A 55,615-nucleotide genomic window follows, 5' to 3' on the forward strand; every position below is an offset into this window, starting at 1 on the left:
TAAACCTTTCTCAATACGGCTTGCGCAGGCAGCACAGGACATCCCTGTAATGTGAAGCGTTGTCTGCTTGTCACCGTCGGTCGCACGGTTTTCCATGGCCATCCTCCTCCCATACCCCAGTGGGGTATATCGTATCCAAAAAGAAAAAGCTTCTAATATGGAAGCTTCCTCTTCGAAACAAGTTTTTTCACACATAAAGCTTCAGCTTAAACAACATCATAGCCTTGGTCTTCAATGGCTGTTTTCAGCGCTTCAACGTTCAGCTTGGACTCGTCATATTCTACATTCACTTGTTTCATTTCGAGGCTGACCTTGCCGGTAGCGCCAACTTTCTCCAAAGCTCCTTCTACTGCCTTCACGCAATGATTGCAGCTCATGCCTTCTACATTCAATGTAACTTGTGCCATTTTCTTTTCCTCCTCTGGGGTACTTCCGTACCCATAATGTGTATGAATACTACTCTTAACGGATTAGCTTCTTGACCGTAACCAGCAGCTCGTCAATCACTTCCTGCTCTCCTGCCTGCATGCGCTCAATGACACAGCTTTTCATATGCCCTTCCAGCAGCAGCTTACCGACACCATTCAGCGCGGACTGGACAGCCGCAATCTGGTTCAGTACATCGTCACAGTAGGTATCCTTCTCAATCAAGCCTTTAATTCCGCGAACCTGACCTTCAATACGGTTCAACCGGGATACGAGGCTGTTCTTGAACTCTGCCGAATGATGACTTTTTCTAACTGTCTTTTCCCCATCTGTTCCACAGTGATTCTCATGGACTTCAGTGTGGGAAACAGGTTGCTCCTCAGCCATACATCAGCCTCCTGTGTGGTGTATATATGCATTCATGCATTTATTATAGTTCCATCATAATATACCCCCATGGGGTATGTCAACCTTCCAGATAAATGTCACTTTTTCGCCCTATTTTATACTTTTGAGCGTGCTTCCTTAGCAAGTACGATAAAGCTTAATAGAGCACCAACCTCGGCTATAGCTATAACGACCGCCATGGGTACGGGGGTTGTTCCACTCCCCAAGCCTACTAGCGGTGAAGCGATGGAACCCAGCAATAGAGGCAGCAAACCAAGCATGGCGGACGCACTACCTGCGGAGCGCTGCTGACTCTGCATTGCCAATGAAGTCGTCGTTGTACTCACAATCCCTACGCAGGAAACGACAAAAAATAGCGGAACTAAAACAGCAAACAATTGGCCTCCAGTAAAGGCTACAGTAAGCAAGCTGATTCCGGCTACAGCCGCAATGACCAGACCCGACAAGAGTAACTGTCGTTCGCTGAAGCGACCCACAAGTCTACCCGTTAACTGGGAAAACAGTACAATCCCCAAACCATTCACTGCAAAAATGATGCTATACGTCTGAGGGGAAACCCCGAAAATATCCTGAAGCACGAATGGTGAGCCAGCAATATACGCGAACATCGCTCCCGTAATCAGCGCCTGTGAGAAGGCATAGCCCATAAAGCGTCGATCGGCAAACAAGTGACCGAGTGTCCCCAGCGTCTGCTTCAAACCACCGGATGAGCGGCGGTTCGTTGGCAACGTTTCTGGCAAACCCAATACGACGGCAATCAGCATAGCCACGCCGACCACACAAAGTACCATGAATACACCACGCCAGGAAACAAAGTTCAAAATGGCACCGCCCAGTACTGGTGCAGCAATGGGGGCCACGCCGTTCACCAGCATGAGTAGTGAGAAAAAGCGTGTCAATTCTTTGCCCGAGTATAGATCACGGGCTACAGCTCTGGAAATCACGATCCCTGCCGATCCTGTAAGCCCTTGAATAAAGCGAAGTGCAATGAGCATACCGATATTCGGCGCAAACACGCATAACAGCGAAGCAGCAGCGTACAGAATGAGCGAGATCACCAGCGGTCCTCTGCGCCCCCTTACATCGCTAAGCGGACCAGCAACGATCTGTCCAACGGCCAGGCCCAACAGACAGGCGGTCAAACTAAGCTGCGCCAACGAAGTAGTCGTATGCAAATTGTCGGCTAATGTAGGCAGCGACGGCAAATACATATCTATGGACAACGGCCCGAAAGCACTCAATGCACCCAGGACAAAGGCGATCCATAATATTCGCGATTTGGTCATATCTGCGGCAACCATAACAGTATTGGATAACCGGTTCATAATAATAATCATCCTTTTCACAAAAATATAAATAATTACTTCAATATATCATGATATCACTCATTTCGTCTGGCTTCGAATCATTACACGCTAATCCGCAATTTTTTTTCAAAACTGCTATATATCAGGCAGGAATTTACCAATTTCAGGTCGAATTATACGGTAACCAAAACAAAAAATTTGTGGAATCTGGAGAATGATAATGGTCTATGATGGAGTGCTACTGGGTCTCATTGTAGGTCTGTTCAGAGGAGGCTGGCGGCAAGGTCTGATCCGTTTCAGTCAAATTCGCCTTATAGCCGGCTGGATGTTCCCCGTGCTGCTACTGGTACAATTCATTATTTTTTATTTCCAAGAAAAATGGACTGGGCTGGCAGCCATTAACGGGTATCTATTTATGGGAGTCTACGTGGTTGGATTGATATTTCTCTGGTTGAACAGACATCATAAGGGATTCAAGCTTATTATCATCGGCGTATTGATGAATTTTATCGTTATGGCGGTGAATGGCGGCAGGATGCCAGTCTCGTTGAGCGCTTCGGAGGTGCTGGGTCCCTATTATACAGATATGCTTAAATCCGGAAGTGTCATCTCGAAACATTACATGATGGATGCGAGTACGCGTCTATCATTGCTTGGTGACATTATTCCTCTCTCCAAGCCCTATCCCCGCACGCAGGTAATTAGTATTGGAGATGTTGTCATGAACTTCGGGATGTTTCTGTTTATCCAAAGCATTATGGTCGTGAAAAGAACCAAGGATAAGCAGCAAGAAACCAATCCCCGTCACGCCTAGTGCGTACCTTATTCCAAGGAAGGGAGGGAACCCTATGAAAAACTTGAAATACTCCCGTGTGATTATCAATGCTATTATTGTAGCTTCTGTCATAATTGCTTTGACTTCCGGTTACAAAATCGGGGGCTAGTCACCGATAAGAAAAAAAGGAAGCACAGGCTCAACAAAACAGGCTGGATTCCGGCCTGTTTTTTCATGTGAAATTTTCGATTATAAAATTGTAAATTATCCCATTCACCCCTGGTAGCTTTGACATCAAGATACGACAAGGCAGGAGAAGAAATGATGAGTATAATAAAAAAGCTGCAAGAACGGGTTACCGCGACTGGAATATATGTGTTTTTCATATGTTTGGCAGGCTTGATCGTTCTCCTGTATACGAATCAGTGGTCCTTTTTGCACTATACGACAACAGAGTGGGTCACGATCTATTCCCTATTGGGAGCAGTTCTAATTCTGGAGCATTTTACATTCCAGCTACCACCGGCCAGTAACAAGCAGTCCATGGATTCCTCCGTGTATCTGGCTTGTATTTTTGTGCATGGCACCGAAATTGCTATTCTGATTTTGCTGTTAAATGTAATCATTGCTATGTTCCGGCACACAGAACTGTCCTGGTGGAAGCATACCGTCAATTTTTCTATTTACGCCCTTTCCATTTTCCTGTCTTCAACAGTATTTGAACTAAGCGGCGGAACGCAGGGAGCTTTAAACCAAGAGCATTTCGCTTCCTACCTGCTGGCGTTAATTTGCTACTTTGCGGTGAACACAATCACACTGGGCATCTACTTTTATATCGCATACAAAGGGTCCTTCAATGAGCTTAAACAGGCTTTTTTGGCTGAATCCCTGCTCGTATACTTATGTACACTCATTCTGTCTTTGGTATTGACTACACTGATTTATAACAATGGCATTCTAGGACTTTTGCTGTTCCTTGGGCTAAGCATGCTCCTATCTCACGCATTCAAGCAAATGTTCACGCTGTATCGGGAAATCGAAGAAAAAGCAAACATGGATCGCAGAACAGGGCTATACAATCACAGCTACTTTGAAAATACACTTGAAGCTGAATTAAATATATCGAGATCCGAGAATACTCCCCTCAGTCTGGCGCTGATTGATATTGATGATTTCAAAAAATACAATGATCATTTCGGTCATCTTAAAGGCGATCAGCTACTGGGATTTCTCGGTGAGTTTCTTAAGAAGGAAACCTCCGACACCCCCATCACCGTATCCCGCTACGGTGGAGAAGAATTCACCCTGCTTATGCCTGATCATACCGCTGAACAAGCTTATGAAATAGTCAATGCTATTCGAAAAAGATTAAATGATTCTCGTTATGAGGGTGTCGAAATTTTTCCACATGGCTGTCTGTCCTTCTCCGCAGGTATTGCCCAAAGCCGCATTGACATCTACGACAAATCACAGCTGGTCGATCTGGCGGATAAAGCCCTGTACTACGCCAAGAAACAGGGCAAAAACATCGTTCATACGCATGGAAGCTTAAATGAAGTGGAGCGTGAGGTCGATCTGGGGCAGGATATTCGTGATCTTGAGCAGCAGCTTAATTTGTTCTTATACAAGGATATTAATACCTTCAAGCATTCAAAACGGGTGTTCAGATATGCAGCAGACATGAGCGATGTGCTTCAACTCGGACCGGAGGATAAGCGGCGTTTCATACTAGGAGCTCTCATTCATGACATTGGTAAACTGGAGATTCCCTGGAATATCCTCAATAAAAAAGAGAAGCTGTCCGGTGAGGAATGGCAGATGGTGCAAGCGCATGTCATGTGGGGCAAGCGTATTGTAGAAGCCAACGAACGATTCGTAGATTTGATTCCTTTTGTGGAGCTGCATCATGAACGTTATGACGGAGGAGGCTATCCGTTTGGCTTTAAGGGCGAGCAAATTCCACTTTTATGTCGGATGCTGACGATCATCGACTCTTTTGATGCGATGACAACCGAGCGTCCCTATCAACCCACCAAAACGTTCGAGGAGGCCATTGAAGAATTACGTGCTTGCTCGGGTAGCCAATTCGATCCCAAACTAACGGCTATTTTTATCCATTATATTCAACACAAGCAACCTGCTTTCACGGATCTCATGGAAACAGGGCTCTAATTCCTTCATAGGCTCTTCCTCTTTCCCCTAGCATGGTTGAAATCGTCCTGAATTCAACCACACTAGGGGTTTTCATATGATTGGCATTTTGTATAATGCTTATTATTTCAAATTTCATATAAATGTCATAATTCGCTCCATCTATTCGCGCTATATGCACTATGATTAAGATAGGAATGGATTTGTACGTCAGGCAAAATCCTCCTGTATAAAATGTTATAAATGGGGATATCCTCGCTTCAAGTAATCGAGAGAAGGTGACTTCACAAGCATGTTGTATCTGTCCAGACCAGCCCGTGTGGCTTGTCTTTTATTGCTGTGTCTCCCCCTTCTGGTCCTGTTTCCTCACTCTTCGTGGGCTCATGCATTTGTCATTGAATCCAGTCCGACCGAAAATCAGGTTTTGGACAAGTCGCCTTCTCAGGTGACCATTACCTTCAATGAAGATTTGCAATCTGCCTTCATGTCGATCAAAGTGACCGACGAAACAGGCAAGCGGGTCGACACAGGAAAAGCACAGCTTGACCCGAATCACAAAGCCACCATGGAAATCCAATTGATCCCAGGGATGAAAAATGGAATTTACTCTGTTAGTTGGAGAGCTTTATCCGCAGACGGACATCCAGTTAATGGAGTTATTCCATTTCAAGTAGGCAGCGGTTCCAATGCGCCTACCCATCAAACTACCGCACCTGAAGGCTCAGGGACATCACGAATCGACTTAATCGCTGTCCGTTGGTTTCTTTACATAGGACTATCGCTGCTTTTTGGAGCGATTTGTTTCCGGCTGTTCATCTTACCGAGCATAAGCCAAGACAAGAATCAAAGTGAACAGCATAAGCAAAATCAGCGGCCCTTTGAAACATCGCCCCGCTGGAATAAACTGCTATGGAGCGGCTACGGCATAACGTCTGCCGCCATTCTGATCAGCCTGCCACTTCAGGCTTCATGGGATGCCGGGGTTTCCATCAGGGAGGGCTTCTCACTCCCGATTCTGGGAGAAGCTCTCCAGTTTACTGGAGCCGGACAAATTTGGTTTATCCAGATGATTCTCGTGCTACTCCTAAGCGTAACGCTGATTTACGCGCTGGATTACAGCATTTCGAGTCGCCAGCGCCGTCTTTGGGGCTACAGCTCGGCTCTCCTAACGCTATGCCTCATGCTGTCCAAGGCCTTTGTCGGTCACCCGGCAGCGGCTACCCATCCAGCTCCAGCCATTGCGGCGGACTTCGTCCATCTCGCGGCAGCAGCCTTTTGGATCGGCTCACTTGCCGTCATGGTCGTGTGCCTGCCGGTTGCCGGAGCAGAGTTGCCCGTATCCGAGCGGGCAACTCTACGACAAGCCGCCTTGCGCCGCTTCGCCGGCTGGGGCATTGCTATGGTGGCGGCGTTACTCGCCACCGGTATATATGGAGCCGTGCTGTACATTCCGGCTCCCTCCATGCTGCTGAACACGTCCTATGGACTCGTTCTGCTCGGCAAGGCAGCGCTGCTGCTAGTCATGCTGGCCTTCGCGGCCAGCCAGTTCCGCAGCGCACGGCAAGCGGCGCCCAGCAAGCAAGCCGCCCGGGGATTGCGTGCCGAGTTGTCCGTCGGCCTGCTCGTGATGCTGTTGACTGCGGTGCTCACTCACCTGTCACCCGGTCAGGCACCTGCTGTACCGTTTGAGGAGACTCGCACTACGGGTGGATATAACGTTACCCTGGCAGTCAGTCCCAATGCTGTAGGCAGCAATGAATTTAAGGTATCCGTTCAGGACAGCAAGGGTGCTGCCGTTTCAGGAATCCAGCAGGTTACATTAACGCTCACTCCAGCAGACCCTGACCAAGATCAACAGGAATTTGTTCTACCTGTGAAGCAGCAACAGCCATTCCGCAGTCAGGAATTGATGACCTCCGAAGGAACATGGGCGGTAAAGGTACATGCTCTGACGGCTTCACTCGATGCGGTTGATGCTGAATTCACCCTGCATGTAGGCGGTAAAAAATAATTATTTTATACTTCAGGATTTTGTGAAATCCTCACTTAAAAGGAGCGAATAATTGAATATGAATACAACAATTCAAACAGCAAAATCCAGATTTTCCAGGTTTGCGACCTCTGTGGGTCTAATCGCAGCGGGTGCCTTACTTTTTGCAGGTATGGCCAGTGCACATGTGACAGTCAAGCCTTCTGTTTCACAACCTAATGCGTGGGAAACGTACACATTGAAAGTACCCGTGGAAAAAAACATTCCAACCACCAAAGTCGCCTTGAAAATTCCGAAAGAGGTCGTTTTCAAACAATACGAGCCTGTACCGGATTGGAAGGTAGCCACCGAAAAAGACAGCTCTGGCAAAGTAATCACCGTGACCTGGACGACTGAAAAAGACGGCATTCAAGCAGGTCAATATCAGCGTTTCGGCTTTGTAGCGCAAAATGCAGACCAGAATACCGCAGCAGCCTGGGACGCCTTCCAGTATTACAGTGACGGAAGTATCGTGGAATGGACAGGCGACGAAGGAAGTAGCAATCCTCATTCCATTACCGAAATTACGACGGACGCCACGTCCGCAACCCCTGCACCTGCCGCAGACAGCGGACACGATTCGGCGGGTACGGCAGCAGGCCACGCCAGCACAGATACGGCTAATGATAGCAACCCCGCACCTGCTTCGAACAATGCTGTAGAAGCTGCACCTGCCGCTTCTGCTCCAGCCAGCTCTGCTGCACAAACGACAGCACTCGTTCTCTCGATCATTGCAGTCGTTCTTGGTGCCGCAGCTGTCGGCATTGCACTCAAGCGCCGCAAGTAATCTGGGTTACGGATAAAGGTAAAAATGTATTGTAAAATCACTAGCTACTAGTAATAAAAAACACAAAAATCCGCGCCGTTCAGGCCAGATTTTTGTGTTTTTTAGGTTATATCCCAACAACTTCATCTGGATTTATCTGTTTTTCATCTTGTAAAGAAGCGTTAGCGACACAATATAAGTTGTAAAAATGTCGTTTTTGCTGTATTAACTTATCAAATGCCCCCTGCTCCACAATTCGCCCATCACGCATCACAATTATTTCATCATAACGGCTCAATAGCTGTGGAATCAGTCTGTGTGTAACTACCACACAAGTCACATTCTCCAAATTCAAGATACTATCTTCCACTGCAACAGCAGTTTCATTATCAAGAGAAGAAGTCGCTTCATCAAGAACAAGCAACGGCATGCGTCGAATAACTGTACGTGCTAGTGCAATCCGTTGCCTTTCTCCACCAGATATTAGATTTCCATTCTCACCCACCAAACTATCCAAACCATACGGCAGCTTGTGTAATAATTCCTGTAATCCAGCAATCTTTATCGCCTCCGCAATCTCCTCATCCGTATATGGCTGAAACAAAGTAACATTATCTCTTACTGTACTATCAAATAAAAAAGGCTTTTGATGAAGAACAGACTGAAATTGATAAACATCTTCCGACGATATTTCTTTCAGATCGCATCCATCCACCTCAATTTTCCCAGTATAATTTTCATATTCCTTGCGCAAAAGTTTGAGAAAAGTTGATTTTCCCGAACCACTGACTCCTACAAAGGCATACTTTTTTGACTTTTCAATGACTAAGTTAATCTTTTCTAACGAAGGTGTCTTATCATCATAAGAAAAAGAAACATTCTCAAAACGAATAGAATGAAGAAACGATACCTCACTCAAAGCAGAATCGATCGGCTTAACTGGATTGACGGATGATACTATATTTGTAATCTTTTTAGAAATATCCTGCATAGATTTAATGCGTGTGATGTGCTGAATACTCATATATATAGGGTTCACAACACTATTAGTAAGCTGAATGCCGGCAATCATTGCACCAAGAGTAATCTCACCTTGCATAACCAAATATCCGCAAATTATAAAGATAGACATAAAAATAAAGCCGCCAAACACCTCACTTATGGCATCCACATAGCTGCTCCGAATGTTAAATCTATATTTTGTATTTTCCACATCTTCATTGACGGTTGCATGTTCATGTTCTATTTTTCTCTCAATACCAAAGCTCTTAACAACTTCAAAGCCAGAAAATATATCACTAACCTTAATTGTAAACTTTTCAAGAGTATCAGAACATTGCTTCTTTAAAGCGCTCAAAGTTTTGCCAAAACATCTCGGAATTAAAGCAGAAAGCAAAGCCATAACAATCAAATAAAGAACTAATTTATAGCTAATCGCAAACATACCAATTATAGCAAACACAAATGAAGAGACTGTCCCAAGCAATAAAAAAATATTTTTGAAATAGTCATCTTCTACCATCTTCAGATCATTTGTTAAAATAGATACATATTTAGCACTATTACTTGAAGCAAAGTGAGCTACATTTTTTCGGACTATATAATGAAATATTTCCTTTTTTACATGAATCATTGTGCTTTTCAAATATAGTGATTTCATATACTGCATCCACAATTTGATCAATGTACTGGCTACCATAAATAAAATTGAAAATATTGCAGTTGTATAGAAAACTTGCGCTGGTCTACTAATATTATCAACCAAATGTTTGAAAACAAAAGCCATATAAATGCTACACAAACTGCTTCCGATGACTCCAAAAACGACAAGCAGGAGCTTAACCTTGTACCTTAATACAAATTTCAACATACATGTTCACCCCGTTTTAATTATTGCAAATGCAAAGTACTATTATTCGCTAAAACGCTCCTTCCCCCAAATAAAAATCTATCGACTTCCTTCTGAATATTATTTAAGAAAACCCTCATATTCACTCTATTCTCAGAAAATAAAAAATTAGCGAACATCATTTTTGAATTAAATTTAGTAAATATATAATTTCTCAAAATACACTCTACTTTTATATCCTGTGTAGAAAATTGTATATCTTTATTAAGATGATTATGAATAATCCCAAAATGTAATTGTGAACTTGCACAGTATGCAAGAGCGCTTTTTAAAAATCGGGGATCTAGCTGCACGTGAAATTGATTAGGAACTCCCATTGCTTTAGAAGGTACATAAATTATTTTCTTCAAAGTAATAAAAATGGTCCTATCCTCATTAGCAATACTAAAAGGAATTAATGCAATTTTTTCATACTGCTCTCCAATGAAATACTTTTTTAAAAGGATTTCCAATGGCGGATTCATTTCAACAACTAAATCATAATTACTCATAAGTCAATTCCTCGTAATTTAAAGTCTTCTTTTAAATCTTTAATACGATTAATAAGAAGATTGTACTTGTTCTTATCTAAATAAATACCAAGCGCAGAATCCATATATTGCTCGTTAATTCGTTTTCTTTTAGCACAATAGTCAGGTGAACAAGGTGCTAACACATTGTTTTTTTCAAATATAGTTGCTATACAGCAATCACATAAACGTCTCTCCGGGCACTGTTTACATTTGGGTGAGTTCTGTTTGCTATTCTTAATCAGTACTTTTTGAACATTTTTAAAACTCTCATTGTATACTTCATCCTCCAAGATATTGCCCATTGAAAATCTATTATTATCAAGGCCGATAAATAGCTGACAAGGATATACCTCCCCTGTAGTATTTACAGTCAATTGCTGTATGCCGGCATTGCAGTGATATGATGAAGACGCAGATTCTACTTTATTATGCAGAGAAGTAATAAATCTCAAAACGCCCGTATGTTGAATTCCTTGTTCTAAAAATTCATTGAATTGTTCTGGGATACTGCTAACTCTTTTTTTCATTTGTGATTCATTAAGCAGTAATGTTTTTGAAGTTGCATTCTTCCCACTAACCTCAACCGGATTAATAACGACTGTTTTAACACCGAAGCCCTGATCAAAATATGTAAGCAATTCTTTGTTTGTATATTGATATTCTGCATGTAGAGAGGTATAAGTACATTCAATCATAGAAGGCTGGGGAGTAGACTGCCGTAGTCGATTTATATTGGATTCGATGCGTTGGAAACTTCCAAATCCCGCCTTATCAACGCGGAGCTCATCGTTTATTTCTTTTGGACCATCTAAACTTATTGTAGTATATATTTTGTATTCATTAATCAGCTTAATAATTCTGTCATTCATAATAGTACCGTTTGAAACTATTGAAAATCTGGGAAAGAAAGAGGTTAAGCCGTCCCTAAACTTCTCACTTAAATATTTACATACAAATTCTATTGTATCGACATTAAGGAGAGGCTCCCCTCCGAAAAAGCAAATTTCCTCAATTCCGTTGTATACACTTAATATTTTATCAATAATTATTTTTGCATCTTCTTTAGTCATGTATCTTTTCTCAGAGTGGTAAGTACCTTCATCCGCGTAACAGTATTTACACTTCAAATTGCATATATTTGTTACTACTAATCTAAGTATTTTCAGACTACTTTTTAATTCACTATCATCTTTATTTTGTAAGTGTTCTGGTGAATTGGGGATTTTGCTTTTAAAGCGTGCAAGAATTTGTTTAAATTGATCAGTACTAATATTGAATTTTGAGCAAACCAAATCGACATCCTTAACATTTTTAAAATATTCTAGTATTCCCCCTATATTATAGGGAATTCTAAATATGCCGAAACTAATCTTATCTAAAACAAGACATTGTAAGTTATTACTACTATTAAGATAGAAATGATACTGATCCATTAACTTCTTTTCCAACATATTATCACACCCTCCCAATGAATAGAGGTAGTAATGAATTTTCACTACTACCTCCTTTATTAAGTAAGCCGATTATTGAGTACCGCTACTTCCACCACATCCAATGCCACACGAAGCAAAGATAACTTCAGAAAATTGTTTTACTTCTTCGACTGATAATTCTTCCATTTCCCAATTTTCTAATTCAAATGTAGTAACTTCCTTCACCACAAACACCTCCCTCATTTTTTTCATTTTCTTTAAGGATATATAATATGTTGAATATAATCCCATTTCTATTTTATAGATTCCTAAAAACAAAGAAAGTGATTTTCATCTCACTAAACCAAATAAATCCACTTTTTTTCCAATAAATCGACGAGGTATCTTCATTTCACATTCACCTTTCTATCATTTTTTTGGTAAAATAGGTAGAACCCTCACGATTCTAACATGATAGCATTGCAATCTATTGAGCATAGGAGATCATAGGATGAAAATCGTAAATAAAGCTCTGTTATCTAGTGCTATTTTTCTGAGTACCACAGTGGGCATCTATAGCCCCTTGGCACAAGCTGAAGCCGGCAAGATCAGCATTATGCTGGACGGATATGCATTACCGTTCCCTGTACAACCTGCCATGATGAACGGCACGACCATGGTTCCCTTTCGTGCGATTTCTGAAGCTCTTGGCATTACAGTGAAATGGGACCAAGCCAGCCAAAGCATCACCGCTACCAAAGCGCAAGGTTCTGCTACCAAGCAGGTGATTCTAAAGATGGGTAGCCGCAATGCCACAGTGGACGGACAAGCGGTTCAACTAACAGCCGCTCCGCAAACCGTGCACGGCAGCACCATGATTCCGCTGGGCTTTTTCGGGCAGCAGTTTGGAGCCACGGTGAACTGGAACCAGGGAACACGGACGGTCTCCATTACATCGCCTCGTGAATCGATGTATACAGTAGGCTTCTATGCGCTGTCTTCCTTTGACCAAAAATCCAAAATACCGGATTTTAACGTCGTTGCCTTCGGCTGGAGTCGAATTGATACGAACGGACAATTTACCACAAACGGCAAAGAATACAAATGGCCTCAAGCCGCTGGAACTGTAACGCCAGAGTCCATTGTGCAGGAGGCAGACAGCCAGGGGACTTCCCCTTACCTGATGGTCTATTCCGGAGATGGCAATCACGAGCTGACCAAAGTTTTGGAAAATGCGCAGCTTCAAGAACAAACCATTTCCCAAATTGTCAGCACCGCCACCGACAAACAATTTAAAGGCATTACGCTAGACCTGGAAGGATTGGGCTGGAGCGGCGACAAAGCCAAAGCTCGTTCAGACTACAACACCTTTATTAAAAAGCTATCGACCAAAGCGCATCAGGCCGGGCTCAAGCTCACCGTCGTTCTGCATCCGCTGAACAGCTCTTACTCTGGCTATGACTACAAAACGCTGGGCAATCTGGCGGACGATCTGATCATCATGGCTTATGATTACGGACAAAAGGCTACACCTGAGCCTTTGGAAAAAGTGGATGAAGCCATCCAACTGGCCTTGAAGGAAACCTCGCGGGACAAGCTCATTTTGGGGATTTCGATGGGTAGCGAAAAAGACAGCACCGTTAACGCCAAGATCGGTTTAGCCAAACGTTATGACCTCAAAGGAATCGCTATCTGGCGCTTGGGCATCATTGGAGAAACGGCCTGGTCACAGATGAACGAAGCCATCGAGTTTAAATAAGTGTACATTTTATCCAAGTAAAACCGACCTTATTTCGCCCGCCAGATGATTTCTTATGAGTCTTCTATGAAATCATCTGGCGGGCTTTCTTCATTCCCTTTAACAAAAGTGCTTGCCTGATTTGGAAGTTGTCGTCACAGGCTCGCAACCCTGTTCTCCATAGAAGATCCCCCAGTCTCTCATAAAATCCAGCAATGGCCTTAACGTATCTCCTAACGGGGTAAGCGAGTATTCCACACGCGGTGGGTTCTCGTTATAAATTTCACGGTGCACAATGCCATCTCTCTCTAATTCACGCAACTGCAAGGTTAGCATCCGCTGTGTAATATTAGGCAAGGTCCGTCGAATTTCGTTATAGCGCCGCGGTCCTGTGGTCAAATGATACAAGATGACTCCCTTCCATTTGCCGCCTATAACCCCGACGGTTTTCGCTACCGGACATCCAAAATTAACGCTAACTGCATGTTCCATCTCCTGTGCCATGTATACCCTTCTTTCTGTAGAATGTGTAAACCAATAGCCTCAGACGTATGACAAGAAACAAATATGTGCGTACTTGTTCCCTGCAAAAACTTTCTATATGATAACTATATATTCGATATCAGCTCTCATTATAGTAGCAGAAAACCCATAGAGCACCAACTAAACCCATACCCAAAGGAGTACATTTTATGTCTAATACATCAGCTAAAAAACAGGAAATTCTGGACGCCTTTCTGTTCAGGCACGCCACGAAAGAATTTGATCCCAATCGCATCATACCGGAAGAGGATTTTCAGTTCATTCTCGAAACCGGGCGACTTTCTCCAAGCTCCGTCGGTTTTGAACCATGGCAGTTTGTAGTTGTACAAAATCAGGCATTAAGAGAGAAGCTGGCTGCGGTTTCCAGCGGTGGCCAAAAGCAGATTCCTGCGGCTAGCCACGTCATCCTGATTTTGGCGCGCAAGGATGTTCGTTATGATTCTCCTTACGTGGAGTATATGTATAAAGAGGTTAAAGGTATGTCTGAGGAGGAATTTGCCTCACTGCCAGGCCGCTATAAGATTTTCCAGGGTGAAAGTCAACACCTGCTGGAAAACGAACGTACGCTATTTGACTGGGCTTCCAAGCAAACCTATATTGCCTTAGGCAATATGATGACCGCGGCGGCTCAGATCGGTATTGACTCCTGTCCGATTGAGGGTTTTAACTACGATCAGGTGCATGCCATTTTGGAGGAAGAAGGACTGCTGGAGAACGGGCTGCTCGATATTTCAGTCATTGCTGCCTTCGGTTATCGCGCTCATGAACCCAAACGTGAAAAATCCAGACAACCCCTGGAAAAGGTCACACGCTGGATTCTGTAATCTAATATCCCGATTCTCTCCCAAACGATGAACATTGAAGCATCAAAAAAGCGGGCTTGCGGCACTTCATCTGAATGATGAACCTACCACAGCCCGTCTTTTTTAGGTCACTTCAATTTCTATTAAAATCCCCTTGGAAGCCAGGTTATCCAGGCACTCCTTCATATACTCATCGTCATGCTCCACATATGCACCCGCGCCTGCCAGTTCCTCACCCAGCTCTGCCTCCCAAGGCTCACACTGCTTACCGCGATACAAAGGCTGTTCCCATAGTGGGTCAACATTGTACCCTCTGCTTTTCATTTCGTCCATAATGAGCCTATGATAGCGCACCAGCAGCATGGGGTGATAATCGAACACATAATTCACCGTGGCGTGTGGCTTGCCCCACCCATTCCCGCGCAGGGCACAGCACTCACGATGTTGCCCCAGCAGTTGCGGACGGGGTAACTTGTCGATTAAATGTTCATGCCAAAGCCTCATGCTTCCACAACCCTATCTGTAGCTTTTTCTGATCTATTGGATTAGCATACGGATACCTGTCAGCACAATGCCGATCAGGAAGCCTGTAACTGCGCCATTAATACGTATCCACTGCAAATCCTGTCCCAGTTTGTCCTCCATCAGTGCAATCAGGGATTTGTTATCCATTTTGTCTACATTTTCGCGCACCAAGTTACCAATCCGACTATGGTTGGCTTCCACCAGTCCAGTAATACCTTCCACAATTCGCACATTAATCTTGTCCAGCAGCTCGGTATTCCCTCTTAAATCAGTCAACATTCGATCCAATAGCGGTAAAATATAGGTCTGCACATAGCTTCCGTCTTCCATGTAGTCCAATAAGCGTATACGCAGTTCCTCCATTTTTCCCAGCACCGACGCATCACCTTCCCAGGCTTCAACAAGGCTATCCTTCCAGCCGTTCAACCCTTCCTGAACCGTATCTTTCGTCGCCAATCGGGTCACCTGTGTTCTTAGACCATCCAGCACGGCCTGACGGCGCGGGTGCTCTTCCCGTTGCAGTTCTGCTACCTGATCCAGCAAAAAATGACGAATCATTTCACCCATACGCTCTTCGTTCAGATAGCCGAGGAATGCGTTCAAGGCAAACTGCATCAGTCCGCTCACCTGCAAACCGCTGACAGCCTGCATACCTAAGGTACCCAGCGTATAGCCCGTTTCGGGTCGCAAAAGCCAGGACTCGGCTTGTTCCAGCGTGTAATCCAGCGCGCGGCGATCATAACCCTTCTCACTGGTCTGACGAGCAAGCGCCTCCAGCAGCGGTCCGGCGTCAAAGTCAGTCATCTGCCGCTTGAGCTCTGCCACGATGACCGGAGCCAATTCCGCGAGCGGGAGCGACTGGACGAGCCGCTTGGCAAGAACATCTATGGATGCCGCCGCCTCCGGCGTGCGCAAACCTTTTTCCACACCACCCAGCACCAAATCGGCCAAACGAATATCTGCAATTTTAGACGCGATGCTGTCTTTGTTTAGCAAGTTATTTTCCACCGTACTCACCAAGGCATCTGTGAGCTTGTCCCTATTTTTAGGAAGCAGCGCGGTATGTGGTATCGGAATGCCTAGCGGATGACGGAACAAAGCAGTGACAGCGAACCAGTCCGCCAGTCCCCCTACAAGTCCTGCCTCAAAAGCTCCGGCTAACAAACGAGCCCAGCCATATTGCTGGAAGGGCAATGTGGCTGCAAAGCCTGCTCCTAGAATAACAAGCGACCAAGCCGCTGCGGTTTTCGTATTTTTGGGTTTTCCCATCCTGTAATCCTCCAAACTGACTGTCGAGTAAGTAAAGCACTATACCTGTATTACCCATCATATCATTGCCCGTGTCATTTCCAAAGTTGAAAGCACTCTTGATGAAACGCGTAAGGCCACTTTTTGCGTAATTTTTTATGCATATATCTCTCTTTTTTACATTCATGTTCGTGAACTAAATCACAACACTAGGCCCAAAATCTCATTTTTAATAATAAGCCTTACGAACCATTTTATCAGAACCAAGTCCTAAATTTCTTAAACCGAAAGGAGAAGTGAAGGGAAAAGTTGAATGGGCATGTAAGATATCTTTTTCAGCACTAATTCTATCTTTGACCCCAGAAAGGATTTGAATCCATGATGACCTCAGAATTCTTTCAACAATATTCGACCTTTTATACGGACGATCAGGTTAGATGTCCATAAGAGCGAGGCTTCTATAAAACTTACAAACATATTTTGATATATAGACATATTTCATGTGATAAAATAAACTTTTATATATAGTAAATCATGTTTAATCAGCCATTATATATTGGTTAAATCAAACCAAGATAAGCTAGATAAAATTGCTTCTTTGTAAAGGAATTGAATATGACAACAGACCAAAAAAACAACGAGGGCCTCTGGAACGGCGAACCTGTCGTAATTGTGCGCACTCCCTCCGCTTTTGCCAAGCAATCCCTTTTATATATTCAGGAATTAGGCTACTTCCAAAAAACTTCTGCTTTTACGGTGGAAAGAAAAGAACTCGCCTCTTTTTTGCTTGTTTTTACGTTGTCTGGTAAGGGAGAATTACTATACCGGGACAAGAAATATATTTTAAAGCCTCATGATTTGTTTTTTATTAATTGTGAGGAGTATGTGCAATATAGCACCTCCGGTCATGAAGCCTGGGAGTTTATCAGCTTATACCTGTACGGCAACCTGATCGGAAACTTTTACGAACAATTTGCCAAGCATAATAAACCGGTAATATCCATGCATAATCCGTATATTATATTGGACAAACTGCATGCTCTGATTTGTGGGCAGTCTGACAGAAGTCTTTCCGCTGAACTGCTAACGTCCAGGCTCATTGGTGAAATACTGATGTGCATCTTGCAGCATCCCTATGATCACCAGCATGTGAATGCTGAAACCCTCAGCGAAGTACGTCGGGTACAGCAATATTTGGATCAGTCCTACTGTGAGCGAATAACACTGGACTCGCTGGCAGATATGTTTGAATTAAACAAGTTTAATCTGGCTAAAAATTTCAAAAAGCAGATCGGTTTCTCTCCGATTGATTATCTCATTAATGTCCGTATCACGGCCGCTCAAAGCTGGCTTAAAACCAGTGACATGTCCATTGTGGATATCGCAAGGTACGTAGGTATTCCCAATACGAGCCATTTTATTAACCTGTTCAAGGAGCATGTAGGAGAAACACCTCATTCCTTCCGCAAAAAGTGGGGGAACCGTTCCAAGCTGTAAATGAGAGGTTACATGAAACCAGTTTGATAGATGATAGACGCACAAGCTATTCAAGTTAATGGCAAAGCTGTCGAAAGGCAGTGACGCAAAACTATAGGGCCTTCCTATCCGGATGGCAGCCAGCTACCAGATGAACGAGCTTTTTATTATGCCCTTTTTTACATAGATCCACCACAATTTGCTATGCCTATCTCGAAAAAAGCCCTGATCGCTATGATCAGGGCTTTTTTTTCTATTGGGATAGTCATGTCAGCCTAGCATGCTGAATATACTAATTTCGAACGAAGCATTGCCATATTACGATGAATAGGAGAATCACTTGGAGCATGAGAACAAAAATAAATGTAATGATCATTGCCTTATTGCTCATTGTCCAAAGCTTTTTCAACGCAACACTGGCTTACGCAGATGCTCCAGCCCCAGAACTGCCGCAGAGTGCTGTATCCGATCCTACACATACCGTTACGGATGCTGTATACGGTGTCCCAAACCTTGAACCTCCCAGGGAGATTCCTTCAAACACGCCCCCCTTCGTTCAAGGAGCAGTCAGTTCAAAATCTCAACATGATGCAACTCCGCAGAGCATACTAACGAAGTTGAGCCTGACCGACGAATCAGGGCATGTCATTGATGCAGTATATAGTCCCGACAGCCAATTCGACATCGGATCAGCCATCCAACTAGGCTATGAATGGGAGCTTCCTGACAATACCTATAAGTCAGGAGACACTTTCACCTTTCACTTACCAGAACAGTTTGTCATCTACACTGATATCTCATCTCCGTTAGTCACTACCGACGGAACCGTGGGATACTTCACAGTAGATCGTCAGGGCAAGGTGATCATGACCTTTAACCCATATGTAGAGACTCATTCCAATGTCAGCGGCAAACTGCAAATCAAAACCGAGTTTACAAAAGAAATAGTGAAAGGTAGTACAGAGGTCATCATTGCGATTCCGATCAAAGGCGGGGTGCAAACGGTCATCGTGAATGTAAAGCCCCAGTCAGGGCCGACCCTAAGCAAACAAGGGAAACTAGCTGGCACAAATCAGATCGACTGGACCATTGATGTGAACAAACAGCTAAACACCGTAAAGCATGCCTTCATCACCGATCCAATTCCTTTAGGACTGGAACTCAGAAGAGACTCTATCCGGCTCTATCATCTCCAAGTCAATATCGACGGATCGACCGTTGTTCGAGACCTAGTAAATGCGAGTGAATATGCCATTGAAGCAGATCAAGCCGGGACAGGGTTTGTGATTCGTTTTCAAGACGATAGCATGAACACGGCCTACCAGATTCAATATTCCACGCGCATTACTGGCGACGAAACTCGTTTTTCCAACACAGCAACGCTTTCAGGAGATGCGATAGAGAACGTTGCTGCTACCGGTACTGTTCAGGTAGAACGTGGTGAGTTTTTGTCCAAAAAGGTTGAAAAATATGATCATGCCACACAAACACTCTCGTGGGCCATACGATACAACTTCGGCGAGACAAAAATCCCCGAAGCCAAAGCTCTTTTAATTGATCATTTCAACAAAACTCAAGAATTGCTACCCGGTTCCTTGAAAGTATTTAAAGGAAACACGCTGGAGGAACTCCCATCGTGGGCGTATACTGTCATCCCAGTTGATTATCCGGACCGCAACGGCTTCAAACTTCAATTTAACTTCGACGTAGATTCAGCCTATACCATCCGATACCAGACTCAAGCCAGAGGCCGTGTCTATGAAAATGGAAAAGTTATAAACATCATAACCTCAGATGGAATCCAGAAGATCGTATCGACAGAAATCACAAGCGGAGTTATGACTAAAATGTATGACACACCCAATTACAACACCAAAATCATACCTTGGGTGATTACCATTAATACAGACTTATACACCATGAAAAATATTGTCATTCACGATGTGTTTCCAAACGGGGGCTTGGCCTTGTTGCCGGACACCCTGAAAATTCAAACTGTTGACGGAACAACGGAGCTACGTGCCCCCACGGATTATGAGCTGATTCCGCTATCACAGGACTATAAACAAGGATTTACGCTCAAATTTCATAAAACCATTCATAAAGCTTATACGATCAAGTATTCAACCACCTATAACAATGACTGGAAAACGGATACGACGAAGCCTGAGTTTCGTAATAAATCCATTATAGAATACCAGTTTGAAGACGGAGAAACATCATCGCATGCCGTGGAGTGCCCGATCTGGCCGGACTTTATGACACAACGAAACGGTGCCAAGCAAGGAAGCTATAATGCGACCTCCAAGCTCATTACCTGGGACATTAAAGCCAACTACAATCGCAAGATCCTAAACCACGCGGAAGTGAGAGACCCCTTGCTGCAAGGTCAGAAGTTACTGCCCGGCTCCGTGAAAGTACACGATATGACCTTGCTGGGATGGTGGGATGGCGTACAAAAAGGGGCTGAAATCCCGGCAGATCAATACACCATTATCCCTCCCTCCGAGCAAAATGGGAATGAATTGCGTATCCAGTTCAAGGAGCAGATACAGACTCCCTACTGGATTACCTTTCAAACTTCATTGGAAGGAGAACTGATTGACAAGGAAATTCATAATCAAGCCCTTCTACTGGATGGACAAAAAACAGTCTCCAAATGGGCAGCGCAAGTCACGGTACCTCATGGTGGAGAATATGTATCTAAAGTCGGTACACAAAATGGAAATAAGATCGACTGGAGCATCCGCATCAATGAAGGACAGTCACATGTATCCAACGCTAAAATTATAGATCAGCCTAGCAGCAATCAAATCTTAATCGAGGATTCCTTTCATTTGTACTCTACAATCATCGCTGCCAACGGAAATACCACCAAGGGCACCGAGTTGATTAGAAACCAAGATTACAAGCTGTATATCAAAACAGATGCTCAAGGCCAGCAAACTTTTGAACTTGCTTTTGCCAAGGATATTTCCTCTGCTTTTATTCTTGAATACCAATCATTCATTCATGCTGAGGACAAAGCCAAAGTGAGTAATAAGGTTGCCTTTGAGGGGGATCGCTTGACGACAGAGATACGGGAAACCAGCCAGGAAATCATTGTACGAACGTCTTCCGGCTCCGGTTCCGGCGGGGGTGTGACCGAAAGTCTTGAGTTGACCAAGGTAGACCAGGATATGCCTGAGAAGGTACTGCCTGGCGCACAGTTTGCACTCTATGATAAAGGTCAAAAAAGAGCCCCTCTCATTCAGACCACCAATCAGGAAGGCAAAATCATCTTTTCCTCCTTGCTTCATGACGATTACATCTTGGAGGAATTGGCAGCACCGGAGGGCTATAAAATCACCGAGAGCAAGCTTGAGATCAAAATAGACGCAACACTGCGACAAAGCTCTGGTGTAAAAAAGATTGTGATCACCAACCGTAAAGAAAAGAAAAACGAACCAGGAACGCCTACTCATCCAGACCCGTCACCCCCGTCTGGAGGCTCAGGTAAGAAACATGACAGAGATCCGGAAATACCCGATACTCCGTCTGTAACCGTTCCTCCGTCATTGCCAATGTCTCCGGAGGACATAGCCCTTCTACAGGAGGAACCTGCACCTATACCGCCGGAGCCGCCAGCCGTCATGCCTCATCAAGATCCTTCTCCTCCGGTGGATTCGGAAGACGATCCCAAACCTAAGATCCGTGTCAAGGTTCCCGGGAAAGAGCCAGAAGAGCCAGAGGATCCACCTGCGGTACATCAGTTGCCCCAAACAGGTGAAAGCAGCCCCGTTCCGTTCTATTTGACAGGCATAGCGTTGGTTATGTGGGGCGTATTGTTGAAATTCACACGGACGAACAAAAAATAAAATGGATCACCTGCCCTGATCTCTCGCCTCATTCCATTTCCGATTGGAATGAGCCGGGAATGGGGCATTTTTCAAAAAAATATGTATAATCCGTACTTTGCTTAGGGGAGGCGAGATTGCTGAGTCTGCGTAAACTTTCCTACGTATTTATTTTGTTAGGCTTACTTTTTATTTTGTTTCCTAAAGCGACGGAATGGAATGAGGATCGGGAACAAAGCAAGCTATTAAAAGCAGCAGAACTACCATCAGGAAAAAGCGATGCGCTATGGCCCCCCAGTCTTACGGACAGCTATGCTCGCTTGTCCACTACTCTTACGGAAGTTCCGGTTAGTGAAGCACGACAAAATACTTCCACACCCCCTGTTACCATTGGAAGCGCTAATGAACAAACTCCCATAGCCACTATTAGTATAAGTCGTATTGCTTTAAAGCTCCCTGTATTGGAAGGCGCAACGAGGATAAATATGAGACACGCGGCTGTACATATGCCGGAAACGGGGACGCTGGGACAGGCGGGGAATGCCGCCATTGCTGCTCATCGAGCCCGCACCTCTGGACGTTTATTTAATCGTCTAAATGAATTGAAGATCGGGGATAAGATTGTTGTTAACACTCGGGGTAACCAATATGTATATAGCGTTTATAGCCTGAAGATGGTCGATCCTACGGACGTGTCTGTTCTGAAAAGCTTCAAAAAACAAAAGCTGCTCACCCTGATTACATGTGACCCTCTCATAAATCCCACCCATCGTCTCATTGTTCAGGCCAAACTAAGCACCTAAAGCCATTAAAGCGCCTATTTTTATGAGTAAAAATAAATCAGGCGGGCCATTCCTGTTCATTTACAGAAATACACCCGCCAATGTTCACATTACGATTCAGTTGGATTCTTGGCAATCAACTTGAAATCATCAAAGTGGAATCCTGGTGCAACCACACAGGTTACCAGTACGGGCTCATCCCCAAGCGGACGTGCCGTTTGCCATACTGCTCCTGGGACGAGTGCTTGTGGATGCTGTCCTGCCTCCACATCTGCACCAACAATAATCACAGTTTCTTCACCAGGCTCTTCTCCGCTTCCACCCAATTTCAACTCTACAGGGCTTCCGCTATGATATAACCACAGCTCATCAGAATGGACCACGTGCCACTCGGAGAACTCGCCCGGATGCAGCAAGAAATACGTAGACGAAGCTGCAAAGCGCGGACCAGAATACACATCCGGCAGTACAGGCTTCGGAATTTGAAAATTGGCCTTCCACATCTCTTTGTACCAGCCGCCTTCTGGATGGGGCTCCATGCCCAATGCCGTGACTAGCGGTGAAATAGCTTTCGTCATTGTCTAACCTTCCTTTACCCTAAATTCCTTCTTCCCTACTGTAAAACATAGCGTTGCTTTTGTCACGTTTCTCCCTTGGCTTGTCGGGGATCAATAAACTATGTGAAGTTTGTTAACATAAAAATACGGATATTTACTCATTTTCATCATATAAATAATAGTTCACTAGTAAAAATCACATCAAAATACATTACACGTGAAGTTTTATGACATAAAATCTTGTTTTTTATTGTAAGCTTATAGTATCATGAGAGAAATTTTTAAATTCTAATAGAGCTTGGTCATGTCAATCCGTCTACTAAGCTATGTATCCAAGCCTAAAAGGGGTGAGCTCTCTGATCCAGTTTCGCAATGTCAACAAGCATTACGGTCACTTTCATGTACTCAAAGACATTAATCTTCAGATTAAGGAGGGCGAGGTCGTCGTCATCATCGGTCCCTCCGGCTCGGGTAAAAGCACCCTGCTTCGCTGCATCAATCGTCTGGAAACGATATCGGATGGGGAACTGATCGTTAACGAGATCCCTGTACATGACAAAAAGATTGATATTAATGCCTTCCGTCGCAATATCGGAATGGTGTTCCAGCATTTCAATCTGTATCCCCACAAAAAGGTAATTGAAAACATTGTACTGGCACCTATGAAGGTACTGGGCATCTCGAAAGAAGAAGCTACTCAAACAGCCATCACTTATCTAAAGCGCGTCGGAATCGAGGAAAAGGCACAGAGCTACCCCGCCCAATTGTCTGGTGGACAGCAGCAGCGGGTCGCGATCGCCCGCGGGCTCGCGATGAATCCAAAAATTATGTTGTTTGACGAGCCTACCTCAGCTCTTGATCCCGAAACGATCGGAGAGGTACTGGATGTTATGCGCTCGCTCGCCCATCAGGGCATCACAATGGTCATTGTCACTCATGAAATGGGCTTTGCACGTGAAGTGGCGGACCGCGTGATTTTTATGGACAAAGGACAGATTTTGGAAGACAGCCAACCTGCCGAATTTTTTCAGAATCCGGGTGAAGAACGGGCCCGCCTGTTCCTGAGCCGTCTGATTCATCATTAAACAGACTTACCAATGTAGCGTAAAATCGAAAGGGGAATGTTCTGATGAGAAAAAGATTTCAATGGAGTACTTTGGTGCTGGTAGCTTTATCTTGTCTGCTCGTCTTGGCAGGCTGCGGAGGCAAAGAAGGAGCGGCAACGTCGGGAAATGAGCCGGCAGCAGCCAACGGGCTGGAAGCGATCAAACAGCGTGGCAAACTAGTCGTTGGTGTGAAATACGATACCAAGCTGTTCGGACTGAAAGACCCGGCTAGCGGAAAAGTAGAAGGCTTTGATATCGACATCGCCAAGGCTGTAGCCAAACATATTTTTGGCGATGAAGCCAAACTTGAACTAAAAGAAGTCACGTCCAAAACACGAATCACCTTATTGCAAAACGGGGACATCGACGCCATTATCGCGACGATGACCATTTCGGATGAACGTAAAAAGCAGGTTGATTTTAGCGACGTCTATTTTAACGCCGGGCAATCTCTACTCGTGAAAAAGGGGAGCCCCATCACCGGGCTGGAGTCCCTGACCCCGAATACCAAGGTGCTCGCCGTGAAAGGCTCTACTTCCGCCAAAAATATCCGTGAAAAAGCACCAGAAGCGACGATATTAGAATTCGAAAACTATCAGGATGCTTTCAATGCCCTCAAAGCAGGTAAAGGAGAAGCGTTAACTACCGATAACTCTATTCTGCTCGGCATGCAGAAGCAAGATCCGAATTATATTCTTGTAGGCGGGAACTTCACAGAGGAACCTTACGGCATTGCAGTAAAGAAGGGACAAACCGAACTGCTACAAGCCATTAATGATACGATCAAGGAACTGAAAAGCAACGGTGAATACGATAAGCTCCACGAGCAATGGCTTGGGGTTAAGCCCGAATAGTATTCTTGTGAAGGAGCCGCGCTTGCGAGCTCCTTCCTTTCTTAAGTCTGGATAAGGAGGTATACCTGTAGATGCTTACTTTTGATATCAACGTACTTTTCGATCATAGCGACCGTTTCAGAGAAGGCTTGCTTCATACGGTTCAAGCTAGTGTCATTGCCTTGATCGGAAGCTTTATTCTGGGAGCTATTATTGCCATCCTCCGAATTGCGCCTTTTAAATGGCTAAACTGGATCGGTACCGTCTATGTAGAGGTCATCCGCAATATCCCATTGCTGATCGTCGTGCTGTTTTTTTATCTGGGGCTTCCCACTTTGGGCATCCCTTTGGACGGATTCGTATCTGGAACGCTTGGATTGACCGTATACACAGCCTCCTTTATTGCTGAAGCCATACGTGCCGGCATTCAATCTGTGCCCAAGGGGCAATTTGAAGCGGCAAGGTCCTCCGGGTTGAGTTACAACCAGACGATGATCAGCATTATTTTACCGCAAGCCATCAAAATTGTGCTGCCTGCGATCGGCAACCAATTCATTAATCTGGTCAAAAACTCTTCCGTGCTGGCTATTGTGGCCGGGCTGGACCTCATGTATTACTCGGACCTCATTAACTCGGATACCTTCCTGCCCATCACAGTCTACGTCATCACGGCGTTGTTGTATCTTATCTTGACAGTTCCGCTTAGCTTTCTTGTACTGTACATGGAACGGCGTCTGTCCAAAACATCCTAAGGAGGGAAGCCTGTATGGATTTCGGTGGATTGTTTGTGTGGCCTAATGTGCGTTTTATACTGGAGGGCTTCCTGCTCACGCTGGAGGTTGCTATTTACTCTATCGTGTTCAGCTTCGCTCTCGGTATCATGTTCGGCATCCTGCGCTATACCCGCTTACCTGTCATTTCACAGGTTGCAGCCTTTATCATTGATCTCATTCGCAATCTTCCATTATTGCTCATTATTTTCTTCATCGGCATGGTTTTACCATCTATCGGTCTTTCCATTTCCCTCAAGTGGGCAGCGATTACAGGCCTGTCGATCTTCGAGGGAGCCATGATTGCTGAGATTGTGCGTAGCGGTCTGAATTCGGTCCATAAAGGACAGGTGGAAGCCGCACGTTCCTCTGGTCTAAGCTATTCTCAAACCTTATGGCATATCATTCTGCCCCAAGCGCTTCGTCGCATGGTGCCCCCGATTGTCAGCCAGTTCATTTCCCTATTCAAGGATACCTCACTGGCTGTCATTATCAGTTTGCCGGAGCTGACGCATAATATTCAGATTGTCGGTGGGCAAAATCAATCCTTTGTCATTCCAGCCCTGCTGTTCGCAGCTTTCCTGTACTTTGCTGTCAATTACAGTATGTCACTGATTGCACGCAGGCTGGAAGTTCGTACACATTAAAGCTCGTGATACTCATCAGGGTTGCCACTAGTTGGAACGCACGGTTAGTACAGCTTGTATCTCTTTAATCAATTGCTTCAACGCTTCTCCCTGATAACGGCCAGACCGATAAACCAGCTCTAGCTGACCCTGGAGCACGTCGCACAAAATAGGTACAGTGCAAAATTGTGAGTGATCCAATTCTGTTGCAAGGGACTCCGTCTGTAGGGTTACGGCAAGTCCATCCTGCACCCAGCGCAGGATGGAAGGTATGGAATTGGTCTCCAAGACAGTTGCAAAGGGATACCCGTGATCACGGAAGCACTTCTCAATCAGTTTCCTGCCGGGATGACACTCTGGCTGCATCCCCCAGGGTACATGCCTCAATTCGTCCAGCGTAATGGAAGAACGGTTGGAAAACACATGCTCTACCGGAACAACAAGACAGTAGTTCTCCGTACGAAGAGGAAGCTGGACAAGCCTTTCATCCGTACCCGAATGCAGCGTGATGCCAACATCCACTCGGTTATCCAGCAGCTGTTCTGTGACATCAAATGATGGATGGATGTGCAAGCTGACTCTAGGAAATGACTGATGAAAATGGATAAACATTTCTTGTAATGGTTCCTCCAGCTCCGGTAATGCGATACCAATCCGCAAACTCCCGCGTTGCTCGGTGCGCAACTCCTCAATGGAAGCCTTTGCTTGCTGTAAATCCTTGAGCGCATGTGCACTGTGTTGCAGCAACAATTTCCCGGCATCTGTCATCTTAATTTTCTTGCCTGCACGGTCAAAAAGAGTCATGCCCAATTCCTCTTCCAACGCCTTAATTTGCAAGCTAAGTGTGGGTTGGGAGATTCCGATCTTTTCCGAAGCTTTCGTAAAATGCAGTTCCTCGCATACCGCAATGAAGTATTGAAGCTGACGTATCTCCGTCTTCCTTCTCTCCCTTCGAGAATCCCCAGAATGATTGCATAAAAGGTCAAAAGAAGCGCAAAATCGGATCAAACCGGTTCGCGCTTCTTCTTCAGGTTATTGCGCTTTTTTTAGATTATTGGGCTACTTCTGCTTTTTCCGCAGTCAACGTAATATTCGCAAACGTGTCTGCATCATACTCCTTGCCACGGGTAATATCGTAATTGGCTACCCGATTATTCACTGCCTCCAACGAGTAACGGAATAACGTCGGTACAATGGGTGCCTCCTCGCTCATATACGCCTGCCACTGATTGTATATATCTTTACGATAATTGTCGTCAAAGGCTTTCACAGACACCCCTTCCTGCAACAGCTTATCATTCTCTTCACTGGTAAAGCGCGAGTAGTTAAAGCTGGCTCCGCGTCCATACAGCCCACTAGGGTTTACATCTGTACCTGTACTCCATGCGCCGCCAAAAATATCAATGCCAGGGTCATCCTTCTGCACACGGTCATAGAAAGAATTGAACTCAAGCAGACGGCCGTCCACCAGCTCGACATGAAGCCCGGCATCCTTCCAATTTTGCAAATAAAACTTCGCCAGCGATTCGGCTGTCGCATCCCCGCTCATTGCCGCATAATGGAGCACCAGTTCCTTGCCTTTGGGGTCCTCACGATATCCATCTCCATTGGTGTCCACATACCCTGCCTCGTCCAGCAGCTTTTTCGCCTTGTCCGGGTCATACGTGATGCCCTTTGCATTTATATCATGATACCCCTTAAAGGCAGGCGGAATCAGGGACGTTGCTGGAATCCGAAGCCCATGATATAGCTGCTTGCCGACCTGCTCGTTATTCAGCGCATAGCCGAGGGCCTGACGTAATGACTTGTTCGCCAGCTTGGCGTTCGGGTCTATGATATTTAGACTCTTGGCCTGATCGAATTTGCCCATCTTAAAGCCCACATAGCTATAAGATAATTCCTCCTGACCGAGAAACTGTACATTTTTTGGATTGCTGGCCTCATTGTAACGGGTGGTTGGATAGCTGGCCCAGTCGACTTCTCCACTTTTCAGCGCCTCGGTAATGACATTCGGGTTCACCACCTTCAGATGAAGGCCATCCAGCTTGGGTACACCGTGAAAATAATCCTCATTTTTGACAAATTCCACAGATTCACCTGTAACCATGGATTTAATTTTGAACGGCCCATAGCCAATCGGATTTTTACGGACAGGGTCTGATCCGGCCATATCTTTCACGGGGATATTCTGAAACACCTTTTTCTCCAGGGGTGTAGACCAAAGTCCCGATTTCACCGAAGGATTAGGTTCCTTGAAATGAATGGTAACCTCTTTCTCATTGAGCACTTTGATGCCAGAAATGGTTTTGGCCTTACCCGAGTGATAATCTTCCATACCCACAATATTCGTCATAAAACTATCATAACGCGGACCTTCGTAGTCTTTATGACCGATCACTTCATAGGAAAAAGCATAGTCCTCCGCCGTTACGGGATTACCATCCGTCCAGTTCAGTTTGGGATCAATTTTCACAGTCACCGCCTTATTGTCTGGGGAAAAGGAAATCGTCGCCGCCCCTTTATTGTCAATATTCAGATTGGAGTCAATCGAAAACATAGAAGGATAAAAAAACTGGAAGACTTCAAAATCAGGATTGCCTTCATAAAATACAGGATTCAGAATGCCTTCAAAAGGGGTATCAGACACGAGTGCATAATTGATGATGCCACCCTTAATCGGGGCCTTATCGTTCTTGATCGCCTTCGCCAGCGCTGTCGCATTCACCTGTTTGCTGTCGGACCCTGAGCCGCCTGTACCGTCAGACGATTTCCCTCCATTTGAAGCGGAAGGCGAACCGCTGCATGCCGCCAATGAAAGTACCAAAATTGCAGCTAGAACAGGCAGAATCCCTTTTTTCCAGTGTTTAACCATTGTAAATCCCTCCTTGTCATTGTCCTTATCCTTGAACTTCGGTTAACCCAATCGTTGTCTGGCATCCGTGGCGCGTTTGAGCGCCTGACCGATAAAGTTAATCGCCAGCATTAGCACCAAAATAAGCAGCGAGGCAGGTAACCACATCCACCAGCTGTTCTGCAAAACATCCGGGTCATTCGCGTAACTCACCAGTGTACCCAAGCTTGGAGTAGATTCCGGTAAGCCAAAGCCGAGATAAGAAAGCCCGGTCTCAATCCCGATATTCCCCGCGAGACTGAGGGTCAGATTGACGATCACGACCGAGCTAAGATTGGGCAGCACGCCAAACCAGATGATTTTCCAATTGGGTGTGCCAAGGGTTTTGGAAGCCTGCACATAATCCAGTTCGCGCTCCGACAACACCTTCGCCCGGATCAGGCGTGCTTTTCCAATCCATAAAAAGGCAGTCATGATAAAAATAAAGGACCCTATGCCGCTTTTGGGTACAATGCTGACAAATACGATGACCAACATCAAAAATGGAAGCACCAAAATAAAATCAATAATCCGCATGATGATGTTATCGACCATTCCCCCATAAAAACCAGCCAGTAAACCTAATGTTAAGCCAATAGCGGCGGATAACAATGTAATCGTAAAGCCAATAGTGAAGGAATTGCGGGCTCCAATGACCAGTTGGCCGAAAATATCTCTGCCCGCTCGATCTGTCCCCAGCCAATGCACTGAGCCTGGAGCTTCACGAATCGCGCCCAAATCGACCGTCGTGACTACATCCTGATTTACAAACAGGACAGAGGCATATATAAAGATCAAGAACAGAATCACAAAGCCAATGGAAACCAAGGCCATTTTGTCACGCACCAGCTCACGACGTAGTACAGACCAACTGGATGGTGATTTACGAATGATTCCCGGCGTGAAAACCTCCTCCACCTGTATAGACACCATAATCCCTCCCTTTCTCTAGACTTGTTCGCTATTCAATTCGAATGCGGGGATCGACCTTGCTCAGGATGACATCAGATAAAAGGGTCCCTAATAGTGCCAAGAAGCCAGAAATCATGACCAGCGCGTTCACGACTGAAAAATCCCGTTGAGTGATGGACTGAAGAAATAATTGGCCCAACCCCGGATAACCGAAAATAGATTCAAGAAAAATGTTGCCTGCAATGACTCCCGTCAGGTCATAGCCCAAAAAGGCAGCAATCGGCAATAGAGAGTTTTTGAAAATATGGCGGGAATAAATTTTACCTTCGGGTACCCCTTTGGAACGCGCTGTTTTCACAAAATCCTTCAGTCTTGTGTCAATGACCTCATTGCGCAAATACTGAATCGTAGCCGTTGTACTGAGCAATGCGCCTGTAACCGCCGGTAAAATGAGATGATACGACTTGTTCACGTAATATGACCATGCCCCCGGCTCCACACCTACATCCACACTGCCGCTGGTTGGAAACCAGCCGAGCCTAAAGCCGAATACATACAGCAGCAGCAACGCGAGTATAAATAGAGGTGTCGCAAAGCTGAGATAGGTATAGCCCACTACGGTTTTGTCCAGCAGACTATGCTGATAACGACCGCTGAGTACGCCGAGCGGGATGGCGATCAGATACGTCAGAACCAGAATGACTACGCCCAGAAAGAACGTGTTCCCCAGACGGCTGCCAATCAGATCGGTAACGCTAATTTTATGTACATAAGATTTGCCCAGATCCCCGTGAGCAAGCTGGACGAGCCAGTTCCCATACTGCATCCACACCGGGTCATTCAGTCCCAGTCTTTGTCGCTGCTCTTCCAGTGCGGCCGGATTCAGATTGGGTGTCGAAGTAATAAGTCCTGTCAGGGCATCCCCCGGCATAGCCTTAGCCAGGAAAAATATAAGCACGCTCAGTGCAAAAAGTTGAGGGATCATAACCAGTAGCCGACGCAGTGTAAATTTCCACATATTCTGTACCCCCTTATGGTAGCGCGACTTGATGGGATGGACTTACTGATTTTAGTGCAAACGGTTTTCCACTCGCGTCTAGATGTTTGGGTAGCTCTGTTTTGTAGGAGGATAAAAGCATTCGCCTTTTTTGAGCATTTTCCAGCCGTTTTGTAGGATCAATATTGGGAATGGTTGCAATGAGGCGCTGGGTATACAGATGCTGTGGACGCTCATAAATATCTTGCTCGCTCCCCTGCTCCACTAGACGGCCCCGATACATAATACCGATTTGGTCGCACATATGGCGGATAATACCTAAATCATGGCTGATGAACAAATACGTCAAATTAAATTCCTGCTGCACATCCTTCATAAAATTAAGCACCTGTGCCTGCACGGAAACGTCCAGTGCTGACACTGGCTCATCAGCAATGATCAGCTTGGGGTTTAATGTCAGCGCACGCGCGATCCCGATCCGCTGTCGTTGCCCCCCGGAAAATTCATGCGGATATTTATAGGCTGCATCGGCGTTCAAGCCGACCTTTTCCAGCAACGTCTGTACTTTTCTCCGTTCTTCCTCACTACTCAGCCTTTCAAAATTTCGCAGCGGTTCAGCAATGACATCCAATACGCGCTTACGCGGGTTAAGCGAAGAGTATGGGTCCTGAAAAATCATCTGAATATCTCTACGCAATGGATGACGATTGTTACTACTTAGAGCTGCAAGGTCCTTTCCTTTAAACAAAATCCGTCCGCTCGTCAGCTTATTTAGACCGATGATCGTCCTGCCTGTCGTCGTTTTCCCACAGCCAGACTCCCCCACCAGCCCGTAGGTCTGGCCTGCCTCAATGCTGATCGACACGCCATCCACTGCTTTCACCTGATCGATAACACGCTGGAAGAAACCACCGCGCACCGGATAGTGCACCCTCAAATCATTTAACTCCAGTAGTGCCATGAGCAGCCTCCCCCTTTGCCTCGTCTTCAAAATGAAAATGCTGATAACATGTACAACGGACCCAATGTCCAGGGGAAATTTCATTTAATTGGGGATGGTCTTCATGCACCCTCTGCTGAATCCAGGGAATACGTGGAGCAAAGCGGCAGCTATTGCGGGGGATATCTTGTAATGAGGGAACAATGCCGCCGATGACATGCAGTGATTCCCCCTTGGTATGCGATCCCGGCATGGAAGCAAGCAAAGAACGCGTATACGGATGCTGTGGATGCCTGAATAATTCAAAAACATCAGCGCTCTCCACGATTTCTCCGGCATACATGACCACCACGCGGTCGGCTACTTCTGCCACAACACCAAGATCGTGCGTAATCAGGATAATACCGCTCCCAGTCTCCTGTTGAAGCTGTTTGAGCAAGTCGAGAATTTGCGATTGGATCGTTACATCGAGCGCAGTCGTCGGCTCATCTGCAATAATAAGAGAAGGTCGGCAAGCTATGGCAATCGCGATCATCACACGCTGCCGCATCCCTCCTGACAGTTCATGCGGATACTGATCATACACACGCACTGGATTCGGTATATCTACACTTTCCAGCAGCTCCAGCACACGTTCCCTTTTTTGCTTCGTAGATAGTGACGTATGATAATCGAGATTTTCCTCAATCTGCTTGCCAATGCTCATCAACGGGTTGAGTGCTGTCAACGGGTCCTGAAAGATCATGCCAATTCCCGCTCCGCGGATTTTATTCATTTGCCCTGAGGAAAGACGGTTCAAGTCCGTTCCTTTAAAAAAGACCTCCCCCTCTACACGCGTGCGTTCCATGTCATGCAGTTGCGGGATCGAAAGCGCTAACGCGCTTTTGCCACAGCCGGATTCTCCGACTACAGCCAGCACTTCATTGGGGTTGACCGTCAGATCCAGATGGTCGACTGCGGGGTGATATTGATCCTGGATGCGAAAAGATACGGATAATCCTTTAATTTCCAACACAGGTTCGGTATTCAATGCGCGCTTCCTCCATTCTCCATGGTCTTGTCCCGCTTATTCTCACCATGTTTGATGTTTAAAACCTCTCATGAACATTACATACCGTTTTTGTCGGAATAATTTGAATACATCCTATCACCAGTATATGGATATATCAATTAAGATTATGCTATCAACATCATTTAAAAAATCAATGATCCAGCAATAGTGCGGCCTTTCTGGCACAAAATGTAATGAAATAACCAACCACAGGTTAATTTTCATCACAAAAAAAGTCGCCTGATCCCTCAGCAGGGATCAAACGACTAACTAACCCAAGCTCACATTGAGCTCCTGACAATATAATTTACGAAGCCGCTCCATAGGAGCCAGACTTGAATGTTCTAGGATCGTACCATTTGTAGCCTGCTGCCGGAGCAGACCAAGGCTCAGGCTGTGGTTCCGTGGACGCCGCAGGCTCTTCGAATGGCAGAAGCTTCGTTGGTTGATCCAGAGTCAAACCTGCCACATCGGACAATTTCGTGTAGTCCTGCTTCCATGCAAGCCATTGAACCGTTTGCACCAGGAAGGTTGAATCATCCACTTCTTTGAAGCCATCATATGTCTTCTTCGACTGTCCGTTTTCCTCACGCACATATTTCGGTGTAGCATCTTCTACAGGGGAAGAATCACCGATGAATGCCGCCTTGCCTTGGCCTACCTTGGAGATAGCGGCATAAGGTCCTTCCGCACGGCCCCCGCCGTTATAAACCCCCTGATCTACCGCATTCCCCCATTTTTTCGTGCCTGAAGGGATATAAGCAATGCCTTTAGCCTTGGTAGGATCAATAATAGCCAGCGTAGATCCTGCATGCATGGCAATCGAGCGCACACCCTTGGTAATACCGAAAGATTGATCTGCGGCTACAATGTCGGTAGCATTCACATCACCGAGCGCATTGTAACGGAAACGAACGCCAAAGTTGGCCGCCAGCCAATCGGAGCTTGTTAATCCTTGCATTGCCGGTGATGCAGCCTCTTCTGCAGTCATGCCTTTGGCCGGATTAGTATAGGCTCCACGACGGTAGCCATTCATAACCTCGGAGGAATCCCAACGGTTTTTGTTACGGTCCGCATTATAATGATCGGAGATGAAGAAGACGCTCCCTCCGTTATTCACGTATTGCAGCAGGGCAGCCTGCTCGGATGCCTTAAAGGCAACATTCGCTTCACCAATAATGAACACATCATATTGGCGCAGCTTGTCATAGGTTATGGCCTGCTCTCCATAAGTAAAAGGAATGGGACGATTTAATGGGTCTACCGTAAAGCCTACATTACGCAGTCCATTGGCAAAGTCGGAGAAGGCGCCTTCAATGACCCAATCTGCTGCACCAGCGGTCTGTGCGTGCGTATTATCGAACAGCACCTTTTTGCCTTTTCCATCCGGCAATGTAGTACCGGGTTGACCCGGGTTGCCAGGTTCAGGTTCGCCTGGTTCACCTGGTTCCCCCGGCTCGCTTCCGCTCACCAGTTCAACAGCGCTTGGGCTTTTCACTCCACCAAAATTATTGTAGGCGCCAAGTGTACCCGTCACACGAATTTTGCTGCCGATCAGCTCAGGATGGCCTGACAGCCCAAATTGCCCTCTGTACGCGGATGTCAGCTGTACATCCAATAGATTAGAAGTGCTACGTTCATTAGCCTGGTCAGCAATCAGTACGTTAAAATCATTCGCAAACGGAGAAGAGAAGTTAGCCGTTTTCGATCCGGTAGCATGTCCGACGATATAACCTTCTACCGTCACCGTACCTCCACTGCTTTGGCCCTGAAGTGCTTCGGCTACTGTCAATGCTCCCTCTGCCTTGACCTGACCGAACGGAACGAAGATCCCGATCAGCAGTGATGCGATCGCTGCTAGATGCAGCATCCCTTTTAAGCGTGAACCTGTGAACCGCAAGCCTTTTACCATACGTCAATATCCCTCCTATGATTTCCATAAATGTACTTGTCCTCTATCAGATTAGCCGCCAATCTTCTAATTCCTTCCTGATTTCATCCATAATTATGTAAACTTTAATCTTTTTTATTGGAAATGCACCTGTTTATGTAAAAATTAAACCCTGTGATTGACACCGAGCACGTCATACATTACGCTAAGAAAGACATGTAGAACGGTATACGCGAATGAAGATGACGGGAGAGTCTGTCCAGGGGGCTTACACTCTGGCGGCACCGAAGGAGCAAGACGCCAGCACCCGGCTGGCGGATAATCTCTCAGGTCCATGTATCGTCATCTGACGCAACTCTGGAGAGAGCGCAAGCCACCCAAGGGGTAAGGCGGTAAGAACACCGCACGAAACTCTCAGGTAACGAGGACAGAGATAAGGGAAACTTCCTTATCCTGTCCTTTTTTGTGCTCACATTGTGCGTCAGCATTAGGAACCGTCATAACCGCGCAAAGACGCGGAAATACCATATAGTATGGTATTAGAACATACAGGGGGCCACACCATGCGTTTCAAAGATGTATTTTCTATTATCGGCCCGGCCATGACCGGACCTTCCAGTTCACACACCGCAGGCGCGGTGCGACTCGCACGCGTTGCCCGGCACTGGCTCGGGGCGCAGCCTGACCGTGCCCGTATGACACTGTACGGCTCCTTTGCCGATACGTATAAAGGACACGGTACGGATCTGGCGCTCATCGCAGGACTGCTTAATTACGATACGGACGATCACCGGATTCCAGATGCCGAGCAATGGGCCGAGCAAGCCGGGATGACCGTGGAATTCGCCGTCAGTGGACTCCCCGCTCCTCATCCGAACACCGTCCGTTTCGAGTTGTGGAAGGGCGAGGATCAGCGCACACTGCTGGGCTCCTCCATCGGCGGCGGCAGCATCCATGTCCAGCAACTCAACGAATTCCGGGTCAATCTGACCGGGGAGCTGCCTACGCTGGTGCTTCTCCACTCGGATAAGCCCGGTACATTGGGCGCAATAACTTCAGCGCTGGGCGCGGCCCACATTAACATTGCCTATATGCACGTAGATCGCAAAGGCCGGGATGGTGAAGCACTCACCGCCATTGAAACGGACAGTTCTGCTCCAGCTGAACTGATTGCGGAACTGCGTTCTTTACCTCATATGTATGAAATTAAGATGATTAATTTGAAAAAAGGAGCTGAATCCGATGCGGTTTAGCCATCTGCATGAGATCAGCGCTTTATGCGCTGAAGAATCCACCACGATTGGCCGCTTGATGATTCAAGAGCAGGTACAAGAAACGAATACAACGGAGGAAGAAATCTTTCGCCAAATGTCTGATTATTATGAAATCATGAAGGAAGCCGTTCATCGCGGTCAGACACAAGACACCGTATCCCGCAGTGGATTGACGGGCGGCGACGGCAAGCGCCTGGCCGAGTATCTGCGGTCAGGGGAGACCTGCTCCGGTGATGCCTCCGCGCTCGCCATGGCTTATGCCCTCTCCGTGTCGGAGGTTAATGCATCTATGGGTCGCATTGTCGCCACTCCTACCGCAGGCTCATGTGGGGTTATCCCTGGTGTGTTCATCAGTGCGCAGGAACGGTTCGGCTGGGATGATGAGCATATGGTGAACGGCCTATTCGCCGCTGGAGCCATTGGCTGCGTGATCGCCAACAACTCCTTCATTTCTGGCGCGGAGGGAGGCTGTCAGGCTGAGATTGGCTCAGCTATCGGGATGGCCGCTGGCGCTATGGTCGAGCTGCGCGGTGGTACGCCTGAACAGGCTGTTCACGCCGTGGGCCTCGCTCTTAAGAACACGCTCGGCCTGATTTGCGACCCCGTCGCCGGACTCGTGGAGATTCCGTGCATCGTGCGCAACGGGCTGGGAGCCGTGACTGCGCTTGCCGCAGCGGACATGGCTTTGGCGGGTGTGCGCAGCGCTATTCCGTCTGACGAAGTCATTGACGTGATGCTTGAAGTCGGCAGCGCGATGCCGTCGAAGCACCGCGAGACCGCCAAGGGCGGCTTGGCTCAGACGCCGACTGGCAAGCGTTTGACCGAATCACTTACACGCAACGCATCAATCAAGAAGAATAAGTCGTAATTTCTAAGCTTTAAACCAATTACTTTTCCTCTATAAAACAAGGCGACTACCTCTCCCCTACATTGTCCTAGGGAAAGAGAATTCGCCCTTATAAAGAAAAGAGCAAGCATATCGTCGCTGGACGTATGCTTGCTCTTTTTCTTTTTAGTCGGGTTACAGATTACTGAACGGTTACCTGTATCTTCGTCATTTTACCTGCATATTTCACAGTAATTACTGCTTTGCCCTTGCCCTGTGCCTTAATGTTACCGTCTTTGACGGTCGCCACAATAATTCTGGACGAGGACCAGACAGCCGGTTTGGAAACATCCTTCTCCGACTCATCCTTATACGTGGCTGTAGCCGTAACCTTAGCCAGCTGTCCTGCCTTCAAATTCAAGGCGACTTCGTCTGTTTGCAAATATTTAAGCGTATCAACATCTACAGGTACGCTGATTATCTTCCCGCCGAACTTCGCCTGAATGTTAGCTTTACCGTAGCTGACCGCGGTAACCTGACCCTTTTTAACAGTGGCTACCTTATAATTGGACGTTTTCCATTCAGCTTGGGTTGTAACATCCTTTTCTTTACCATCGCTCGATTTAACCACAATCGCGATGGTTTTTTGATCTCCAGATTTGAGCGATAGCGCGATTGCATCCGCTTCAATCTTTTGCGCTACGTCCACTTCTACCGTAAACGTAATGTTTTGCTTGCCATATGAAGCAGTCACAGTTGCCTTACCACTACCATTCGCTTTGATCAAACCTTCGCTAACTTCAACCACTTTTACATTGCTAGTTGTCCAGGTGGCATCCTTGGTTACATCTGTTTTTGTACCACCACTCTTAACTCCTGTTACTTTCAGCTGCTTCGTTTCCTGAGCACCAAGCGCAATTACACGCGAGTCTGTTTCCAGACGGTCTACAAGGCCCACTTGTACGTTAATTGTTAGTTTTTTGCCATTATAGGTCGCTGTAATAACCGCTTTACCAGCAGATTTACCCGTAATCGTTCCTTTGGACACAGAGGCAATATCTTCCGCGCTTGAAGCCCATTCTGCATCCTGTGTTACATCTTCCTTACGCCCATCCGCATAAGTAGCCGTCAAAGTTGCAGTATAGTCCTCATTAATATCAATTGTTGCCGTTTTGGAGGACAGAGACAGATCCCCGGGTACATTTACGGATACCGTAGCTGTAGCTGTTTTGCCGCCATAAGAAGCGGTGATGGTAGCCTCACCTGTTTTATAACCTGTGACTTCCCCCGCGCTGACAAAAGCGATATCTTCATTGCTGGACTTCCACTCTGCCTTACTTGTGATATCTTCTTCCGTACCTGTTACGTACGTTGCGGTCAGCTTGAGCTTTTTGGATTCCTTGGCATTCAAGCTCAGCTTGTCCTCGCTCAAATCCAGAAATCTAGAGGTTTCGACATCTGTCTTGATCGAAACGGTCTTATCTCCATACTTAGCGGTCACCGTTGCCGAACCCGCACCGATGGCCATAATCGTTCCTTTATTCACCGTTGCAATTTTTTCATCGCTTGATGCCCAAGTAGCTTTATCCGTGATATCCGTTACTGTTCCATCCGGGTAAACAGCAGAAACCTGTATTTTTTTAGATTCATCCAGACGGAGGAAAATATTGGATTCGCTGGCTTTCAGCTTATTCGTTTGATCGACATCCACCGAAATCGTAGCGGACATCGTACCATATTTACCTGTAATTGTCGCCTTTCCTGCGCTGTAACCGGTAATGGTGCCTTTCAGTACATCCGCCACAGCTGCATTGCTGGAGCTCCACTCAGCGGACTCTGTCACGTCCTGTACCGATCCATCCGGGAACGTCGCTGAAAGTTTAACCTTCTCAGTATCCTTCAGCAAAAGAGAAACCTCTGATGAACTGACATCAAGACGTTTAACTTGCTCTACCTGTACAGCAATGGTTACGGTCTGCTGACCATATACGGCCTTAATATTGGCTGTACCTGCTCCCTGAGCGGTAACCAAACCGTTAACTACAGTTGCAATCTTTTGATTATCCGAGGTCCAAGTAGCATCACCCGAAACCTGAGCTGTTGTATTATCACTGTATGTCGCTGTCAAATCAACCTGTCCTGTACCGCTTGAACGCAAGTTCAGGCTTTGTACACTAGATGTCAGCGCCTTAACCTTTTTCGTTACATGTACCTGAACCGATTGTATCTTATCTTTATAGGTCGCAACCACGGTGGCTTCCCCTTCAGCCTTGGCCGAAACTGTACCATTATACACAGTAGCAATAGCTGTGTTATCACTTTTCCAATCCGTGCTTACGGTTACATTTGAGGTTGTCCCATCACTAAAAACAGCCGTAGCCGTCAATGCAGCTGTATCCCCCTGTTGCAAAGTTACCTCGTTAGACGAAAGGACAATCTTGGAAAGCACTGCTTCTGCTGCAGATGCAAACCCTGCATATGATGTAAAACTTGAAATCAGGATGACCAACGCCAGAAAACCGGACCATCTATTCTTCAAAATCTAATTCCCTCCCATTTCAAAACTTAAATTAAGGATTTCGCAAAATCCTTATACCTACGTTTTATGTCGTCATATGGAAAAGAATAGTTTAGGCTTCAAGGGAAATTTGGTCCTTATTAACTAGATCATTTCTGATAAAGATTTAGACATTACAATTTGTGTATCTTCAGAGCCATAGTGAAGAGTTTTCACAACAGATCCACAATCCCGCATTTATAAACAGCTATAAGCTGCCGCGCGAACTCTCAAATGATGGTACTCTTCCATATTGGGATCGAGCTGATGCATATATACGACGGAGAATTGTTCGCTCGGATCTATAGAAACCCAGGTGCCTGCCATTCCCGTCCAGCCAAATTCTCCAATCGAGCTGTTTGCATGCCCAGCCGCTTTATCCATTAACGTGCGCACACCAAGTCCATAGCCATAACCTGTATGGTATGAATTGGTGAAATCCGATAGTTGAGCTGTATTCAGATGATTGGTGCGCATTAAATCAATGGTTTTTCTCCCCAATAAGTTCACACCGTTTACCGTGCCGCCATTTGACATCATTTGTGAAAATGTGAGGTAATCTTTGACTGTCGAATATAAACCTGCGCCTCCGCCTTCATATATAGCATCTGGCTGATGATATTCATCCAGGAAACCCTCCATTTTTTCAAGTTTTCCGGCGTCTGTCCGTTGATACATGGAGGCCATCCGCGATTCAATATCTCCACGATAACGGTAACCTGTATTGTTCATTCCAAGTGGATCAAAGATTTCATCCTTTAAAAATTGTCCTACTGATTTACCTGAAATCACTTCAATAAGACCTGCAACAAAATCATGTCCATATCCGTATAACCAGCGTGTTCCGGGCTCAAACGCAAGTGGAACTTCAGAAAGCGCTTCAATTTCTGTGCGTAGGTCATATTTCCCCTGCTTTTCCTTTAATCCTGCAATGGCCTTCTGCATAGCTTTTCCTGTTTCTGAAGACTCGGAAGCGTAAGGAAGACCCATACTCATATTGAATATATGCTTAATTAAAATGGGATTCTCTGCCTTATCCACGTAGGTGTATCCGTTAGGAGCGGTTTTGAATACATGCGCATTACGATATTCGGGAAAATATTCATACAAGGGTTCATTCAACAAAAATTGCCCACGTTCGTACAGCATAAGTGCAGCCGCACAGACAACAACCTTTGTCATGGAAAACAAGCGATACACTGTATCCTCAGTGATTGGCTTTCCGGCTTCCAGATCAGCATATCCATGATACCCTTCATACAACACTTCACCATTCTGGGCAATGGCACAACCGCAACCTGCCGGCCCATTTACTATAAATTGTTGCAATAGCTGATCTACCTTGTCAAAACGAGACATATTCATCCCTCCTATTTTTCCTTCAAAAGAAACAAGCTTCCCCTCGCGCTCTAATTCTTGTTCCAACAAGTTCAGCGTGATTTCTTGTAAGCGCTTATTCCCTCGCATTTATTTTAACGGTAAACTTGGTAAATACATAGATTATTTATCATAATCAGATGGCTTTACATTAACAGCTCAGCCACCGTTTCCTTCCAGCGATGAATCACCGATTCCGGTTCCTTGAGACGAACCGTGACACCTGTCAAAATATCCGCATATTGGGCCGAATCCTCTCTGGCTGCAAAAACATGAGCCGCAAATCGCTCACGTACATGCTTGGCTCCGGGCAAAGCAGGCAGATGTTCCAGTGACAACCGCACATAATGCGCCTTCCCCCCGGTAAACACCGCAAGCGTCGCCTTCCCAGTGCGGATCATGTTGCCCGTCGTGGTTGTACCCGGCCATAGGGCCAGACGCAAATTCCCCTCGTCCAGCGCTACAACTTCGCCCACACTAATCATCGCTATGTGCGGCCACTGATCTTCCGTGACCGTCAGCAGCATCATGGCTTCATGCTGCTTGTTCTCCAATGCCTTGCCGTCCAGTAGCGTGAACAGTTCCTTACCGATCCTTGGTGTCTGCATGAAGTATAATCCCCTTTACTTTTGGCCTATAACTTCAAAGTACCATAATTTACGGTTACTTACGAACGACCCTATAACCGCTCTGGAATAGGAGGAACATGAGCAGCATTCGGAATATCTTTGGGGTTTACCTTGAACGCCGATTTATACTTTGCTGGATCCGTAATGCTATCCGGTTCTGAGGTTCGCCATGTGAACAGGCATACAGGGCACAACAAAACCTCCCAGGCATCTTTAACCGGCGAATGGGAAACAACTTCTGAACGATTGGACTCACAACGGGGACAAATATGCATCTGTCAGCACTCCTTTAATCTTTCTTTGTTTTTAAAAATATTTAGCGAAGCATTTGGCTCAACTTTTTCTCCCATTCCGCTACACCCAGCGGGGAATCGAGCGGCTGCGAGTAATGGCCTCTAATATCCGGTGCTACAGGTGTCGTCGCATCCAGTATCATTTTGTGCGTCATGCCTGCCGGATCAGAGCCGGGGTCAAGCGGTAAAATAGACAAGCCAGGAACAATGACAGCATCATGCTTTGGATGAAGCTTGGTGGATAAAGCCCACATGACTTGCGGCAGATTGAACGGATCGACCCCCTCGTCCACCACAATCACCAGCTTGCAATACCCCAATCCATGCGGAGTCGTTAACGCACGCATTCCCACAGCCTTCGCAAAGCCGCCATACCGGGTTTTCGTGGAAATAATAGCGACCAGCCCATGCGTATACATAGCATTAACGGCTACGATTTCATTAGGAAAAGCATCCTTAAGCTGCTGAAACAACGGTACACTTGTATTCACACCGATCATATAATCCGTTTCCGTCCAAGGCATCCCGATGTACAGATGCTCAAAGATAGGCTGTTTGCGGTGATATACACGATTAATCTGGATGACTGGCATCGCGCGACCGCCGGAATAGTGACCTGTGAATTCACCGAATGGACCTTCATACTCACGTTCACCTGCCAACACTTCGCCCTCCAAAATGACCTCGGCTCCCCAAGGCAGATCCAGATCTGCGTCCTTCGCTTTGACCACACGATAAGGCTCACCCTGAATGGCCCCAGCCATCTCATATTCGGATTGATCGTACAGCAGCGGTGTAGAAGCAGCCGTTGTAATCACAGGCTCACATCCGAGGGCAATAGCCACCTTCAGATTTTCGCCGCGTTCCTCAGCCTGACGGATATGGATCGCAATATCATGCTGTGGTACAGGCTGGATGCCCAAACGGTTCTTGCCTTTCACCTGCATCCGGTACAAGCCGACATTTTGCTTACCGTAGGTGTCCGGGTCATCCAGATCGCGTGAAACTAAAATCGCTTTGTCCAGATAAAATCCTCCGTCCCCCTGGTTCAAACGAAACAACGGCAAAATATCAAACAAATTAATATCCTCTGTAATCTCGACTTCATGAAAAGGAGCGGTTTCTTCCCGCTTCACGGGCACCGGAAATTGTTCATAGCGTCTGGCGAATTCAAAAAACTGCTCCTTCAGCGGCGTATTTTTTGGCATTCCCATCATAAGGGCATGATTGGGCCAGGAGCCCATCACATTCATTGCAATACGAGCATCCGTATATCCATAGATATTATTGAAAAAGAGAGCAGGTGTCTTATCTCCAAGATTGCTTAATGCTTTGTTAGCTGCCGCCAGGTCTGGCTCCGGCTTTACCTCGTCGCTGATCGTGAGTAGTTGTCCCTCCTTTTCCAAGGTGTTTAGAAAATCGCGAAAGTCTTTATAAGCCATCATTCATTCTCCTTCGTCTTTCGATTTCTCAATTCTGGTGCAGTCTGGAGTCAGTTTGCTTCATTCCATCCCATCGTTTGGCTGCGGTTGTGACGATACCGAACTGATCTAATACGCGAAAAACAATATGATCTACCAATTCCTCGATACTTGCAGGATGATTATAAAAGGCAGGCATCGGCGGCAGGATCGTCACGCCCATACGTGACAGCTCCAGCATATTTTCCAGATGGATACTGCTTAATGGTGTTTCCCTGGTCATGAGCAGTAGCTTCTTTCGCTCCTTCAGCATCACATCCGCTGATCGGGTGAGCAGGTTGTCCGCCATACCGATACGAATAGAGGCAAGAGTCTTCATGCTGCAAGGAGCGACGACCATACCGTCTACCCGAAAGGAGCCGCTGGAAATACGCGCAGCCTGATCCTTATACGAGTAGACTGCATCCGCCATTGCCTCCACTTCCTTCACCGTATAGCCTGTCTCATAGGGAATGTTCGCAATAGCCCACGGGGATAGTACCAGATGGCTTTGAACTCCAGCCTCTCGTAATTGTTGCAATATACGGATACCAAAGATCGACCCTGTCGCTCCCGATATTCCTACAATCATTTTTTTCATATGTCCCCTCCTTCCACTCCATCGTTTTATGTTCACCCATGCATTACTGTCAAAAATTATACGCCTATTCCCTGCACACGAAAAATATATATAATATATGTAATACATACTTTAAAAGTATCCTAATTGAAGCGTTGTTTAGAAATAAGGAGGAATCCCAATGGATATGAAGCATCTGCATTACTTTTGTGTCATCGTGGAGGATGGGCAAATCACCAAGGCTGCCAGAACGCTCAACATGGCCCAGCCTCCACTGAGTCAACAACTCAAAAATATGGAGGACGAGCTTGGCGTAAAGCTGATTTACCGTGAAGGAAAGAAGTGGGAAGTTACCGAGGCCGGGTATACACTGTATACACGCGCCAAACGATTATTGGCTGAAATGGAGGACACCTGTAGAGAAATTGGGGAGTTTGAAAACAAAGTAACCGGCACACTTGCTATAGGCACGTCATCCGCCTGTATGTCTCTGATTACTGAACAACTCAGCCGCTTTCATCAGGATTATCCAGAGGTATACATTAAAATAGGACACGGAGACACACATCATCTGGAAGAGCTGCTGCACCAAAATAAAGTGGATCTGGCCCTGTTGCTGCTTCCGGTAGATGACAAATCGTACCATTCAATTGAGTTGGAGGGCGTTTCCTTTGTTGCCGTACTTCCGTCTGAATGGGCAGATCGTCATCCCAGTGGGGAAATTACGTTACAAGAAGCTGCCAACTATGACCTCTTGCTGGGACGCCGAACAGAGGGACACGGACTATACGAAACCGTCATACGCAAATTTCAGGAACACCATCTTGTTCCGCGCGTCGTATTGGACTGTCCTGAAATATCGACCATTCTCTCGCTCGTTTCCACAGGCATGGGAATTACCATCATTCCAGACGCTGGCTTGGGACAAGAATACGGGGACAGATTTCGCACACTCTCCATTAAGGAGCCGTTCCCCTTCACACGGCCTGCCGTCGTATGGCGCAAGGATCGTTATTTATCCAATGCAGCTCGCAAATTGGTTGAACTGCTACAAGCTGAAAACACAAAAAAGACTGTTCCCGAGTAGATGCTCTACCGCTCTACTCCTGAAACAGTCTGATGCTGGATAAACTTCCTTCATTCGGTCGTTGATATCGCCTTACTTGACTCCCTGATGTCGATACTCGGTTGGAGTCATTCCACATTTGCGCCGGAATACCTGTGTAAAATGCCGCATATCCTGATAGCCGATCCGCTCTGAAATATCAGCCAGCCGCAAATGAGGATCACTGAGCAACCGCTTCGCCTCCTCCATACGCAAGGAAATGACGTAATCCTTATAGCCTTGTCCCGTCTTTTGCTTAAATAACTGGCTAAAATACACCGGATTTAAAAATACAATTGAGGCCACTTTTTCAAGTGACAGCTCCTCTGTAAAGTGAGCCCGAATGTATTGCAACGCCACATCTACCGTATGCATGCCTTTGCGGAGACATTCTCCTGTATCCGTTGCTGCGGCTGCAATCTCCTCTGGCGTACGTCTTAGCCGCGCCACCTCTTCAGGTATGGAAGCAAAATTGTGATGAACACCCGAACGTGTAATTTGTAGGGGCACCTTCACATAACGCTTCAAATGGGATTCGAGCAACGTCTCTAGCCGTGCGGCCTCTGCCTCACTCCTTAGCCTTGCAATGCCCAGCAGACTATGGCGGTCTAGACTAACGACAAAGCCGCTGCCCCCTGCCTCAACGAGTTCGGACAGTACATTTTCAATCATAAAATGCTCCAGATGTGTCTGCTTGTGATCAGGGTCCATACGAACCATGAAGAGATGGAATTCCGGATAATTTTCGACAAAAGGCTGTATATCCAGCTTACCTGTATCCAGTCCAAGGGCATAGCGTTGGAAAACGGCTTCACGCAAATAAACCATATTGGATTTGAGAAGCCTACCCTCGTTCGCCTGCTGCGAGGCCACAAGTGCCTCGGCTGCCAACATTTCAATGCATTCCAGCAGCTTTCTTTTACCAATCGGCTTTAACAGGTAGTCTTTGGCACCCAGCTTTACTGCTCTTTGTGCATAATGGAAGTCGGAATGGGCCGAAATGACAACCCACTGCAGATGAGGATGCTTTCGCTTAGAAATACGCATGAATTCCAGACCATCCATGCCAGGCATCAGGATATCAGTTAATACAATATCTACAGGATGCTCCGCCAGAATGCCTGCTGCTTCCTCGGTGGAAGCAGCGAGATGAATGCCGCAGGTGGGTAGAGCTTGGCCAATGGTACGCCGAATCCCCTGCCGTATCATACTTTCATCGTCAGCTATCAGAATATTCATGTTTCTCCTCCTTCTGTGGCAGAGGCACACTTACAGTGGCTGTTGTTCCGGCCCCAGGTGCGCTAGAGATCCGTAGGCCGTATTCTTCTCCGAACATGTGCCGTAGCCGTAAATTTAGGTTTTGCAGGCCGATGCCTCCCGCCTGCCCGCTGCCCGCCTGTTTGCCGGGTTCTGCCAAAGCGACCTGGACCACCTCCCATCGTTCGTACTCCATCCCTGCACCGTTGTCGATGATGTGCAGGCTCAATACACCCTCATATTCCTCCGCTCTGACGAGCAGCTTGCCACCTGTATTCGCATGAAGAGGCTCCAGTCCGTGCTTCACCGCATTTTCAATCAAGGGCTGTAAGGTCATTTTTGGCAAGCGGATATCCATCCATCGTTCATTAATGCTAATGTCTACAGATACCCTGCCCTCCAGCCGAGCTTGAATAATGGTGAGATAGTGGCCAACCTGCTCCACTTCTTCACGAAGGCTTACATCAGCCCCCTCTTCCCAATGGCTACTGTAACGGAACATATGGGATAAGGAGAGAATCACCTCTCCGAGCTGATCCTGTCCCTCTTCGTCCAGCATCCAATAGATCATATCCAGCGTATTATACAGAAAATGTGGATTGACCTGCGTCTGTAGCGCGTGTAGCTCCGCATTTTTTTCACTGACCGATGATATACGAACCAGCTCGATTAGCTCTGCAATTCGTCTTACCATATGGTTAAAGGAAGTAGCTAACTGATTGATTTCTTCATAGGATTTGGTGTTTACCGTATGGCGGAAATTCCCTGTCTCTACTCGCTTCATCTCCCGAATGACTCGCTTGAGCGGAAGGGAAATGCTTCTGGAGACGATGGACGCAATTAACGCCGACACAATAATAAGTATAGGTGCCACGATAAATAGGTACCTTTGATTTTGCACCAGCTCCACGTTCAGATCCTCACTAGGTGTCACACTAATCACAGACCAGTCGGCAAACGGCAACTTGGAAGCGATTACAACATTCTCATTACTTCGATTTACAATAACTTCCCCCTCTGGCACCTGCTGCTCTAGATTTCGCAAATCCGGTGGCGGATCAGGGGAAGTGGCCGACACAATTCGATTTTCATGACCCAGCAGATATACCTGACTATTGGTACCTAACCGCAAATTGTGGAGAGCCGACAAAACAGAACCCGGCTCAGCCTCAAACAGGACAATACCAATCGGCTTGTGCTCATCCAAATCATAGAGCTGCCGTCCAAACGCAAACACGGGTCTGGTTTCCACCTGATCAATGACAGAGTGAGGATACACGCCCAGCCATGCAATTTTTCCCGCCGACTTTCGAATTTCCTTATACCATTCCGTCTGTTCGTAATGAGTATCAATGACATTCATATAATTGCCATAGTTATATACCTTGCCTGTGTCTGTGATGACATGGATGCCAATCAGATCTTCACGCGAATAATAGATAGCCCCCAGAATATTCGTAATCGTACGTTCGTTGATGTAATTGACAGCAGGTAAATCACTACTATCCGTCGTCAACAGACGAACCAAATCCATATTGTTGCTGATTGATTTGGAGAGACTATTATAGCTGCCGAGCAGCAATTCGAACAGTCCTGCCGTCTGGGATACATTTTTACGCGCCAGCTCGCTGACCTTATCATGGAACTGCACCGTAGTACGGTTGTAAAATAATAGACTGACCGCCAGCACAATGCCCGACATGCTTAATAGGAACAGAACAAACAAGCGGTATTGAATGGATTGAAAACGGCGCATCATACCTCTCTGCGCTCCTTTCGCATCGGCCGCCTATCCTTTAACCGCTCCCGCAACCATGCCCTTGGTGATATTTTCGGACAGAACAAAATAAATAATAATGACCGGTAAGGCACCCATGACTAGAAAAGCGCCAATATTACCGTAGTTCACAGAATACTGGCTGACGAACGTATATACGCCGAAAGGGAGAGTTTTGAGCTTCTCGGACGAGATAAAGGTGGCAGCCATAATGTATTCATTCCAGATATTAATGAAAGTTAAAATACATACCGTCATGGTAGGCGGAATCGAGATGGGTAAGATTACACTGCGGAAAATACGATAAATGCTCGCTCCGTCAATGTAAGCGGACTCTTCAATTTCGTGGGGAATGGACCGCATAAAGCCGGATAGGATGAAGACCGCAATCGGTGTCTGAAAAGCAATGTAGGGTAAAATCAATGAGAAATACGTATTCAGAATATGGACATTTTTAAACATCACCATCAGCGGCAGTAGTGTAGCTTGCATCGGGATCATCATCCCGATCAGAAACATGGTCAGCACAACAGCCCCGAAGCGCCAACGAAAACGTGTAATCGCATAAGCAGTCATCGAGCTTAATAAAATGACGAAAATCATCGTAACCCCGGTTACCAGCACACTGTTTCCTAAATAACGCAAGTAGCTCCCTGATTCATAGGCTTCCTGATAGTTGTGCCACTGAGGCACTTGAGGGAGTGCAAAGAAGCTTGAGCTCAATATCTCTTCATTTGTCTTCAACGAATAGGTCAGAAGCCAAAAGAGTGGATACAGCTGCGTGACCATTAAGATTGCCAATAAGGAAAAGACTCCCGTTTTCTTCAAGACATTCAACAGTTCCATCTCCTTTAGCTTACCTTATTTTCGATTCGTTTGAAAACAAAATTTATCACAATTGTAAATGACAAGCAAATCACTACGAGAATTGAAGCCAATGCGCTGCCATATCCGTATTTCATCGATAAAAAGGACATATTGTACATATACGTAGATACTGTATCCGTCGCATGGGCTGGTCCTCCACCCGTCATCACCCAAATCAAATCAAACGATTGCAGGGAGCCGATAAATGCTAATACAATTGATATCTTGAAAATAGGTACAATGAGCGGCAGCGTAATATAGCGGTCTGCTTTGAATCCTTCAGCTCCATCAATTTTGGCTGCTTCGTACAGCTCATTCGGTATATTTTGTACCCCGGTAAACTGGATAAGCAAATGATAGCCAAAATACTGCCATAACGATACAAAATAGAGGGCGTACATCGCGATCAGCGGTTCCGTCAGCCATGAGCGTGTCCAGCTTTCCAGCCCAGTCGCCAGCAAAATACCGTTCAGCATTCCACCCATCGAGGCTGGATTATAGATCGTCTTCCACAGCTGCCCGATAATGACCACCGACAGAATAACCGGCAGAAAATACATCGTTACCAGCGTATTGGCCTTACGCACATAGCGATTAAGCAAGATCGCCAGCAGCAGACAGAACGGAATTTCCAGCATGGAAAACACAGCGAACATCATAGTCCGTTTCACGGACGGCCAGAACACTGAATCTGATGTGAAAATCCGCTCAAAATTAGCCAGCCCCACAAACTTTGCCTTGGCGATTCCGTTCCAATCCAGCAATCCGCAATATACCGACACCAAAATTGGAACAAATACCATACAGGTATACAACAACAGGCAGGGTAGCACGAAAACGGCAATGGTACGTGCTGGCACCTTCAGTACATTCATGCTCTAATCTCCTTTATGTTGATTCTGAACATCTTCTGAGGATGTACAACCTACATGATTTCCAATCAGGGAAGAAGCATTCCGCCCCCTCCCTAGTGCCTGCTACTTCGGGATTTTGCAAAATTCCATTCCAGTCACTCCAAAGTGCAATATCTAGATGAACTAGGCCATTTCGATCTATATACTGTTCATCGGAAGTCGCTTACTGGATTTTTGTAAAATCCTCACTTATTTATTCGCTTCAAAAGTGTTTTGATGTTCCTTAGCAACTTGTGCGGAGTCTTCTTTTTGTACGAACAGGTTTTGAATGCTACTCAGATGCGCCTGCGCAATAGCCGGATTCATCGTATTATCAAAGGCGAGATCGCCCCCTTTTACATTCTTGAACAGCTCATTAAGACTAATTGCTAACTCGGAGTAGCCCGCTTCCTTCAGATCACCTTTCATTTTCTGACCGCTGCCAATCGCATTTTTCAGATCAAACTGAATTTTGGGCATCTCCTTAATAAAATAGTGCAGAAAATCCTTCGTCTCCTGTAAATGTTCACTGTTCGCAGATACCGCAAATGCGCTGCCCGGCGCAATTACATACTCATTCACATCACCCTTGCCATTCACCGTAGGGAATTGAAACGCTCCTACCTTACCCGCTACCGAAGAAGCATCAATTGACCCCGTTTCCCACGTACCCATGATATACATCGCGGCTTTTCCTGTTTTAAAAATATTACCACCTGCATTGTAATCAATAGACGTAGCTCCATCCGGGAAAGCTCCTGCCTGCACCAATTCCTGAAATGCATCCACCGCTTCCACAAAAGCCGGGTCGTTAAACGTCTTTTTGCCGTCCAGTACATCATTGAGAAAATTCGGTCCTTCATTCGTACGCAACAAAATGTTCATAAAAAGGAGGGACCCCGTCCATGAATCCTTTTCCCCAATGGCAATCGGAGTAATTCCCTTCGCCTTCAGCGTTTTGACCGTCGTAATCAGCTCGTCAAAGGTGGTCGGCAACTTCTGGATTCCCGCCTGCTTGAACAGTTCCTTATTGTAAAACACCACTTCTATATTGTTGCCGTCCGGAAAAGCGTAGAGCTTATCGTCGAAGCTATAGTAATTAAGAAGTCCATTCTGGAACGTATCTTTTAACCCCTCTTTATCAGCCACATCGTTTAATGGAGCTAGCAGCCCGGCATCTACGAATGGCTTCATCTGTGCAGCAGGGTTTACAATCGTGATATCAGGCACTTCCTTCGCCGCTGCCTGTGTTTTCAGCTTAAGCTTTTGTTGATCTGTATTTAGCGAATCCAATTCAATTTTGACATGAGGATGATCCTGCTCGTATTGACCTACAATTTGCTTAATCATTTTGTACGAAGGGGTGCTCGGATCAGGATTGATGTTCTGAAAGGTAATCGTAACATCTTTCGTTGCGGTGCCTTTGCTCGGTTCTCCTGAATTTCCCGGACTTGCGCTTTGTCCGTTATTACAAGCTGCCAGCGTCAATGCCAAGGCGCTCGCCATCATAATAGCAAACGCTTTCATTTTTGTTCTGCTCATGGTCTTTTTCCTCCTCTTGTTGAAGCATTGCGCAATTTGCCCTCCTTATTGGTGGACACTCAATGCCCGCTTGTTCTTTTCATTATGTTCCATAGAAAAGACGTGAACAATGCGTGAACTTAAGGAGAAGGGTTTGTTTTTTCAAGCCCTCATTTGCGTGCTTCAAAATTCATTCATATCATAACTTGCAATTTATCTAGAACACAGGCATAATATGAATAAGATTGTTTTTTGATAATGATTATCATTATTAAATGATAAATACACATAGACTTTAAAGGAGGCAGGACCACAGTGAAAGAAACTTTTAGTAAAACCTCCCTGCATATTGATGATTATTTGGACCTTCTCAATCTTGCCGTACAAGTCGGAGATACCAAGTGGCAAAAAGAAATTACCCGTAAACTTCAAGCCTTGAGTGTCCTTCAGACAGAACAGGTTGAAATAGATTAACTGCCCCAGTTAATACTGTCCTCAGTTAAAAATGCTGACTAGGCACCACTATATAAAGGACAACCAAGATACCATAAAACTTTTGACCGAATCCATAATGGTGATCTTTCAGGTGAATGATAAATAAATCGGTTATAGGAAAAAGAGCACAGCCTTAACGGGCTGTGCTCTTTTTATCGTGCTTGGCGACGTCCTACTCTCCCAGGACCCTGCGGTCCAAGTACCATCGGCGCTGGAGGGCTTAACGGTCGTGTTCGGGATGGGTACGTGTGGAACCCCTCCGCTATCGCCACCAAACATGAATTTGCTGTGCAAATTCTTCCGTACAGTTATTCGCTTCACCACTTATCGTGTGAATGAATAGCCATGCGCTTGTTGTATGTCACTTGTACATACGTTCAAGGTTACACCCTGAAAACTGGATCCGAAACTCTTTTGCGTTTTATCTTAGGATAAGCCCTCGACCGATTAGTATTGGTCAGCTCCATGCATTACTGCACTTCCACCCCCAACCTATCTACCTCGTCGTCTTCAAGGGGTCTTACTAATTGGGAAATCTCATCTTGAGGGGGGCTTCACGCTTAGATGCTTTCAGCGCTTATCCCTTCCGTACATAGCTACCCAGCGGTGCTCCTGGCGGAACAACTGGTACACCAGCGGTACGTCCATCCCGGTCCTCTCGTACTAAGGACAGCTCCTCTCAAATTTCCTACGCCCACGACAGATAGGGACCGAACTGTCTCACGACGTTCTGAACCCAGCTCGCGTACCGCTTTAATGGGCGAACAGCCCAACCCTTGGGACCTACTTCAGCCCCAGGATGCGATGAGCCGACATCGAGGTGCCAAACCTCCCCGTCGATGTGGACTCTTGGGGGAGATAAGCCTGTTATCCCCAGGGTAGCTTTTATCCGTTGAGCGATGGCCCTTCCATGCGGTACCACCGGATCACTAAGCCCGACTTTCGTCCCTGCTCGACTTGTAGGTCTCGCAGTCAAGCTCCCTTCTGCCTTTGCACTCTTCGAATGATTTCCAACCATTCTGAGGGAACCTTGGGGCGCCTCCGTTACTCTTTAGGAGGCGACCGCCCCAGTCAAACTGCCCACCTGACACTGTCCTCGCACCGGATTACGGTACCAAGTTAGAACCTAGATACGATCAGGGTGGTATCCCAAGGATGCCTCCCTTCAAGCTGGCGCTCAAAGTTCTACGGCTCCCACCTATCCTGTACAGATCGTACCCAAATTCAATATCAAGCTGCAGTAAAGCTCCATGGGGTCTTTCCGTCTTGTCGCGGGTAACCTGCATCTTCACAGGTATTAAAATTTCACCGGATCTCTCGTTGAGACAGCGCCCAAGTCGTTACGCCATTCGTGCGGGTCAGAATTTACCTGACAAGGAATTTCGCTACCTTAGGACCGTTATAGTTACGGCCGCCGTTTACTGGGGCTTCGGTTCATAGCTTCGCCTCGAAGGCTTACCACTCCCCTTAACCTTCCAGCACCGGGCAGGCGTCAGCCCGTATACTTCGCCTTGCGGCTTCGCACAGACCTGTGTTTTTGCTAAACAGTCGCTTGGGCCTTTTCACTGCGGCCCCCTCGGGCTATTCACCCTACCGAGGCACCCCTTCTCCCGAAGTTACGGGGTCATTTTGCCGAGTTCCTTAACGAGAGTTCTTCCGCGCGCCTTAGAATTCTCTTCTCGCCTACCTGTGTCGGTTTGCGGTACGGGCACCTTCTCCTGGCTAGAGGCTTTTCTTGGCAGTCTGAGATCATGACCTTCGCTACTACAATTTTCGCTCCCCATCACAGCCCAGCCTTAACGATGTGCGGATTTGCCTACACACCAGCCTCACTGCTTAGACGGACATCCATCAGTCCGCGTCACTACCCTACTGCGTCACCCCATCGCTCATAGCGGATTACGGTGGTACAGGAATTTCGACCTGTTGTCCTTCGACTACGCCTATCGGCCTCGCCTTAGGTCCCGACTTACCCTGAGCGGACGAACCTTCCTCAGGAACCCTTAGGCTTTCGGCGGATCTGATTCTCACAGATCTTTTCGTTACTCATACCGGCATTCTCACTTGAATGCAGTCCAGCGCTCCTTACGGTACACCTTCAACCCGCATTCAACGCTCCCCTACCCCTGATGCAAAGCATCAAGCCATAGCTTCGGTGGTGTGTTTAGCCCCGTTACATTTTCGGCGCAGAGTCACTCGACCAGTGAGCTATTACGCACTCTTTCAATGGTGGCTGCTTCTAAGCCAACATCCTGGTTGTCTGTGCAACTCCACATCCTTTCCCACTTAACACACACTTGGGGACCTTAGCTGATGGTCTGGGCTGTTTCCCTTTCGACAATGGATCTTAGCACTCACTGTCTGACTCCCGGAACTAAATCTATGGCATTCGGAGTTTGACTGAGCTTGGTAACCCTTGCGGGCCCCGCACCCAATCAGTGCTCTACCTCCACGATTCTTCTTTCCGAGGCTAGCCCTAAAGCTATTTCGGGGAGAACCAGCTATCTCCGGGTTCGATTGGAATTTCTCCGCTACCCCCACCTCATCCCCGCATTTTTCAACATGCGTGGGTTCGGGCCTCCAGTGCGTGTTACCGCACCTTCACCCTGGACAGGGGTAGATCACCCGGTTTCGGGTCTACGTCCACGTACTCATTCGCCCTATTCAGACTCGCTTTCGCTGCGGCTTCAGCTCTTCACCTTAACCTTGCACGGGAACGTAACTCGCCGGTTCATTCTACAAAAGGCACGCCATCACCCCTATATCGGGCTCTGACTTCTTGTAAGCACACGGTTTCAGGATCTATTTCACTCCCCTTCCGGGGTGCTTTTCACCTTTCCCTCACGGTACTGCTTCACTATCGGTCGCCAGGGAGTATTTAGCCTTGGCAGATGGTCCTGCCGGATTCATACGGGGTTTCACGTGCCCCGCACTACTCGGGATCCGTCTCGGAGGGAACAAGTTTTGAACTACAGGGCTTTTACCTTCTCTGGCGGGCCTTTCCAGACCTCTTCATCTAACCGGTTCCTTTGTAACTCCATGTGAGACGTCCCACAACCCCAAGGAGCAAGCTCCTTGGTTTGGGCTAATCCGCGTTCGCTCGCCGCTACTGACGGAATCACTATTGTTTTCTCTTCCTCAGGGTACTTAGATGTTTCAGTTCCCCTGGTCTGCCTCTATTCTGCCTATGTATTCAGCAGAAAGTGACTGTCGATGAAGACAGCCGGGTTTCCCCATTCGGACATCCCCGGATCAAAGCTTGCTTACAGCTCCCCGAGGCCTTATCGTTGTTCGCCACGTCCTTCGTCGGCTCCTGGCGCCTAGGCATCCTCCGTGTGCTCTTTGTAGCTTAACCTAGACTTTTCTTTGATAAAAGAAAATGTCGATGTTCGATAAAGAATGATTTTTGCCAAAGGCAAAAGATCTTTCCTTACCTGCTACCTTTATTTCACTTGTTTACACAAGATCAGCTTAAAGGAATATTC

General features: G+C 46.4%; 47 protein-coding genes, 2 rRNA genes and 2 riboswitches (1 of these 51 running past the window's edge). Of the genes, 17 read left to right on the plus strand and 32 right to left on the minus strand.

The features are described 5' to 3' along the window. The 4 genes from ACEN8J_RS20090 to ACEN8J_RS20105 form a co-directional block, all read right to left on the minus strand. Nucleotides 1-96: the start of a heavy metal translocating P-type ATPase gene (locus ACEN8J_RS20090; RefSeq protein ID WP_318627666.1), read on the minus strand. Its footprint begins 2,361 nt before the window's first position; only the first 96 of its 2,457 coding nucleotides appear in the window; the start codon lies at nucleotides 94-96; its stop codon lies beyond the left edge, outside the window. Between the two features lie 110 nt (nucleotides 97-206). Further along, nucleotides 207-407 carry a copper ion binding protein gene (locus ACEN8J_RS20095; protein WP_165147930.1) on the minus strand — a complete coding sequence of 67 codons (201 nt, stop codon included), beginning with the start codon at nucleotides 405-407 and terminating at the stop codon, nucleotides 207-209. 55 nt (nucleotides 408-462) lie between these two features. After that, a complete protein-coding gene (locus ACEN8J_RS20100) occupies nucleotides 463-813 on the minus strand; it encodes a metal-sensitive transcriptional regulator (protein ID WP_013308456.1) in 351 nt (116 codons plus the stop codon). Between the two features lie 116 nt (nucleotides 814-929). Beyond that, nucleotides 930-2,159: a multidrug effflux MFS transporter gene (locus ACEN8J_RS20105; protein WP_340931224.1), complete on the minus strand. Its 1,230-nt coding sequence runs from the start codon at nucleotides 2,157-2,159 to the stop codon at nucleotides 930-932. Between the two features lie 202 nt (nucleotides 2,160-2,361). Here ACEN8J_RS20105 and ACEN8J_RS20110 point away from each other — a divergent pair, with 202 nt between their 5' ends. From ACEN8J_RS20110 to ACEN8J_RS20125, 4 genes are all read left to right on the plus strand, one after another. After that, nucleotides 2,362-2,955 carry a DUF5317 domain-containing protein gene (locus tag ACEN8J_RS20110; RefSeq protein ID WP_029514685.1) on the plus strand — a complete coding sequence of 198 codons (594 nt, stop codon included), beginning with the start codon at nucleotides 2,362-2,364 and terminating at the stop codon, nucleotides 2,953-2,955. 282 nt (nucleotides 2,956-3,237) lie between these two features. Continuing rightward, nucleotides 3,238-5,088: a bifunctional diguanylate cyclase/phosphohydrolase gene (locus ACEN8J_RS20115; protein WP_049816859.1), complete on the plus strand. Its 1,851-nt coding sequence runs from the start codon at nucleotides 3,238-3,240 to the stop codon at nucleotides 5,086-5,088. Between the two features lie 271 nt (nucleotides 5,089-5,359). Beyond that, entirely contained in the window at nucleotides 5,360-7,078 is a 1,719-nt protein-coding gene (locus tag ACEN8J_RS20120; protein WP_495593890.1) for a copper resistance CopC/CopD family protein, read from the plus strand. A 58-nt stretch (nucleotides 7,079-7,136) separates the two neighbouring features. After that, complete coding sequence (locus ACEN8J_RS20125; RefSeq protein WP_495593891.1) at nucleotides 7,137-7,883, plus strand: YcnI family copper-binding membrane protein; 747 nt, start codon at nucleotides 7,137-7,139, stop codon at nucleotides 7,881-7,883. Between the two features lie 106 nt (nucleotides 7,884-7,989). On the opposite strand, the gene ACEN8J_RS20130 is transcribed toward ACEN8J_RS20125, so the two are convergent. The 4 genes from ACEN8J_RS20130 to ACEN8J_RS20145 form a co-directional block, all read right to left on the minus strand. After that, nucleotides 7,990-9,732: an ABC transporter ATP-binding protein gene (locus ACEN8J_RS20130; RefSeq protein ID WP_340884144.1), complete on the minus strand. Its 1,743-nt coding sequence runs from the start codon at nucleotides 9,730-9,732 to the stop codon at nucleotides 7,990-7,992. Between the two features lie 20 nt (nucleotides 9,733-9,752). Then, complete coding sequence (locus ACEN8J_RS20135) at nucleotides 9,753-10,262, minus strand: hypothetical protein (protein WP_495593892.1); 510 nt, start codon at nucleotides 10,260-10,262, stop codon at nucleotides 9,753-9,755. After that, nucleotides 10,259-11,734, minus strand: a complete 1,476-nt coding sequence (locus tag ACEN8J_RS20140; RefSeq protein WP_340884140.1) for a radical SAM/SPASM domain-containing protein — start codon at nucleotides 11,732-11,734, stop codon at nucleotides 10,259-10,261. The genes ACEN8J_RS20135 and ACEN8J_RS20140 overlap by 4 nt, the downstream gene beginning before the upstream one ends. Nucleotides 11,735-11,806: 72 nt before the next feature. Next, entirely contained in the window at nucleotides 11,807-11,941 is a 135-nt protein-coding gene (locus ACEN8J_RS20145; RefSeq protein ID WP_256026043.1) for a hypothetical protein, read from the minus strand. Between the two features lie 265 nt (nucleotides 11,942-12,206). Here ACEN8J_RS20145 and ACEN8J_RS20150 point away from each other — a divergent pair, with 265 nt between their 5' ends. Then, nucleotides 12,207-13,454 carry a stalk domain-containing protein gene (locus ACEN8J_RS20150; protein ID WP_341071546.1) on the plus strand — a complete coding sequence of 416 codons (1,248 nt, stop codon included), beginning with the start codon at nucleotides 12,207-12,209 and terminating at the stop codon, nucleotides 13,452-13,454. 99 nt (nucleotides 13,455-13,553) lie between these two features. Here ACEN8J_RS20150 and ACEN8J_RS20155 read toward each other — a convergent pair whose 3' ends face one another. Further along, entirely contained in the window at nucleotides 13,554-13,937 is a 384-nt protein-coding gene (locus ACEN8J_RS20155) for a winged helix-turn-helix transcriptional regulator (RefSeq protein WP_023986690.1), read from the minus strand. A gap of 188 nt (nucleotides 13,938-14,125) precedes the next feature. Between ACEN8J_RS20155 and ACEN8J_RS20160 the strand changes: the two genes are divergently transcribed. Further along, nucleotides 14,126-14,800, plus strand: coding sequence for an NAD(P)H-dependent oxidoreductase (locus tag ACEN8J_RS20160; protein WP_029514680.1), 675 nt, complete (start codon nucleotides 14,126-14,128; stop codon nucleotides 14,798-14,800). 102 nt (nucleotides 14,801-14,902) lie between these two features. Here the strand turns inward: ACEN8J_RS20160 and ACEN8J_RS20165 are convergent, their stop codons facing one another. Continuing rightward, nucleotides 14,903-15,283, minus strand: coding sequence for a TIGR02328 family protein (locus tag ACEN8J_RS20165; RefSeq protein WP_029514679.1), 381 nt, complete (start codon nucleotides 15,281-15,283; stop codon nucleotides 14,903-14,905). A 33-nt stretch (nucleotides 15,284-15,316) separates the two neighbouring features. Beyond that, a complete protein-coding gene (locus ACEN8J_RS20170) occupies nucleotides 15,317-16,573 on the minus strand; it encodes a DUF445 domain-containing protein (RefSeq protein ID WP_340931221.1) in 1,257 nt (418 codons plus the stop codon). 594 nt (nucleotides 16,574-17,167) lie between these two features. Here ACEN8J_RS20170 and ACEN8J_RS20175 point away from each other — a divergent pair. The 3 genes from ACEN8J_RS20175 to ACEN8J_RS20185 all read left to right on the plus strand — a co-directional run bounded on the left by ACEN8J_RS20175 (nucleotide 17,168) and on the right by ACEN8J_RS20185 (nucleotide 22,667). Then, the gene (locus ACEN8J_RS20175; protein ID WP_029514677.1) at nucleotides 17,168-18,049 is read left to right on the plus strand and encodes an AraC family transcriptional regulator; all 882 of its coding nucleotides are present in this window, start codon (nucleotides 17,168-17,170) and stop codon (nucleotides 18,047-18,049) included. A 50-nt stretch (nucleotides 18,050-18,099) separates the two neighbouring features. Then, a riboswitch (cyclic di-GMP riboswitch) is annotated at nucleotides 18,100-18,180 on the plus strand. 195 nt (nucleotides 18,181-18,375) lie between these two features. After that, nucleotides 18,376-21,885, plus strand: coding sequence for a collagen binding domain-containing protein (locus ACEN8J_RS20180; protein WP_495593894.1), 3,510 nt, complete (start codon nucleotides 18,376-18,378; stop codon nucleotides 21,883-21,885). Between the two features lie 116 nt (nucleotides 21,886-22,001). Next, on the plus strand, nucleotides 22,002-22,667 hold the full coding sequence (locus ACEN8J_RS20185) for a class D sortase (protein WP_340884137.1): 666 nt from the start codon (nucleotides 22,002-22,004) through the stop codon (nucleotides 22,665-22,667). An 89-nt stretch (nucleotides 22,668-22,756) separates the two neighbouring features. Here ACEN8J_RS20185 and ACEN8J_RS20190 read toward each other — a convergent pair whose 3' ends face one another. Further along, on the minus strand, nucleotides 22,757-23,224 hold the full coding sequence (locus tag ACEN8J_RS20190) for a cupin domain-containing protein (protein WP_029514674.1): 468 nt from the start codon (nucleotides 23,222-23,224) through the stop codon (nucleotides 22,757-22,759). A gap of 326 nt (nucleotides 23,225-23,550) precedes the next feature. On the opposite strand from ACEN8J_RS20190, the gene ACEN8J_RS20195 reads away from it, so the two are divergent. The 4 genes from ACEN8J_RS20195 to ACEN8J_RS20210 all read left to right on the plus strand — a co-directional run bounded on the left by ACEN8J_RS20195 (nucleotide 23,551) and on the right by ACEN8J_RS20210 (nucleotide 26,559). Continuing rightward, nucleotides 23,551-24,288, plus strand: coding sequence for an amino acid ABC transporter ATP-binding protein (locus tag ACEN8J_RS20195; protein ID WP_029514673.1), 738 nt, complete (start codon nucleotides 23,551-23,553; stop codon nucleotides 24,286-24,288). Nucleotides 24,289-24,332: 44 nt separating this feature from the next. After that, nucleotides 24,333-25,163 carry a transporter substrate-binding domain-containing protein gene (locus ACEN8J_RS20200; RefSeq protein WP_495593895.1) on the plus strand — a complete coding sequence of 277 codons (831 nt, stop codon included), beginning with the start codon at nucleotides 24,333-24,335 and terminating at the stop codon, nucleotides 25,161-25,163. Nucleotides 25,164-25,234: 71 nt separating this feature from the next. Continuing rightward, entirely contained in the window at nucleotides 25,235-25,894 is a 660-nt protein-coding gene (locus ACEN8J_RS20205) for an amino acid ABC transporter permease (RefSeq protein ID WP_307351781.1), read from the plus strand. Nucleotides 25,895-25,908: 14 nt separating this feature from the next. Further along, nucleotides 25,909-26,559, plus strand: coding sequence for an amino acid ABC transporter permease (locus tag ACEN8J_RS20210; protein WP_340884134.1), 651 nt, complete (start codon nucleotides 25,909-25,911; stop codon nucleotides 26,557-26,559). Nucleotides 26,560-26,586: 27 nt separating this feature from the next. On the opposite strand, the gene ACEN8J_RS20215 is transcribed toward ACEN8J_RS20210, so the two are convergent. The 7 genes from ACEN8J_RS20215 to ACEN8J_RS20245 all read right to left on the minus strand — a co-directional run bounded on the left by ACEN8J_RS20215 (nucleotide 26,587) and on the right by ACEN8J_RS20245 (nucleotide 35,240). Further along, entirely contained in the window at nucleotides 26,587-27,546 is a 960-nt protein-coding gene (locus ACEN8J_RS20215) for a LysR family transcriptional regulator (RefSeq protein ID WP_165147906.1), read from the minus strand. A 43-nt stretch (nucleotides 27,547-27,589) separates the two neighbouring features. Continuing rightward, nucleotides 27,590-29,410, minus strand: a complete 1,821-nt coding sequence (gene opp4A / locus ACEN8J_RS20220; RefSeq protein WP_495593896.1) for an oligopeptide ABC transporter substrate-binding protein — start codon at nucleotides 29,408-29,410, stop codon at nucleotides 27,590-27,592. Between the two features lie 42 nt (nucleotides 29,411-29,452). After that, the gene (locus tag ACEN8J_RS20225; RefSeq protein WP_069010733.1) at nucleotides 29,453-30,361 is read right to left on the minus strand and encodes an ABC transporter permease; all 909 of its coding nucleotides are present in this window, start codon (nucleotides 30,359-30,361) and stop codon (nucleotides 29,453-29,455) included. A 28-nt stretch (nucleotides 30,362-30,389) separates the two neighbouring features. Then, on the minus strand, nucleotides 30,390-31,358 hold the full coding sequence (gene opp4B / locus ACEN8J_RS20230; RefSeq protein WP_029514667.1) for an oligopeptide ABC transporter permease: 969 nt from the start codon (nucleotides 31,356-31,358) through the stop codon (nucleotides 30,390-30,392). 13 nt (nucleotides 31,359-31,371) lie between these two features. Further along, nucleotides 31,372-32,298 (minus strand): ABC transporter ATP-binding protein, encoded by a 927-nt coding sequence (locus ACEN8J_RS20235; RefSeq protein WP_209949239.1) that lies wholly within the window; start codon nucleotides 32,296-32,298, stop codon nucleotides 31,372-31,374. Further along, a complete protein-coding gene (locus tag ACEN8J_RS20240) occupies nucleotides 32,276-33,307 on the minus strand; it encodes an ABC transporter ATP-binding protein (RefSeq protein WP_069010731.1) in 1,032 nt (343 codons plus the stop codon). Before ACEN8J_RS20240 ends, ACEN8J_RS20235 begins: the two co-directional genes overlap by 23 nt. Nucleotides 33,308-33,635: 328 nt before the next feature. After that, nucleotides 33,636-35,240, minus strand: a complete 1,605-nt coding sequence (locus ACEN8J_RS20245; protein ID WP_341038431.1) for a DUF6359 domain-containing protein — start codon at nucleotides 35,238-35,240, stop codon at nucleotides 33,636-33,638. A gap of 215 nt (nucleotides 35,241-35,455) precedes the next feature. Continuing rightward, nucleotides 35,456-35,571: riboswitch (glycine riboswitch) on the plus strand. A 211-nt stretch (nucleotides 35,572-35,782) separates the two neighbouring features. Here ACEN8J_RS20245 and sdaAB point away from each other — a divergent pair. Both sdaAB and sdaAA read left to right on the plus strand, forming a co-directional pair. Beyond that, nucleotides 35,783-36,472 (plus strand): L-serine ammonia-lyase, iron-sulfur-dependent subunit beta, encoded by a 690-nt coding sequence (gene sdaAB / locus ACEN8J_RS20250; RefSeq protein ID WP_069010729.1) that lies wholly within the window; start codon nucleotides 35,783-35,785, stop codon nucleotides 36,470-36,472. After that, nucleotides 36,462-37,361, plus strand: coding sequence for an L-serine ammonia-lyase, iron-sulfur-dependent, subunit alpha (gene sdaAA, locus ACEN8J_RS20255; protein WP_495593898.1), 900 nt, complete (start codon nucleotides 36,462-36,464; stop codon nucleotides 37,359-37,361). The genes sdaAB and sdaAA overlap by 11 nt, the downstream gene beginning before the upstream one ends. Nucleotides 37,362-37,521: 160 nt before the next feature. Here the strand turns inward: sdaAA and ACEN8J_RS20260 are convergent, their stop codons facing one another. From ACEN8J_RS20260 to ACEN8J_RS20285, 6 genes are all read right to left on the minus strand, one after another. Next, nucleotides 37,522-39,858, minus strand: a complete 2,337-nt coding sequence (locus tag ACEN8J_RS20260; RefSeq protein WP_483595418.1) for an Ig-like domain-containing protein — start codon at nucleotides 39,856-39,858, stop codon at nucleotides 37,522-37,524. Nucleotides 39,859-40,074: 216 nt separating this feature from the next. Next, nucleotides 40,075-41,235, minus strand: coding sequence for a serine hydrolase domain-containing protein (locus ACEN8J_RS20265; RefSeq protein ID WP_342425563.1), 1,161 nt, complete (start codon nucleotides 41,233-41,235; stop codon nucleotides 40,075-40,077). Between the two features lie 164 nt (nucleotides 41,236-41,399). Next, nucleotides 41,400-41,861, minus strand: coding sequence for a hypothetical protein (locus ACEN8J_RS20270; protein ID WP_029514659.1), 462 nt, complete (start codon nucleotides 41,859-41,861; stop codon nucleotides 41,400-41,402). A 71-nt stretch (nucleotides 41,862-41,932) separates the two neighbouring features. Then, entirely contained in the window at nucleotides 41,933-42,157 is a 225-nt protein-coding gene (locus ACEN8J_RS20275) for a non-oxidative hydroxyarylic acid decarboxylases subunit D (protein WP_029514658.1), read from the minus strand. A 41-nt stretch (nucleotides 42,158-42,198) separates the two neighbouring features. Then, a complete protein-coding gene (locus ACEN8J_RS20280; protein WP_029514657.1) occupies nucleotides 42,199-43,617 on the minus strand; it encodes a non-oxidative hydroxyarylic acid decarboxylases subunit C in 1,419 nt (472 codons plus the stop codon). 28 nt (nucleotides 43,618-43,645) lie between these two features. After that, the gene (locus ACEN8J_RS20285; protein WP_340884121.1) at nucleotides 43,646-44,236 is read right to left on the minus strand and encodes a UbiX family flavin prenyltransferase; all 591 of its coding nucleotides are present in this window, start codon (nucleotides 44,234-44,236) and stop codon (nucleotides 43,646-43,648) included. A gap of 160 nt (nucleotides 44,237-44,396) precedes the next feature. Here ACEN8J_RS20285 and ACEN8J_RS20290 point away from each other — a divergent pair, with 160 nt between their 5' ends. Then, nucleotides 44,397-45,302 (plus strand): LysR family transcriptional regulator, encoded by a 906-nt coding sequence (locus ACEN8J_RS20290; protein WP_029514655.1) that lies wholly within the window; start codon nucleotides 44,397-44,399, stop codon nucleotides 45,300-45,302. A gap of 72 nt (nucleotides 45,303-45,374) precedes the next feature. Here ACEN8J_RS20290 and ACEN8J_RS20295 read toward each other — a convergent pair whose 3' ends face one another. The 5 genes from ACEN8J_RS20295 to ACEN8J_RS20315 all read right to left on the minus strand — a co-directional run bounded on the left by ACEN8J_RS20295 (nucleotide 45,375) and on the right by ACEN8J_RS20315 (nucleotide 51,656). After that, nucleotides 45,375-46,559 carry a response regulator gene (locus ACEN8J_RS20295; RefSeq protein WP_495593899.1) on the minus strand — a complete coding sequence of 395 codons (1,185 nt, stop codon included), beginning with the start codon at nucleotides 46,557-46,559 and terminating at the stop codon, nucleotides 45,375-45,377. After that, nucleotides 46,540-48,336 carry a cache domain-containing sensor histidine kinase gene (locus tag ACEN8J_RS20300; RefSeq protein WP_322251947.1) on the minus strand — a complete coding sequence of 599 codons (1,797 nt, stop codon included), beginning with the start codon at nucleotides 48,334-48,336 and terminating at the stop codon, nucleotides 46,540-46,542. The genes ACEN8J_RS20295 and ACEN8J_RS20300 overlap by 20 nt, the downstream gene beginning before the upstream one ends. A gap of 30 nt (nucleotides 48,337-48,366) precedes the next feature. Further along, on the minus strand, nucleotides 48,367-49,200 hold the full coding sequence (locus ACEN8J_RS20305; protein ID WP_069010722.1) for a carbohydrate ABC transporter permease: 834 nt from the start codon (nucleotides 49,198-49,200) through the stop codon (nucleotides 48,367-48,369). A 5-nt stretch (nucleotides 49,201-49,205) separates the two neighbouring features. Further along, nucleotides 49,206-50,096: a carbohydrate ABC transporter permease gene (locus tag ACEN8J_RS20310; RefSeq protein ID WP_495593900.1), complete on the minus strand. Its 891-nt coding sequence runs from the start codon at nucleotides 50,094-50,096 to the stop codon at nucleotides 49,206-49,208. A 228-nt stretch (nucleotides 50,097-50,324) separates the two neighbouring features. Then, nucleotides 50,325-51,656 carry an extracellular solute-binding protein gene (locus ACEN8J_RS20315; RefSeq protein WP_029514650.1) on the minus strand — a complete coding sequence of 444 codons (1,332 nt, stop codon included), beginning with the start codon at nucleotides 51,654-51,656 and terminating at the stop codon, nucleotides 50,325-50,327. Nucleotides 51,657-51,950: 294 nt separating this feature from the next. Here ACEN8J_RS20315 and ACEN8J_RS20320 point away from each other — a divergent pair, with 294 nt between their 5' ends. Further along, complete coding sequence (locus ACEN8J_RS20320; protein WP_165147892.1) at nucleotides 51,951-52,109, plus strand: hypothetical protein; 159 nt, start codon at nucleotides 51,951-51,953, stop codon at nucleotides 52,107-52,109. A 180-nt stretch (nucleotides 52,110-52,289) separates the two neighbouring features. Here ACEN8J_RS20320 and rrf read toward each other — a convergent pair. Both rrf and ACEN8J_RS20330 read right to left on the minus strand, forming a co-directional pair. Next, nucleotides 52,290-52,406: ribosomal RNA gene (gene rrf / locus ACEN8J_RS20325) — 5S ribosomal RNA — on the minus strand. 151 nt (nucleotides 52,407-52,557) lie between these two features. Beyond that, a 23S ribosomal RNA gene (locus ACEN8J_RS20330) occupies nucleotides 52,558-55,485 on the minus strand. Nucleotides 55,486-55,615 lie beyond the last annotated feature (130 nt).

The organism is Paenibacillus sp. Paensp38 (assembly GCF_059491915.1).

What these genes read in the sequence shown, in the direction of transcription:
- ACEN8J_RS20225 (WP_069010733.1), bottom strand. Translation starts at nt 30,361, where the DNA reads ATGGTGTCTATACAGGTGGAGGAGGTTTTCACGCCGGGAATCATTCGT.
- sdaAA (WP_495593898.1), top strand. Translation starts at nt 36,462, where the DNA reads ATGCGGTTTAGCCATCTGCATGAGATCAGCGCTTTATGCGCTGAAGAA.
- sdaAB (WP_069010729.1), top strand. Translation starts at nt 35,783, where the DNA reads ATGCGTTTCAAAGATGTATTTTCTATTATCGGCCCGGCCATGACCGGA.
- ACEN8J_RS20275 (WP_029514658.1), bottom strand. Translation starts at nt 42,157, where the DNA reads ATGCATATTTGTCCCCGTTGTGAGTCCAATCGTTCAGAAGTTGTTTCC.
- ACEN8J_RS20210 (WP_340884134.1), top strand. Translation starts at nt 25,909, where the DNA reads ATGGATTTCGGTGGATTGTTTGTGTGGCCTAATGTGCGTTTTATACTG.
- ACEN8J_RS20310 (WP_495593900.1), bottom strand. Translation starts at nt 50,096, where the DNA reads ATGAATGTACTGAAGGTGCCAGCACGTACCATTGCCGTTTTCGTGCTA.
- ACEN8J_RS20095 (WP_165147930.1), bottom strand. Translation starts at nt 407, where the DNA reads ATGGCACAAGTTACATTGAATGTAGAAGGCATGAGCTGCAATCATTGC.
- ACEN8J_RS20140 (WP_340884140.1), bottom strand. Translation starts at nt 11,734, where the DNA reads ATGTTGGAAAAGAAGTTAATGGATCAGTATCATTTCTATCTTAATAGT.
- ACEN8J_RS20245 (WP_341038431.1), bottom strand. Translation starts at nt 35,240, where the DNA reads ATGGTAAAAGGCTTGCGGTTCACAGGTTCACGCTTAAAAGGGATGCTG.
- opp4A (WP_495593896.1), bottom strand. Translation starts at nt 29,410, where the DNA reads ATGGTTAAACACTGGAAAAAAGGGATTCTGCCTGTTCTAGCTGCAATT.
- ACEN8J_RS20175 (WP_029514677.1), top strand. Translation starts at nt 17,168, where the DNA reads ATGACAACAGACCAAAAAAACAACGAGGGCCTCTGGAACGGCGAACCT.
- ACEN8J_RS20300 (WP_322251947.1), bottom strand. Translation starts at nt 48,336, where the DNA reads ATGATGCGCCGTTTTCAATCCATTCAATACCGCTTGTTTGTTCTGTTC.
- ACEN8J_RS20200 (WP_495593895.1), top strand. Translation starts at nt 24,333, where the DNA reads ATGAGAAAAAGATTTCAATGGAGTACTTTGGTGCTGGTAGCTTTATCT.
- ACEN8J_RS20180 (WP_495593894.1), top strand. Translation starts at nt 18,376, where the DNA reads ATGAGAACAAAAATAAATGTAATGATCATTGCCTTATTGCTCATTGTC.
- ACEN8J_RS20120 (WP_495593890.1), top strand. Translation starts at nt 5,360, where the DNA reads ATGTTGTATCTGTCCAGACCAGCCCGTGTGGCTTGTCTTTTATTGCTG.
- ACEN8J_RS20100 (WP_013308456.1), bottom strand. Translation starts at nt 813, where the DNA reads ATGGCTGAGGAGCAACCTGTTTCCCACACTGAAGTCCATGAGAATCAC.
- ACEN8J_RS20135 (WP_495593892.1), bottom strand. Translation starts at nt 10,262, where the DNA reads ATGAGTAATTATGATTTAGTTGTTGAAATGAATCCGCCATTGGAAATC.
- ACEN8J_RS20130 (WP_340884144.1), bottom strand. Translation starts at nt 9,732, where the DNA reads ATGTTGAAATTTGTATTAAGGTACAAGGTTAAGCTCCTGCTTGTCGTT.
- ACEN8J_RS20205 (WP_307351781.1), top strand. Translation starts at nt 25,235, where the DNA reads ATGCTTACTTTTGATATCAACGTACTTTTCGATCATAGCGACCGTTTC.
- ACEN8J_RS20235 (WP_209949239.1), bottom strand. Translation starts at nt 32,298, where the DNA reads ATGGCACTACTGGAGTTAAATGATTTGAGGGTGCACTATCCGGTGCGC.
- ACEN8J_RS20110 (WP_029514685.1), top strand. Translation starts at nt 2,362, where the DNA reads ATGGTCTATGATGGAGTGCTACTGGGTCTCATTGTAGGTCTGTTCAGA.
- ACEN8J_RS20165 (WP_029514679.1), bottom strand. Translation starts at nt 15,283, where the DNA reads ATGAGGCTTTGGCATGAACATTTAATCGACAAGTTACCCCGTCCGCAA.
- ACEN8J_RS20125 (WP_495593891.1), top strand. Translation starts at nt 7,137, where the DNA reads ATGAATACAACAATTCAAACAGCAAAATCCAGATTTTCCAGGTTTGCG.
- ACEN8J_RS20150 (WP_341071546.1), top strand. Translation starts at nt 12,207, where the DNA reads ATGAAAATCGTAAATAAAGCTCTGTTATCTAGTGCTATTTTTCTGAGT.
- opp4B (WP_029514667.1), bottom strand. Translation starts at nt 31,358, where the DNA reads ATGTGGAAATTTACACTGCGTCGGCTACTGGTTATGATCCCTCAACTT.
- ACEN8J_RS20290 (WP_029514655.1), top strand. Translation starts at nt 44,397, where the DNA reads ATGGATATGAAGCATCTGCATTACTTTTGTGTCATCGTGGAGGATGGG.
- ACEN8J_RS20280 (WP_029514657.1), bottom strand. Translation starts at nt 43,617, where the DNA reads ATGGCTTATAAAGACTTTCGCGATTTTCTAAACACCTTGGAAAAGGAG.
- ACEN8J_RS20285 (WP_340884121.1), bottom strand. Translation starts at nt 44,236, where the DNA reads ATGAAAAAAATGATTGTAGGAATATCGGGAGCGACAGGGTCGATCTTT.
- ACEN8J_RS20190 (WP_029514674.1), bottom strand. Translation starts at nt 23,224, where the DNA reads ATGACGAAAGCTATTTCACCGCTAGTCACGGCATTGGGCATGGAGCCC.
- ACEN8J_RS20305 (WP_069010722.1), bottom strand. Translation starts at nt 49,200, where the DNA reads ATGGAACTGTTGAATGTCTTGAAGAAAACGGGAGTCTTTTCCTTATTG.
- ACEN8J_RS20160 (WP_029514680.1), top strand. Translation starts at nt 14,126, where the DNA reads ATGTCTAATACATCAGCTAAAAAACAGGAAATTCTGGACGCCTTTCTG.
- ACEN8J_RS20295 (WP_495593899.1), bottom strand. Translation starts at nt 46,559, where the DNA reads ATGAATATTCTGATAGCTGACGATGAAAGTATGATACGGCAGGGGATT.
- ACEN8J_RS20155 (WP_023986690.1), bottom strand. Translation starts at nt 13,937, where the DNA reads ATGGCACAGGAGATGGAACATGCAGTTAGCGTTAATTTTGGATGTCCG.
- ACEN8J_RS20105 (WP_340931224.1), bottom strand. Translation starts at nt 2,159, where the DNA reads ATGAACCGGTTATCCAATACTGTTATGGTTGCCGCAGATATGACCAAA.
- ACEN8J_RS20170 (WP_340931221.1), bottom strand. Translation starts at nt 16,573, where the DNA reads ATGGGAAAACCCAAAAATACGAAAACCGCAGCGGCTTGGTCGCTTGTT.
- ACEN8J_RS20315 (WP_029514650.1), bottom strand. Translation starts at nt 51,656, where the DNA reads ATGAGCAGAACAAAAATGAAAGCGTTTGCTATTATGATGGCGAGCGCC.
- ACEN8J_RS20115 (WP_049816859.1), top strand. Translation starts at nt 3,238, where the DNA reads ATGATGAGTATAATAAAAAAGCTGCAAGAACGGGTTACCGCGACTGGA.
- ACEN8J_RS20265 (WP_342425563.1), bottom strand. Translation starts at nt 41,235, where the DNA reads ATGTCTCGTTTTGACAAGGTAGATCAGCTATTGCAACAATTTATAGTA.
- ACEN8J_RS20270 (WP_029514659.1), bottom strand. Translation starts at nt 41,861, where the DNA reads ATGCAGACACCAAGGATCGGTAAGGAACTGTTCACGCTACTGGACGGC.